The organism is Thermococcus sp. (assembly GCF_015523185.1).
Classification (GTDB): domain Archaea; phylum Methanobacteriota_B; class Thermococci; order Thermococcales; family Thermococcaceae; genus Thermococcus.
The window spans coordinates 1-55423 of record NZ_WAKV01000004.1; the positions used below are offsets into that span (position 1 = coordinate 1).

Consider the following 55423-nt stretch of genomic DNA (forward strand, 5'->3'; position numbering starts at 1 on the left):
GTGTTCTGGATTACCCGCGCCAAGGAGGGTAAGCTTGAGGAGAAGCCCCTAATTTACGCGATAAGTCCAACGAAGATAGAGATACTCACCGATTTAATCGCCCGCGCGCTGGCACAGGGGTATAGAACGATATACGTCGAGGCCTTTGAGTACCTCATGCTCGAGAACGGCTTTGAAAACTCAATCAAGTTCCTTTTGAACCTCAAGGATCGCGTCGTTGCCGAGGGAGGAACCTTAGTACTTGTTATAAACCCGGAGGTTCTGAACGAAAAGCAGAGAAGAATAATAGAAAGGGAATTCGAGGAGTTTAGCTGAGACCGAGCTTCTCAAGGAAGCGCTTAGCGTAGCGCGTGTCCTTCTCAAGTTCCGCTTTCTGGAGGAGCTGCCTCTCTATTGCCCTCAGGGCGTCGTGGACTGCCTGTATCGCACCCCAGGTCTCGCCCGTTGCAACGAAGACGCCCCTGTCAGTAACAACCCTCATTCTGGCCTGGTAGAGGTGGACTCCCCTGAACTTCTCGGGAAAACGCCTTATGTAGAGGTATATTATGCCCTCCTGACCGAGCAGGTCCTCGTAGCCGTCAACGAAGCGCTTGATGTCCTCTATGATTCTCTCCCTGGTGAAGTCACTGAGGATTGAGGCGTCACCGCCGAGCTGGAGGTAGAACCTTGCCTCTTTTTCAGTCATCTTTGAAATCGGTAGGAGCAGGTCCTTGACCGTAAGGATACCAACGACTTTGTTGTTCTCGTTGACGACGACAAGACCATCTATATTGTTGTCTTTCATAGTCGCAACGGCTTCTCTGACTTTGGCATCGGGGAGAACTGTTATAACACCCCTAATCATCACATCCCGAAGGGGCATGCTGAAGGGGGGTATCTTCTCCCCAGCGAGTTCCCCTGCTTTGGTTCTGAAGCGCGGTTTTATGAAGCGCAGGATAAGGTCGTGGAGCGTTACAAGGCCTTCCAACCTACCTTCCTCGTTAACTACGGGAATCCTCGAGATTGCATGGTCGCGCATAGTTGCCAGGGCTTTGGCGACTGTATCGTCAGGCCGGAGTGTTATAACGTCCTTGGTCATGAACTCCTCCACTTTTTTCTTTCCAAAATCTGTCTCAGCGACCCTCTCAAGAACGGCTATATCGTTTATAACACCGATTATTTCAGCCTTCGACTCCCCAACAGGGAGTGAGCGGAGGTCAACCTCAATCATGAGCTTGGCGGCCTTGCTGAGGTCCTCATCAGGTTTCACAACGGGGGCTGGTCTGTAAACGTCCCTAACCTTCGCCTTGGTTGGGTCCCACTTGAGGTGGGAGCGTATAATTAAGTCTTGGGTGAGAACGCCTTTGTACAGATTTCCATCGAAGACGAGAATAAGGTCGGGGTCTTCCTTTTCGAAGATGCCAATTGCCTCAGAAAGGGGGGCATCTATGTCTATCTTCTGGAACCTGTCCGTCATTACCTCCTGCACCTGAATTCCGACCATTTCTGCCACCTCCTGCAATTTGTATATTGGTTTTCCTGGGATTTAAACCTTTGCAACCGGCGTTGTTTTAGTTAATCAAGGTTAATAAATCTTTCGCGGAAAGGTTTATAAACAGCTCAGTAAATCCAAGACCGCGCCGGGGTAGCCTAGTCCGGGAAGGCGCGGGACTCGAGATCCCGTGGGCGTCCGCCCGCCAGGGTTCAAATCCCTGCCCCGGCGCCAACTGCCGAGCCCGCAAGGGTTCCCCAGTCCCTTCCAAATTCTCCAAAATTTCAGAAATACAAGACCCAAGACGCTGTTCTAGATTTTCAGGCTAGAATCAAAGAAAAAGAGCTCAGGTAGTTATGTATGCACCGTCCTTCTCAACGATAACCGTGTGCTCGAACTGAGCGACCATGCCACCTCTAACTTCACGCAGTATCGGGTAGCTGTATATTGCTCCTGCTTTGTCGAGCTGGGCCAAGGCCATCTTCAGCTGTCCCTCCGGTAAAAACCCCTGCAACCAGCGGTAAGCAAAGGGAAGCGTTTTGTACTCCCGCTTTATATGTATCAAAAGCCTCCTAGCTTGGAGCATCCTTACAGGCCTGTCGCGGACGTACATGAAGATTAAGGCCGGCGGAACCTCTATTACCTGTCCTGCCCCCGTTGTTGCGAAGGGCTCTATCGCAAAAACGTCTCCCTCCCGGAGAACGTATGTATCCGCCTGCCTATAAACGTTGGGTATGCTAACTCCTGCATGAAGCTTGTAGCGCTCTACCTTATGTCCACTAAGGTTCACTATCGGGTTGAATCCCTTGCCCCGTATTGTCTCTTCAATAGCTTTCGCAACATCCCTCACCATTACACCCGCCCTAACGGTTGCTATCGCGTTCTCAAGGGCTTCTCTGGCCGCTTCCATCAGCTCATCTTCATCCATTCCAACGCGGAAGGTCAGGGCAGTGTCCGCTATGTAGCCGTCAACGTGGACGCCGAGGTCGAGCTTAAGGTAATCGCCCTCATGGAGAACGGTGTCGTCCCCCTTGTAGGGGGTGTAGTGGGCCGCAATCTCATTGAGCGAGAGGTTACAGGGAAATGCCGGTTTTCCGCCGAGTTCAACAATTCTCTTCTCAACGAACTCAGCTATGTCATAGAGCTTTTCACCGGGCTTGATGAGGTCTTTAACTTCCTCTTTGACCTTTCTGGCTATCTCGCCTGCCTTAATCAGGGCTTCTCTCTCGTCCACCTTTACCACCGACCCAACTGCCCTTAGGTTCCCCTTAAACTTTACGAAAAACCTTTTATTCCTGCCACCATTACGCGAAACGGTGAGCCGATGCTAGAATTCAGAAAGCGCATAAACGTCTCGGCAGACCTGTTCGTGGTAAGGAACCTTATAGGTTCAATACTCCAAGGAGTCGGACTCGCCTATCTGTTCCCGGTTCTTTTGGTGTGGTTCTATCCGAATCAAGCAGAATACGTGCCGTATTTTGCTATCCCTGGAATGGCCTGCATTCTCCTCGGGGCCTGGCTCAGCAGACACTCCAGTAAGGTTGAGGACGTGAATCTAAGGCAGGCAATGATTGCCGCCGCCTTTACGTGGCTCTTCGCTTCCTTTGTGAGCGTCGTTCCCTTCATGAATATAGCTCACATGAGCTTCGTTGATTCATACTTCGAGAGTATGAGCGCATGGACGGGAACGGGGCTAACCATGATGAGTCACCTCTCAAGTTACCCCAAGATACTCCTCTTCTGGCGCGCCTGGATGCAGTGGCTCGGTGGGATTGGAATAGTCCTTGTCGCCCTCTCAATTCTGATAAGACCGGGTGTCGCGGCGGCGAGGCTATACAAAGCCGAAGCGAGGAGCGAGAGGATTCTTCCAAACCTAATCAACACGTCAAAGGTGATATTTGAAATCTATCTAGTCCTTACCCTCGTCGGGTCTTACCTCTACTACATAAATGGCATGAACGTTTTTGATGCACTGACCCACGCCATGACTGGACTTGGGACGGGCGGTATGAGCACCCACGACCAGAGCATCGGCTTCTTCCACAGCCCTGCAATAAACGCCGTTACGATTTTTCTCATGATTATGGGTGCCGTTAATTTCACTGTTCACTACAGAATTTTCAAGAGCAAGTCCCTGAAACCTTTCTTTGACGACATTCAGGTTCGTTACATGTTCATCTTTTTAATCCCAGCCATAGCTATAATTGCCTACAGCCTCTACCAAGTGGGTGATTCAGTCGGACAGGCCCTCCAAGGGGCGGTGTTTCATGCGGTTTCGGCGATAAGCTGTACAGGTTTCCAGATAACGAGCCTCTCCAACTACCCTGAGGTTGCAAAGTTTATCCTGGCGATTCTTATGGTCATCGGCGGCGGAGCGGGAAGCACCGCGGGAGGAATAAAACTCATCCGCGTTACTCTGATGTACGAGAGCCTGAAGTGGACGATAGAGAGTGCAATCCTCCCGAGGGGGGCGGTTATAAAGAGGAAGGTCGGCAACTACGTCTTTACCGAGGAGGATATTCAGGAGGTCATGAGCTTCACAATGACGTATCTGGCATTCCTTCTTATAGGGACAATTTACACGATGCTCCGGGTTAAAACAAGCCTTGCCAATGCACTGTTTGAGGTCGCATCTGCTCAGGGCAACGTCGGGCTGAGCGTTGGCATAACATCTCCATCCATGCCCCTCGACCTTAAGGTCCTCTACATACTCCTCATGTGGATTGGAAGGCTCGAGATATTCTCAACGTTGGTTTTCATAATAAGCGTCTTCCTTCTGTTCCCGAAGGTGGGCAGGAAATGATTGAGATTAGGAACGTCACCTTTCACTACCTCCGCTCCACCAAACCGGCCCTAGATAGTGTTAGCCTTACTATTGGAGACAGGGAATTCATTGGAATCCTAGGGCCGAGTGGGAGCGGAAAGTCAACACTGGCCTTAACTCTTAACGGCATAATTCCAAATTCCATAAGGGGAACATTCTCGGGGGAGGTAATTATCAGAGACCCGAAAACTGGAAAGGTCTTCAAAACGACCGAAACGCCCGTTCCAAAGCTGTCAACACTCGTCGGCCTCGTCCTCCAGAACCCGGAGAGCCAGCTCTTCAATATGACAGTTGAGGATGAGGTGGCATTTGCACTCGAAAACCTCGGCCTTCCGAGAGAGGAGATTGCCAAAAGGGTCGAGTGGGCTCTAAAGGTTACCGGCCTTAAGGGACTGGAAGACGAGTTTCCTCCGAACCTTAGTGGGGGAGAAAAGCAGAGGCTCGCGATAGCATCGGTGATAGCGATGAAGCCAAGTCATCTGGTTCTTGACGAGCCAACGTCCCAGCTCGACCCGAGGGGCAAGAGGGAGGTTCTCGATGTCATAAAGAGACTCAACCGGGAGGGGACAACGGTTATTATAGTGGAGCACGACTCAAGGTTTCTCTTTAGAAATGCCGACAGGCTCGTGGTGTTGAGCGGTGGGAGAATTGTACTTCAGGGAGAACCGAGGAAGGTCGCGGAAAGGATAGAAGAGCTCGTTGAAATCGGCGTTAAGGTTCCTCACTCGCTTCTCCTTTCGAGGGCCCTCGGTCTTCCACCGGCCCTTTCTCCTGAGGAGTTTCCCTCGCCAACAACTCGGAGAGGCTGAGGGGCTCACCCAAAATTTCATGCCTTAGGTCGTAGAGCTTCAGCATGAGCTCGAACCTTGCATCCGGGTCCTCTATCCTCTCGGCAATCCTTATGGCCCACTCAACGAACTGGAGGGCTTTCTCGCGGTTTCTGGTTTTCTCGAACTCCGCAAGGTGGAAAAGCGCGACGGCCCGGTGGAAGTTGCTGGTTATATGGCCTATCACCGCCAAAGCCTTCTCCTCCTCGCCTCTCTCGTAAAGAACCTCGGCCAGGTAAACCAGAACAACGTCGAGCTTCTCCCTGTCCTTCACGAACTTCATGGCGTAGCCGGCCTTTGGAAAGAGGCCCGCGTTTATGAGGTTCATTATTATGTCCCTCAGTATGTCCGGATGCTCAAGGGCAAGGTTTATCGAGGCCTTAAGGGCGAAGTCGCCTTCCAGCTCGGCCCCGATGACGTAAAAGCCAAGGGCAAGTTCTCCGAGGAGAAGGGCCCTGTAACGTTCATTCTTTATGCCGTTGACGTATGGAACGAGGCTCTTTAGGAGTGGAACGAATCGTATCTCGGCGTTTTCTTCCGATTCCCTCATGCGGAGAATCTTCCTGAGAATCATCCTGACCGCTATTACAACGTTCTGCTCCCTTTCCAGTTCCTCTAGGAGCGCTATTGCCCCGGGAATGTCATCAACGAGCAGTCTGTCCTCTATCTCGGTGAGCACTTCGGTGTCCGGTCTTTTCTCCTTGATTACCCCGAAGAGTTCGTCAAGCTTTCCCATTCAGTCACCCTTCTCCAGGAGTAGCTCAAGGTAGGAGCGCCTCTCAAAGCGCGTAACTCCAAGCTCAAGCAGAATTTCCCTCAGCCTCTCCACAAGCTCGGGAACCTTGCTTTTGTCGTCTGTTATGGCCTCAATCTCTACAAACTTTCCAAGGCCCTCGACCTCATCGAGGGTAAGGGTTATGCCCCTCTCGACGTAGTATTTCTCCCGAACCTTCTCAACGGTTAGAACTTCCCTGAACCCGAGGGACTCCAGAATCCTCGCGTGGGCATCCGGGTCTTCAATCGGGACTTCAATCTCCTCCCGGGTCTTGGACCGGGGGTCAATTTTTGGCCCCTTATATGTCAGGAAAGCCTCGAAGTGGCCGTTGAAGCGCCTTACACGAATCCTCAGAGCCTCATCGGTTTTGGAAAAGTCCCTGCACGGATGCTGGTAGTAGGTGTCCTCATGATATTCCTTCCTTATAAACTTAAAGTTCTCCCTGACCTTCTCAAAGACATCATTATTACCATATCCCTTAACTTCAACCTCAATCATTTCAACACCCCCAGCTTTCTGAGATTCTCTATGAGTTTCCTTTCACATATGGGGCAGTAGAGAGGCCCCTTGACGTCGGTATCTACCAGGGAGTTCGAGAAGTGCATGACGCATTTAGGATTGGGGCAGTGAGGTAGGCCAAAGACGTGGCCGAGCTCGTGCATGACCTCTTTAACCGCCCTCCTAAGGAGCAAGTTTTCATCGGGTTCTAGGCTATAAAACTCGTTCCTAAGCCTGCGAACCGAGACAATGGCGCTTCTCAGCGAGGGGTTGGCGAGGCCGAAGATAAAGTTCAGGCCCTCCTCGTAGAGGTCAAGGTCGGTGATTCCCACAACGGCAATCGCTTCGAGTTTAGTGGCGAGTGACGAAAGCGTGGGCAGAAAGACCCGTCCGAGGTACTGGTTCCTCCTGGGGGTGAATGCTACCGAGAAGGGCTCGGCCGGCACTTCACCCACTTCTTCAACACTAATCCCAAAGCGGGAGTAGTAATCGCTTACGAATTGGACAATACCATCAATAAGCCACCTTTCAAGGGGGCCAATGGAAACGACCGCTATCATCTGGTCACCAAATAAAAGAGGGAAGAAAAGCCAATAAATCTTTCCATCACGGGGTCAGGTCCATTGGCCTAAGCTCCTCAAGGAGGTGCTTGGCGAGCTTTATCGTGAGGTCAATGTCCCTCAAATCGGCTGTCTCGACCTGGCTGTGCATGTACCTTATCGGTATGCTCAGCACAGCGGTTGCAACGCCCTCCCTGTTAATCTGCATTATGTTTGCATCAGTCCCCGTCGGCCTCGGACTGGCCTCTACCTGGAGTGGAATGTCGTACTTCTTGGCCACCTCATCGGCGAAGGCTCTCAGCTTGGGGTTGATGTTCGGACCAACGGCGTCCATAACGGGCCCACCGCCGAGCTTGGGAACGATTTTGCCTTTGTCGCCCACCTGCTTGGCGAAGGTGACGTCCATGGCTATACCTATCTCGGGGTCTATCGCGTAGGAAGCGACGCGAGCTCCGCGAAGGCCTACCTCTTCCTGGACGCTTGCAACAAAGTAGATATCTGCCTCGTGGTTTTCAAGGACCTTGGCAGTTTCAATCATCGCGTAGAGGCAAACTCGGTCGTCGAGGTAGGGAGTGGCTATTCTGTTCTCGCTGAGCTGGGTGAAGGCTGGAGCAAATTCACCGACGGTTCCGACGCGGAAGCCGAGCTCCTCAGCTTCCTCCCTGCTGTCAGCGCCCACATCTACGACGATGGTATCCCAGTCCGCAGCTTTCTTCCTGTCCTCGGGCTTCTGAAGGTGGGGCGGAATGTGGCCGACTACTCCAAAGCGCTCGCCCTTCTCGGTGAAGAAGCGAATTCTCTGGGCAACCAGCGTTCTCGGGTCAACTCCCCCAACCGGAACTATGTGGAGGTAGCCCTCCTTGTCTATGTGGTTCACCATGAGGCCTATTTTATCCATGTGTGCTGCGAGCATCACCTTCGGTTCTGAGCCCTTCTTGTGGGCTATGACGTTGCCGAGCTTGTCGACTTTAATCTCATCAACATAGTCCTTCAGTTCCTCAATTACAACGTCTCTAATTCCAAGGAACTCGAATCCAGAAACTCCCGGGGCCTCAACGATTTTCTTGAGCAGTTCGAGGTTCACCATGGACCTCGCCTCCTTTAGATTTTCGTCTTAATGTGTTCGGCCGGCTTAATAAGGTTTGCTAAAGAAAAGATGGTCACCCGAGAAGTGCCTGGAGGTAAGCCTCCTCACCCGGCTCGAGGTCGAGCTCCCAGATTAGTTTCCCGTTCTCAACCTTGGCATTGCCCTTTGTTGTTCTGACTTCAACGGCCTTAACCGGCCTCTCAACGCGGTAGTTCTCAAGGGGGCGGAGCCTGGGAGCCCGAACCTTAAGGAAGTAGTAGCGGTCAAGCGTTTCCTCCTGGATTATGGGATGAGCAAAGGCAAAGTAAGATGTTCCCGCAAGGACTATGCCTGAAAGGATTAAAATCAGCCCTAGATGGCTTGAACTTTTCGGTGTAGTCTCCGACGTACTAGGAGGAACCGGGATGGTCGTGTTGGATGGGGTCTGCGTCGGACTCGATGTCGTGGTTGGGGAGGGCTTTGGAACCGTCACAATTGCCTCGCCAGGAAGGTAGTGGTCGCTTTCGGCTTTGATGACGATGCTCCCGTATCCGGTTCTTTTCAAACTTATCACAGCAATCCCCGAGGAGTTAGTTACCTCGTAATCCGTGCCCAGTGGACCGGACGCAACAACCGTGACGTTTGGGACCGGAAGTCCAGAGGAATCAATGACCTGAACTATAATCGTCCCGTTGGAGACAGTTGGAGTCAGAATCAGTTTCTTGACATCAACAAAGGTCGTCACAATTTTCCCGTCGAGGTTCAGCGTTACCCTGTAAACTCCCGGTTTTGTAACTAGGTAGGAGACTTGGCCACTTGAGTCTGTTTCAAATGTGGCGTTATTAATTGAGACCTCTATCCCGGGAACCCCACCCGTTGAGTTGAAAACTCTGACGTAGATGGCACTGTCCATGAAGTAGACGTCATAGGAGAGTTTCCTCTGATAGACCTCGAAAGTCTTTGTAACCCTTTTATATTTGCCACCGAGGTTTGCCCAGAGCTCAACGGTGTAGTTGCCAATATCAGGGTGCTTGAGGACGATTGTCTTCTCCCAGACTTCCCCGGGGTTGAGGTAAGTGGAGTTCTCGTAGCTTTTGAGTATGACTCCACCACTCATCACCCTGTAACCTATGGAGCCGAGGAGAATCCCGTTGGACTTTGAAACGACCTTGAAGGTGATGGCAACATCGTGTCCGTATATATACCTTCTTCCGACCTCAACGGATAGTGAGTAGTCCGAGAGAACGCCAACAGATACGACAAACCTATCGCTTGAATAAACGTTTCCTGCCTTCGCAACGAGCGTGAGGTTGTACTCCCCCGGGGGAACATTGAGGACCCTTAGCGTGATTGTATCGTTCAAACTCTCCCCCGGTTCAATTGGAGTCCGTATTACCTTGACACTGTACTGAAAACCCTGCGCCGGACCGGTAACGTAGACTGTAACGTTGCTTATCGTCTCGTTGCCGAGGTTCGTCACCGAAAAGGGAACGACAACGGTGCTCCCGGGCAGAGCTGGAATCTCCTTGTTAAGAACCGTAACGCTCAGGAGTGGAGCTTCCTGGGATGAAACTTGATGGACAGTGAGCAAGGTAACGATTAACAGGATGATAAAAATTTTAACTTTCATCAGAAATCACCTCTTCGAGGGTTCTCTGCTTTCCGAGAAGGGAGTCCAGTGTCTGGAACTCGTCGTTCAAATCGAGACGGTAACTTTTCCCGCTTGACTTTAGGTTCCCGGGCAGATAGAACCTCCAGCCGACGTTTACGAATTTGACAGCGAGGATTGGTCTCCCTCCAAAGCGTTCCGCGAAGTAAACGAGCCTTTCAACGTCTTCTCTGGGGAGGTAAAGCCTCTCCGAGCGGGTGCTCTTGACCTCTATGCAGAGGTAATCCTTCCCGTTGCCGGCAACGAGGTCAACCCGGTGACTGCCGGCGGAACGAACGACGGCGAAACCGGCTTTCTCAAGCATCTTTATGAGCTCTCTTTCGGCACTGGCACCTCGCCTATATCTCATAGTCCTTTCCCCGCTAAATTTTCCCGGTTATCTTTATAAGTTCTCCCCGAGACTATAACCCGGTGGTGGGAATGACCGTTTACGAGTTCAACGGGAAGAAACCTAAAATTCATCCGACTGCTTTTGTTGATGAGAGCGCCTCCGTAATTGGCGACGTCGTTCTCGAAGAGAAGACAAGCGTCTGGCCATCCGCAGTTCTAAGGGGCGACATCGAACAGATTTACGTCGGCTGTTGCTCCAACGTTCAGGACAACGTGAGCATACACACCTCCCACAACCAGCCGACCAGGATAGGCAAGTACGTCACCATAGGCCACAACGCGGTCGTTCATGGGGCTGAGATAAGCGACTACGTCATCATAGGCATGGGGGCGGTAATCCTCGACGGGGCTAAGATAGGCAAGCACGTAGTTATAGGCGCTGGAGCCCTTGTCCCGCCGGGCAAGGAGATTCCCGACTACAGCCTCGTCATCGGCGTTCCGGGCAAGGTTGTCAGACAGCTAAGCGAAGAGGAAATCGAGTGGACAAAGAAGAACGCAGAAATCTACATGGAGCTTGCCGAGAAGCACCTTAAATCAAGGAAGAGGATTGAGTGAGGGTTATGATTTACAGGCTTCTCTCCCACGTCCCTCACATTATTTTCAAGCCCGCTTACGACCTGTACGAGAAGTACCTCCTTGAAAAGGTTAAATCCGGGAACATTCCCAAGCACGTTGCCATAATAATGGACGGCAACAGGAGATGGGCAAGGAAACTTGAAAAGCCCCCCTGGTATGGCCACTTCTTTGGCTCTAAAAAGCTTGAGGAAATCCTCGAATGGTGTCGCGAACTTGGAATAAGGACTCTCACGGTCTACGCCTTCTCCACCGAGAACTTCAAGAGAACACCTGAGGAAGTAAATGCCCTTATGAACCTCTTTGAGGAGAAGTTCAAGGAGCTCGTTAAGGACAAGAGGGTTCACAGGTACGGCATAAGGGTTAACGTCATCGGGAGGAAGGAGATGCTCCCCGAAAACGTTAGGAGAGCTGCAGAGGAAGCCGAGCGTGCAACGAGGAAGTACTCCAACTACACCCTCAACATAGCCCTGGCCTACGGGGGAAGGAGCGAGATTGCCGATGCCGTCAAGGAGATAGTCGAGGACGTTCTGGCCGGAAAGCTGAAGCCAGATGAGATAGACGAGGAACTGATAAAGCGTTACCTCTATTACCCAAACATGCCTGACCCGGACATAGTGATAAGAACAGGCGGTGAAGTCAGGATAAGCAACTTCCTCCTATACCAGATAGCCTACAGCGAGCTCTTCTTTGTTGACGTCTACTTTCCCGAGTTCAGGAAGATTGACTTCCTTCGAATCATACGCGAGTTCCAGAAGAGGCAGAGGCGCTTTGGACGGTAGTTTTTAAGCTTTTCCGCTAAAGCTTATTAACACCCGCGAGAACCTTCTCAGGTGGTGAGCATGTACAGTGAGCTGAGTCCCGGCGTTAAGAAGGTCTACACCCAGGTCCGCTACCTCGATGACTACCACTGGGAAATCGAGGGGAATACTATAATCGGAACCCACAAGAAGAGCAACGTGAAGGTTGTTATAGACGTCGCCAAGAACAGGGACGAGGCCGATTCATTGGCCGGAAAGGACGTCAATGGAATCCACATCGTGGCAATCCCCGACAAGGGCGTCTTCTACGTCAAGAACGGAAGCTTTGTCCTCACCTACCGCTACCTCAAAGCCACCCTCGCGGATATAAACGACCACATAGTTTGGGCCGGCTTTAAGGTCGCTGAGAGCGATGGGAAACTCGTTCAGGAGGACATCTACGAGTACCTCGGCGGTGCGCTGATAAACCACATAAAGGCCAACCTTCTAGCGGGTCAGGACTACATCTTCTGGCAGTTCTACAGGTGCGAGGAATGTGGAAAGTACGTTGACATTGAGAACCTCGAGAACCACCTCAAGGGACACGGTATAAAGCTCCACGAGAAAAGTGAGGAGCACTACGAGGTCTTTGAGCTCAACTTCAGGGACGGTAAGGTTTATGACAAGTTCGGCAAGGAAGTCAAACTCGACAAGTTCAGCGAAGAGGCAAGGGAGTTCTTGGCGGAGGTGTTCTCTGGGACGCCACATGGGGGGTGAGGAATGAAGACACTTCTCGATGTTTTTCCTCTCTCAGCAATGAAGGGGTCAACCGTTTCCGTAATTTTTGACACCTACTCCTCAGCTTGGCAAATTCTATTTCTCTTTCTTAGAAAAGCTATTGAGGAGGGCTACTTTACGGTTATTTCAAACTACAGCGTTCCCCTTAAAAGCCTCCTCCACAGGTGCAACAGCGTGGGTATGAACGCGGAGGAAGCACTCCAAAGTTCTAGGCTTGCCATAATAGATGTCTTCGGCTCCAGGTATTCACCCCTAAGGCTTGATATGGAGAACGTCTTCTACCTCGACAAGGTTTAACCAGAAACGATAAACCCGAAGATAGACATGATTTACTGCGGACCTCTCAAGGAGAGCTTAACTTCCAAGAACGCCATCAGAATGATTTACACACTTGACGGGGCCTCCCTAATGCTCGGGGAGGAGCAGACCATAAAGCTCCTCAACCAGACAATAGCCCAAAAGAGCATCCGCTTTCCGGAATCAATTCTTCTCCTGCCACTTAACGCCGACATGGTCTCCAAGAGGTTCGTTGCATGGGTTTCAAACATAAGCGATTATGTTCTACTGGCAAAGTCAGAAATAAGGGATAACAACGTCAAAGAGCTTCTCTACTTCCTGAAGGCACCCTACCCGGACTTCGAGCCGATGATATACTCTCTCAAAGTAAGCAGGGGAAGGGAGAAAATAGTGTTAAAAGAGATATCAACCCCTGAACTTTGGCCTCCTGCTGAGGAGAAGCGGTAGGGGCCTCGGCTTGTATGGGAAGCCCTCGGTCTTCCTCTTTATCTCCCTGATGAGGTCCTCCAGTTGCATCTCAACTTGCTTGCCGTCCTCCCTTCTCCTGACGGTTACAGTGTTCTGCTCCTTCTCGTTCTTGCCGACGACGACTATGTAGGGAATCCACTCCTTCTCCGCCTTCCTTATCTTCTTGTTGAGCCTGTCGCCAGTATCGTCAACGTCAACCCTTATCTTAGCTCCTTCAAGCTTTCCTGCAACGTAGAGGGCGTAGTCCATGACTTCATCGCTTACCGGAATGACGCGGACCTGTATCGGGCTGAGCCAGAGCGGGAACATCGGCTTTTGGCCTTTCGCTTGAAGTTTTGCCTGCTTCTCAAGGATTGCATACATGACGCGCTCAATAGCTCCGCTCGGGGAGCAGTGGAGTATGAGCGGGTAGCGCTCCTTGCCTTCTTCATCGTAGTAGGTTATTCCAAACCTCTCCGCGTTCTCCACGTCTATCTGCACCGTGCTCAAAGCGGCCGCCTTGTCGAGGTTGTCAACGAAGTTGAACTCGAACTTGAGGATGAAGTAGAAGAACCTCTGGTCCCACATCTCTATCAGGACGGGCTTGCCTATTATCTTTGCCAGCTCGACTATGAAGTCCTTGTTTTCCTCCCAGAAGTCCCTTGTAAAGCGTATGGCCACCTCGTAGTCCTCTGGCGTAAGGCCAACGCCCCTGAGGACCTCCATGCTGAGCTTGTACTGCTTCTTGAACTCGTCCATCGCCTGCTGGAGGTCCTTGGCAACGGTGTGCATGTCCGGCATCGTGAAGGCCCTGAGCCTTCTCAAGCCTGAAAGCTCGCCGCTCTTCTCTCTCCTAAAGGAGTATCTAGTTAGCTCGTACATCCTCAGTGGGAGGTTGCGGTAGCTTATGATTGCGTCCTTCTTGATGAGGAACTGGCCGAAACATGCCGCGAAGCGGAGGAAGAACTTCTTGTCACCGCTTTTAACTATGTACTGTCTCGCAGGGAAGCGGTTGAGGTACTTCTCAAGGGCAGGGTGCTCGAAGTCATACATGATTGGCGTTTCCACTTCCATGGCACCGTATTCAACAACCTTCTCGGTAACGTACTGCTCAAGGAGGCCCTTGATGAGTCTTCCCTTGGGATAATACCTAAGGTTTCCCCCGTCACTTCCCGGTTCGTAATCAACGAGCTCGTGCTCAAGCATGAGCTTAACGTGCGGAGGTTCTCTGTCAGCTATCCTGTTTTTGGCTATCTCGTAGTTGACGAACTTCCTCAGGTTTTCATAACCGGTGAAGTCGAACTTGTCAACATCTATAAGCTCGCCTTCGGGTGTGAGGATATACCAGTAGCTGACTAGCTCCTTCTCCTCCTTTTCAAGGGCTATATTGCGCTCCTCCTTCGAAACGCCTTCCTCCGGGACTATCGTCCTGCTGAGCTCGGCCAGTGGGTGGCCTTTACAGCTGAGCTTGAATGCCTTGTAGTAGCCAAACGGGGCGCGCTTGACTTCATAGTCCCTCTCTTTAAGCTTCTCCTCGATTTTCTTGAGCACCTCAAGGGCTATTTCAGGCTTTGCCAGTTCGCTACTCAGATGGGCAAAGGGGTAAACGAAGACCCTCTCTGCCTTTACCTGTTTTGCGACCTCTTCGATTTCCTTCACAGCCTTCTCGACGACATCATCTGGGTTTGCCTCATCAACCTTCTCGACGCTTATGAAGACCGCAAGTACCTCATCGAGCCTGCCCTTCTTCTGCTCCTCGCTTATCGGCTCGGGGTTCTTGAGGGCTTTGTCCCTGACCTCGTACTCAAGGTAGTCCGCGTGTATCAGAAGCATTCTCATTCCTACCACCACCTCTCCATCGCTTCGAATTACTAAAACTTTTTCCTTCCGCCTATAAACGTTGGGGAACGCTTAAAAAGAGGGGGTAGGAAAATCTTCGGAGGTGAGGGAATGGAGGATAAGAAGGTTAAGAACGGTGACCTCGTACTTCCGGGAGATTATCTCGGCGTCATAGAGGAGTTCATGCCCGGCGAAGGCGTCAGAGAGGAGAACGGCGAACTCTACGCAACGAGAGCTGGTAAGGTCAGAATCAATCCAGAGAAAATGGAGATAAGCGTCGAGCCCGTAACCGATACTCCCCCCCTCCCGAAGGTTGGCGACGTGGTCCTCGCGAGGGTCATAGAGGTCAAGCCTCAAGCTGTGATAGTCCAGCTCCTCCAGATAGAGGGTCGCGAAAACGACAGGGAAATAGCGACCTCAAAGCTCGCCGGAATCCACATTTCCCAGATAAAGGAGGGCTTTGTCGAGGACATAACCAAGGAGTTCAAGATTGGGGACATAGTGAGGGCAAAGGTCATAGCCAACGAAAAGAGCCCGATACAGCTCACAACAAAGGATAAAGACCTTGGCGTCGTTTACGCCCTCTGCTCCCGCTGTAGGACACCCCTCATAAGGCGCGGGGACAAGCTAATCTGTCCGCGCTGTGGAAACGTTGAGACGAGAAAGCTCTCGCCATACTATAGAAAGCTGAAGGTGTCTCTATGAGGGCCAAGAAGGTAATAACGATTCACGTGAAGGACGACGTTGAAAAGGAGGAGTTCATGAAGGAACTCCAGAGACTTCGCCTGCCGGCTTTCATCTACGTCCACGGAAAGCTAAACTCCCTTAAAATCAACGTTCAGGGCACGAAGGACGACATCAGGGAGGCAATACGGAAAATAAGGGAAATCCACAACCGCGTAAGGACCAAGCTCTACCCGGACAAGCGCGGTCTATACCACTACACGATTGACGACCTCCTCCGAGAGGCCAGAACAAGCGTTTCAACCCCCATAATAATCAAAACTCTTGAACTCCTCGGCGAAAAGGTTGAACTCAGCGGAGATGAGCTCGTAACATCCCTTCCATGGAGCGAGGCCGTTGAACTCGTTGAAAGGCTTGGAGATGCCCTCTCGGAGATAGCGCTCCAGACGACGAGACAGATTAGGGAAGTGGCAGTTCCGGTTAGCGTTGCCTTTAACGTTCCACCTGAGGAAGTCTTGGAGAAACTCGTTGAGCTGGGTCTAGCCGAGTGGAAGGAGGATAAGTTTAAATACGAGCTCATTAAGAACAAGGAGCAGGCCCTAGAAGAGCTGTTGAAAGCCTTGACGGGTGATGCTGATGAGGATTGAGGTAATAAAGCGCGAGGAAAACCTGCTGGAATTTTACCTCGAAGGAGAGGACCACACCTTCGCCAACCTGCTCAATGAAGTCCTCCACGAGAACAAGCACGTTAAGTTCGCCGGCTACACAATCGAGCACCCTATTCTCATGGCCAGAAAGCCGAGGTTTAAAGTCGTAACCGACGGGAAGGTTACACCGGAGAAGGCCCTTGAGGAGGCCGCCCAGAAGGTATTCGATAGGGCCAGGGTTCTTCTTGATGCATGGAAGAATGCCCTCGAAGGGTGAAACCCTTGGCCTCTTTTTCTTACTCCAAAGATTTTACCGATAAGGGATTGGCCAAGTTTGGTGATTCTCTCCTCAACTTCGTGTTTTCCCTGGCCCTGAGCGAGTATTTGGGCAGACCCACTGGAGAGAGGGTTCCGAACGCTTCTCTGGCCATGGCCCTTGAGATGTCGGGATTGAGAAAGCTAGCCCCCCCAAGGAGCGACAAGCACGCGAGGGGGGATGTGGCAGAGGCTATTCTAGCTTACGCCTGGCTTGAGGGCGTTATAACTATGGAAGAGGCAGTTCAAATCATCAGGGAGAACCTAACTGAGGACGTAACCCACTTCACACGGAAAAAGGAGGCAATAGGAAAGGCCCTGGCCGTCCTTTACAGGGAGATAGGGAAGAGGATAGGAGTTTAAGTTATCTTCGGCGGTCTCATCATCTCCGGGAGGTCACGCTAGAGCTAGAGGACGGTTATCATGTAGTGGGAAAATAGAACAGGAATTAACCAGTTCTAAAGGCCGAAGCGCTAGACCAGACCGATGGGAACAACGCGAGGATATAGGATTTTGAGAAGATAGAACAGCTCTCTCGTTTTCTTGCCGAGCAGAATTTCTTCCCTTGAGAGCACGATGAGGAGTTCATGGAACAGTAAATAACCCCAAATGAGCAAAAACAGCTGGCTGTTCTTAACCGAAAGGATGACGGCGAGATAGTAGAGGAGAACATCCCCGATTGAAAGCAACGCAATGAATATCGCCAGAGATACCTTTGGACTAAATCCAGCTTTGGTATAGGGTTGCTCATAATAGTAATCGGGCTTTGTCCTAAGTTTTGGGGCTTTCCAATGTATTCGGCCGAAAACATCGAGGATATTAGGTAAGTAAAAACCCCCAATAAACGATGAAAGGTACTAAAAAATCGTATTCAATCCCCGTAGTCCCGAACAGAAAAGTTTTCGGAGAATATTAAAACCGCCAACGTCCAGTGGAACGGAAAAGGAGTTTGATTTAATCTTTTCCACGATGACCCCCATGCTGACGGAGAGCGAGCCGTACAGGAAGGGAAGTACCGCCAACGATGTCACGATTTCACCCCGAAAACAAAGTGAGAGAGTAATATAAATACTTTTCTTAATTAGAATACAAGCAAGCTGAGAAAAGGTAAAATTCAGAGGCTCGTGAGCAACTCGATTAGTCCCTGTTTGCTCGGTATCTTGGCGAACTTGTCGGCGTCCTTCACCTTCAGGAGTAGAGGAACATCGCCAAAGAGCTTGAGAACCTTTCCAAAGGGTATGCTTCCCTCCCCCGGAAGGAGGTGGAGGTCACCGACGCCATAAGCTAAAGCGTCCTCGGGTTCGACCTGCGGGAAGAGCTTTCCGAAGTTGTCGTGTATCATGAGGATTATCGTCTTGTCTGTGCCGAGCTTAACATCTTCAAGCAGTTTTTCCTCGTTGCCCTGGGCGCTGAGGAAGGCATGGGCGACGTCGAGGGCGAAGCCGACGTTGTCCCTCTGGACGTTGTCAACAACGTAGAGGGTGTCCTTAACACTGAAGGTGTTTTCGAGGGCTATCTTTATGCCGAATGGAGCCACCATGTCCGCCAGCTGCTGTATAGCCTCTATCTCGAGGTCAAGCCTTCCCGTCCTTCCGCTCTGCATGACGATGACCTTGGCGCCGAGCTTTATCGCCACGTCTGCAACTGCTTTGGCAACGCGGAAGTGCCTGGTGTAGTAGATGTGGTCACGCAGGTTCACTGAGGTTGGCATCCTGACGATGTAGTTTATCCCAACGCCCCTGAGGGCCGTCTCTATGTTCCTCAGGCTTTTCTCAACTACCACACCGTTCTTGATTAGCCCAAGCGTATGGGGGAATATCGAGACGAAGTCGTAGTCCTTTATCTTGACGTCCGCGAGGATTGAAGCTAGGCTCTTGTCCTTTGTAACGAAGTGGGGATAGATGGTTACCCCAATCTCCATGCAATCACCTGGCGGAATTTGGCAGGAGGATATAAAAAGCTTAGCGGGGTAAGTTTAAAAGCCAACAAGGAAAGGTGTCTAAGGTGAGAGAATGAGGGAAAACCTCTGGAAGTACGTATCAGTGGTTCTTGTTCTCCTGCTCGCCCTCTCGACAGTGGCAATCGTTGTACTCTACAAGGCGATTTCACCGGCGGTCGTTTCGCCCAATAATACAGCGCCTGCCGTCGTTGAGACCCCAGTAAACCTCACCTGCAATGGAACGTCAAGCTACCAGATAAACCAGCTCAAAGAGGAAGTCGCTTATCTGCGCTCCCTCATTAACAAAACGGGAGGAAAAACAATAGCGGTCGTCCCCATTTTTGGGATAATAGATGATTACACAGCCCTCGAAGTAATACCCCTTCTCAGGAGAATATCCACAAATGGCTCCATCGGGGGCGTTCTTCTCTGGATTGAGAGCCCAGGCGGGGAAGTTGGACCTGTGATGGAAATATACTCTACCGTCAAGAAACTTTCACTAGTAAAGCCTGTAGTGGCCTACTCCGGTGGCATAATGGCTTCTGGAGGTTATTACATAGCCAACGGTGCCGACAAAATCGTGGCAAGTCCGCTCGCCGAGGTGGGAAGCATTGGGGTAATATACGTCCACTACGACCTGCAGGAGAACTACCAGAGGAACGGAATTAAGGTGGAAGTCTTCAAAACCGGCCCTTACAAGGACATGGGGGCCGAGTGGAGGGACCTAACCCCCGAGGAGAAGAAGATAATAACCAACATGGTGAACACGTACTTCCAGGCGTTCCTCCAGGCCGTGAGCGAGGGCAGGAACATGAGCATCTCTCAGGTTAAGAAGTTCGCCAGTGGGAGAACGTGGTTCGCCGAGAACGTTACTGGAGCTCTGGTGGACGAAACAGGGGGTATTGATACCGCTATTTCCGTTCTCGAAAGGTTAATGAATGTTACAGGTGCAAAGGTGGTCATATACAAGAACCTTGAAACTCCAAGCGACTTTGAGGTGGTGGGGAGCAAGGCACTCTACCTCGACCCGAGCTACATTACTCCCTATCTGGGAGGTGATTGAATGCTCTGCGAGGAGAAGCTCGAGGTGTTTGAGAACGGTTTCGATGACGGGAAGTTCAAACTCAGGATTGAGTTCTACGGAAAGGACGCCAGGAGACTTCTCCTCGCTGTGATAAGGGAGCTCTACCTTCCAGACTACGGCGAGGACTACATATATCCCTTCGAGTGCGCCAAAGACTTTTGGGGCATTTACCTTGACCCGTCTGAGATAATTGCAGAGGAGTCCAATTTTAGCCCAATAAAGTTCGTTAACAAAAGCATCATCAACAGGCTGGAGAAGGCGCTCGATGAAATAGCTCCGGACGAAATTAAAGACAGAATCAACTTGGAAGAAGCGGAAATAGTGAAGCTCAAGAAAACCCTACTCGCGCTCGGGAAGGACTTTATCCTCGACGAAAGAGGTTACCTCATAGTCTTTAACAAGCCGAGCGCAAGGGGGCTAATCCTAAAATACTTGGGGATGCTGAATGGAACTTGAAACTGCCGTCTGGGTCGGTGTTTCACTGGTGATACTCTATTTAACCTGGCAGACGGTTAGTCCTGTTCTCTCTCCCCTGATAGTGGCAGTTACCCTTACTTATATACTCTATCCACTTCACGAAAGGCTTAGCTCAAAAATCGGCAACCGTTGGTCAGCGCTTCTCCTTACGGGAATACTTACCGTTCTTTCCTTCCTTTTTATTCTTGGCTTCGCACTCTGGATAAACGACGTTAAATATTCCCTAGCAGGGTATGTCAACACATTTTTCAAGTGGCTTCTTGGCCTGAACCTACCCTCTGAAGCGTATGACTTCCTCCAGAGGATTTCCCAGGCCATGACGGACCGTTTCGATGCCTACGTTCTGGGATACACGTACTCCCTTCCAAAGCTCTCCCTTCAGGTAATCGTCATGGTGTTCTCATTTTACGGCGTCCTTGTAAATGCAAAGGCCATAAAAATGGAAGTGTACTCGCTCCTACCTCCTTCAAACCGCGAACTTGCCGTTAAGTTAATCAATCGGGCGGGGGAAACCCTCCATCAGGTCCTCCGTGGATGGCTTCTGGTCAGCGTTGGAAAAGGAATTGCTATGGCCGTCGCCTTCTCGCTCTTTGGAGTGTCTAACGTTGGGGGTTCAATAGCGGCGGGCATACTCACGGCAATCCTTGAGCTCCTTCCCATTGTTGGGGGCTGGATGGTCTGGCTCGGGGCGTCGTTTTACCTGTTTACATCGGGAATGGTAGGACACGCAATAGCCATTTTGCTTTACGGGTTTACTCTTGTCTCCCCCCTTCCGGATTTATTGCTCTCAAAGAGACTTGGCAGAAGGCAGTGGGGCGTAAACGCACTGGTGAGCCTCGTTGGGATATTTGGAGGCTACATTGCCTTTGGATTCGTTGGGATAATAATCGGACCTGTGTCCCTATCTCTTCTCATAACCCTCATAGAAGAGTGGAAGAGGGCAAAGAACACTAAGGAGCAAATCGCCTCATAAAGCTGGCGACCTTAACCGCATCTAGGGTTTCCCGGACGTCGTGGGTTCTCACTATGTTGGCTCCTTTAAACACAGCTATTGCAGTCGCTGAGAGACTTCCTGCCAACCTTTCGGAGGGGTCTTCCTTACCGGTTATTGCCCCTATAAAGGATTTACGGGAAACACCTACTAAAATTGGCCTTCCGAGGGATTTCAAAAGGTTGAGGTTCGCTATCACCCTTGAGTCCCACTCATACCACGGGGGGTAATCCGGTCTGAGAAAACCTATTGCGGGGTCCACTGCGATGTCTTCAACACCGTGCTCCCTGGCTATAACAAGGCTTTCTTGGAGGAAGTCAATCACTGCCCTTATGGGGTTAATGAACTCCCTAACCTCACCGTGGGCGCAAAGAACGACCGGAGCGCTGTATTCGGAGGCGACTTTTGGCATCTCCGGGTCGCCCTTGAAGCCAGTAACGTCGTTGATTATATCCGCTCCGGCCTTCAGAGCTTCTTCGGCGACCCTTGCGCTCGTCGTGTCTATGCTCACCGGAACGTCTACTGCGTCTCTGATGATTTTAACCGCCCAGACGGCCCGCCTTATCTCCTCTTCAAGTGGAATCTGCGTCTCAAGGTAAGGGGCCGTGGACCTGGCACCCACGTCTATGAAGCTTGCTCCCTCTTCAACCATCTTGACGGCCGTTTCAGCTAGGGCCTTTTCGTCGTTCCTTACGCTACCCTTGTAAAAGCTCTCGGGGGAGACGTTTATGACACCCATTATCCTCGGTTCATTGAGCTCAACTCCCGCAAACTTCATGAGGCATCCCCCGAAAAGATTTAGGAACTGGGATAAAAAGACTTCGAGGTGGTGGCCTTGATAATCAGAACGCCAAAGAGGCTTCATCTCGGCCTCATAGACCCAACCGGGAGCCTAGGGAGGCGTTTTGGAAGCCTCGGTGTTGCCCTCGAAGGGGGTTACGAGGTTAAGGTACTTCCCTCGGAGAGGCTTGAGGTTAAAGCCGAAGGGGAGGATAGGAAAACGATAGAGCGAATAGTAGAAATTATGAATTCAGCGTTTGGAACTGGAACCGGCTATTTCATTGAGGTCAGGAAAGCGATTCCAAGGCACATTGGCCTTGGCTCGACAACGCAGTTGAGTTTGGCCGTTGGTACGGGCATAGCGAGGCTCAACAACATTAACGTCTCCATCGAAAAGCTTGCGGGAACACTTGGAAGGGGAAAGAACAGCGGGGCAGGGATTTACGCCTTCGCCTACGGTGGGTTCGTTCTGGACGGCGGAGTCGCGAACGGAGTTCCACCGCTCGTAATAAGGGAGGACTTCCCCGATGAGTGGGCCTTTCTCCTAGTTACACCGGAAGTTAAGCGCGGTCTCAACGAGGAAGAGGAGAAGCCGATAATGGGAAGGACCTTCGGTAGCGTTGAAGTCGCAAAGGAGATAAGCCACCGTATTCTGCTCGGACTGCTTCCAGCTTTGAAGGAGAGGAATATTAAAGGGTTCGGTACACATCTCTCGGCCATACAGAGGCTCGTTGGGAGACACTTCTCGGAGTTCCAGGGAGGAGAGTTCAGGGAAGACGTTAAGCTAATCCTCGACTGGCTGGAAAAGAAGACCTACGGGGCCGGGCAGAGTAGCTGGGGACCGACGGTTTACGGTCTCGTCCTAAAATCGGAGTATGAGGTGCTCTCAGCTGAGATAACCGATTACTTAATGGAACACGGCTTAAAAGTGAAGGTTGAACTCGGAAGGCCGAGGAACAGGGGGGCGGAGATAATAGGGGAGAACGCTTTCCTGGAAAGGCTCATAAGGAGTGTTGCCCAATGACCCTCGACCGCTTTATTCGGATGAACTACAGAGAAAACGAGGAAAAGGTCAAGAGGCTCGTCGAAATCCTAGAGGAGCTTGGCCTTGATTGTGCCCGGACTATCGAAGAGAGGGTGGATTTACAGTTCGACGCGCTGAAGAACCTGCACAAGAACCTAAAGGACGATGAGCTCTTTATTAAACTCGTCATCGCCAATTCGCTCGTCAGTTATCAGCTCACCGGAAAAGGGGAGGACTGGTGGTGGGAGTTTTCTAGGAACTTTTCAGATAACCCGCCAGTGGAAAGCATTGCAAAGGCCTACGCCGGTTTTCTGCCTTCGTCAAAGACGAACCGAAGACTTGTGAGCGGAAAAATCAGAAGGATAGAAAAGGTTGAGCCGTTCCTTAATTCCCTTTCTCTTGATGAGTTGAGGGACTACTATTTCAACGGCATGGAGAGGCTTAGGGACGAACTGGCAAAAGCCCTGAACTCAAAGAGGAGCGCGAAAACCATCGTCTTTGCCGTGAAGATGTTCGGCTACGCGGGGAGAATAGCCTTCGGTGAATTCGTTCCCTACCCGATGGGCATCGAGATTCCCGATGACGTCAGGATAAACGCCTACACCAGACGGTTCACGAACGAGCCCCCTGTGCGCTTCTGGAACAGAATAGCGGAAATGACGGGAATTCCTCCTCTCCACATAGATTCTATACTATGGCCGGTTCTCGGTGGAAAGCCAGAGGTTCTCAGGCGGCTGAGGATGCACTGTTCCAAAGCCGACCTCGTTCTCGAACTTAGGGGACTCTAATTTTATTCCTACTTTTATAACAAAATTTTTATACTTCTTGCCTTAGTTTGCAGGGGTGAATATGATGCTCTGGGGGTTTAAGCTTGAGTTTATGAAGGGAATCCGAACGAAGAAGCTTTGGGCTGTAATGGTGATAATAATCGCTCTGTACGTTCCGGCCTTCTACTACATGAAGCAGGTGAGGGTAACAAACGAACTCGAAGCAATAGCCGGGATAATAAACTTCTCAAGCAAAACCGCCCTCTTCTTCCTTGGAATCCTTGCGATAATCTTTGGGGCGGGGGCAATAAACAAGGAAATTGAGGATGGAACAATTCGGGTAGCCCTCAGCAAGAGCGTGACGAGACTGGGTTATATCGTTGGCAAGTATCTAGGCCACATTGTTGTCTTTGGCGTGGCTCTCCTCATTACAAGCTTTGTAACCTTGGTCGGCCTTCAGTGGGTTGGCGTTTCCGTTTCAAAGATAACCTCTGACGTCTTTTTGCTCAATCTGTTGCTCCTTCTGGTTATGTTGGAGTTCTTGGCGATTGGATACATAATCTCGACCTTCCTCAGGTCATCGGGAACGTCCATTGGCGTCGCACTGGGCGTGTTTTTCCTGCTTTACATATTCATCCCATCGTTTGTGGCGTACAGGATGTCTACCCACATCCCAAGCGACTTAAACGTGATGGAATACAATGAGTATAAGGCAGAATACTACACCAAATACCTCTTTTATTCCCCAAACGCCCAGTTCGTAGTAATACTCGATGCCGTCAACAACTACAAGAAGGTCACCAAAACAGTCGAAATCAATGGGGAGACTCACAAGTTTCCAGAGTACATCGCTGAATACGCAGGAATCAAGAACGCCATAAAGAAGAGGGGCATAAATGTTCTATTGCTGGTTGTAATGACCCTTGTCTACCTCGGCATCGCGACCTGGCGCTTCCTCCGTATGGATTTGAGGTGATGGTGATGATTACGGTTGAGAACCTTGTCAAGACTTACAAAGATGTCAGGGCCTTAGACGGGCTTAACCTCAGAGTTCCAGAGGGAGTGATTTATGGTTTCCTTGGACCAAATGGAGCTGGCAAGAGCACGACAATCCTAAGCCTCCTCGGGTTAGTCTTTCCCCAAAAGGGGAGGATAGAACTCTTTGGTGAAGAAATCTTCAGGGACGGAAAGTTCAACGAGAGCAAACTCGTCAAGGCTAAGACCAGAATCGGCTACATGCCCGAGCATGCTACACTATGGGATTTCTTAACTCCTGTCCAGACCCTCGACATTATCGCTGACGCGTTCAGAATCCCAAAGGCCGAGAAGGAAAGGAGGATTAACGAGCTCCTCGACATGGTTGGGTTGAAGGACGTTAAGAACAAGAAGGTTGGTAAGTTTTCCAAGGGTATGCGCCAGAGGCTTCTCCTCGCTCAGGCGTTAATCAACGACCCAGAACTTTTAATCCTTGATGAGCCCATGACGGGCCTCGACCCAAAGGGTATTGCTGAGTTCAAGGAGATTATAAGGGAGCAGAGGAAGGCTGGTAAAACCGTCTTTTTCTCGAGTCATATTTTGGCCCATGTTGAGGAAGTTTGTGATACAGTGGGGGTGATTGTTAAGGGCAGGCTAATCCTCGAGGACAGTATTGAGAACATCAAGCGCGAGTTCCTTAGGAAGGCCGGTTACACGATTATCGTTGAGACCAATAAGCCAGTTGACTGGAGTTCTGCTAAGTGGAGTGTGACCCCGCTTGGCGAGAATAAGTACCGTGTCGTTTCGGAGGAGGACGTTAGGGAGGAGTTGCACGACTTTGTGGCTTCGCAGGGTGCGAAAATCCTAACAATGCAGGTGAAGGAGCCAAGCCTAGAAGAAATATTCCTGAAACTTGTCGAGTAGCCTATTTTATTTTCAAACTTCTCAATTTTGTTCAGTAAACTTTTTAGGTTTGAATTCAAAATCTCACTGGGTGTTGAACTGAATGCTACTCCCAATGCATATATTCGTGGCTTATCTCATAGGGCTTTGGAGGAACTGGAACCGAAAACTCCTCGGTTTATTCGTAATAGCAAATTCTGCCCCTGACTACAGCTTTATCCAGATGTTGCTCATTGAAGGTGACTTCACCCGAACCTTCTTCAACCACGGCTTTGTTTCCTTCTTTTACATGATACCGTTTGGTTTTCTCGGAATAATTGGAAACGGACTCCACCTAATAGCAGATGTTTTCACTGGTGGAATACCCTTCCTGCCCAACGGTATCTGGTATGGGTTCCCAAGGATTGGATGGCACCTCTGGGGGAAGTTCATACTCGTCCCATGGGAGGTTCCAATAGCGGTTGCCGGAATTTATGCGGTCTACAAACTCGGGTGGGAAAAAGTATCGTATTCACTATTGGCGTTCATTCTGGGATACGGGGTCTTTATAGTGCTAAGCCCGGTGTACCTAATCAGCCCCTATCTCTCAACGGCCTTAAGTTTCCTAGTCCTGTGGTATCTCTATGATAGAATTGAGACGATTGACGTTCTTGAAGCAAAAATTTTGGGAGTGAGAAAAGCTAAAGCCTAGCCCTCTCGAACTCCTCCTTTCTATTGAGAGGTTTCGTCGCGTCAATTCCCCACTTGGCGGTTAAGCTCCTAGTTGCTGAGGGGTCGAGAGAACTCCCCCTGGCGTTTGGAATCACCACGAGGTCTTTATCGGCCTGGAAGCGCGTGGCTATCGCCCACTCTACATCGCGGTCGTCGTAGATGTTTATGTCTTCATCAACTACAACCACGTGCTTCAGGCTTGGATGTCCTGCAAATGCCGCCAAAATCGCGTTCTTGCCGTCACCGTCGTGCTGTTTTGTTATTGAAACGACTGCGTGGAGCCACATCGCTCCTCCCTCGGTTAGGCGAACGCCATGAACCTTCGGAACGACGCGTTTAACGCTCGCGTAAATCTGTGGCTCCTTTGGAAGGCCCATGAGCATAAAGTGTTCGTAGCCTCCAGGGAGAAGGGCATGAAAGACCGGCTCGTCAACGTGATACATTCTCTCGAAAACAACAAGGGGTTGCTTCCTGACGTGGTCGTAGGTGCCTGTTATGTCCACGAAGGGGCCTTCGTTAACGAGCTCTGGAGTTACCTTAGCCTCAAAGACGAACTCGCTCTCGACGGGAACCGGGATACCCCCGAGTTCCACCACATCTATGGGTTTTCCAAAGGAAATCTCGCTAATCTTACTTGCTATCTCAAGCTCGCTTATTCCGTAGGCCGTACTCGTCGCTCCAGCTAAGAGGAGGTGAACGGGATTACCAACGACTATTCTAACATCGAGTTCCTCGCCCCTCTCGGCCTTCTCCTTCCACATTGCGTAGAGGTGCCTTGGGACGAGCCTTATGGCGACTGTCTTCTCATCTCGGACCATCATTCTGTGGAACGACATGTTGACGAAACCGTTCTCGTCTTTAGCTATAACCATCGCCGAAGTGAAATACTGGCCACCGCATTTCGGGTAGTACTTTGGAATCGGGAGCTCAAGGAGAGAAAAATCCTGCGTTGAGTTCTTCAGGAAGGGAGCGTTCTCAACTGTTCTGTAAGGTGACGGATTCTCCATTGCTTCTGTCATTAGATGAATAAGCTCCTCCTTCTTTGTTCTGAGGAAGCCGGCTATTCTCTCCCTCGTGCTCCATATGTTGCCGGCAACCCTCCAGCCGTCCACGTCCGTGAAGAGAACAGGCCGGTCCTTGTATCTGGTTAGGTAGTGGGTAATTTCAAGTTCCTTGTTCACAGGTTTATCTATGACAATCAGGTCATTGAAGGTTTGGAGAATCTCCGCCAGCATGGTATCACCTTAGGCTTTTGTTCCAAAAGGTCTATAAAGCCTTTTTCCAGACCTGCTTTGATTGGCCATGCCCATGGTTGTTCTCAGGATTCCAGATGGCTCGGCACTGGTGAGGATTGAAAAGGCCGAACCCAGCGTCTACTTTAAAATCTACGATTTGCTCAGTTACAAAAAGGATTATGGCAAATGGGAAAAGCCAGAAAGCCTCTATGACCCCTATGAAAAGACCTTTCCAGTAGGGTTGTTGCCCAGGGTCAAAAAATTCCTCAACAGCAAAGGCTACCGGGTGAGGGTGAAGGATGAAAGGCAGGTTCGCGGTGTTAAGCTAAACTCGAGCTGGAACGAGAACTACGAACTCAGGCGGTATCAGAGGCGAGCAGTGAAAAAAGCCCTCAAAGAAAAAATGGGTGTTCTTGCCCTCCCTGTTGGGAGCGGAAAGACCGTTGTTGGACTGAGGGTTATTCACGAACTCGACCTCTCGACCCTTATAGTGGTCCACACAAAGGAGCTACTCTACCAGTGGGCCGAGAAGGTTGAGGAACTGCTCGGCGTTAAGGCTGGAATTGTTGGTGACAACAAGTGGAACGAGGAAAACGTAACCGTCGCGATGATACAGACGCTCCTGTCAAGGGGTGTTGATAAGCTGAAGAACGACTACGCCGTGGTCATGTTCGACGAGTGCCACAGGACTTCTGCGGCGGAGAAGTTCTACCAGCTGGGAATTTCACTCCCACAGGTCTACCGCTTCGGCCTCTCGGCAACACCATGGAGAAGGGTTAGAGGGGAGGAAATAAAGATTGAGGCCGTTGTTGGCCCGGTAATCTACGAGGTAAAGGCCGAAGATCTTATCAGGGAGGGCTTCCTCGCAAAACCCCGCTTTGAAGTGATAACCTACGAGTCGAGCATGCCGTCCTTCAGCGAGCGCTACAAGGAACTCTATGAAGATGTTGTCATGAACAACGACGAGAGGAACAGGGCGATAGTCCTGAAGGCAAAAGAGCTCGTTGGAAAGGGCCACCGCGTCCTCATAGACGTGAAGCGCATCGAACACGGCAGAATTTTGAAGGAAATGCTCGAGAAGGAGGGAATTCGAGCGGAGTTCCTGAGTTCAAAGAGCCCCAACAGGTGGGAAATCCTGGAGGCCTTCAAGAATGGCGAAATTCCGGTTCTGATTTCGACGCTTCTCAAGGAAGGCGTGGATATACCAGAGATTTCTGCAATAATCCTCGCGGGCGGGGGGAAGAGTGACATAATGACGATACAGACCATAGGCAGGGCGCTGAGGCCGAAAAGGGGCATGAGGGCGGTTATAGTTGACGTTGCAGACGACGACCCGCTCCTCTACACGCACTTTATAGAGAGGCAGAAGGCTCTAAAGCAGTACTACGGCAAATACTACGACAAGGAATCAAAGCTCAACGAGACAGTCTCCAAAAAGCGCCGCTCTGGTTAAAGCCCTTGAGTAGCGCTCAAAGAGGTCTCTTTTGGCTTTGGCAAGGCCCCTCTCATCGGTTTTGAATTCAATCCCGGGATACTCTATGTGCCACAGCACTAGATTCTCAGGAGGGGCAGGAGGGACTTTCTTCTTGTAATTCCCGGATAGCATCTTACGGATTTCCTCCGGTTCGAGGAGTCCGAGCCCGCAGAATCGGAGCGCGTTGACGATTCTCCTCACCATCTCCCAGAGGAAGCTTTTGCCGGTAACCTCTATGAGGTAGTAACCCTTCCGCGGAAGAACCCGGAGCGAGTTCACTTCCCTCACAGGGTCCCTCCCCGGTTCGAGCCTCGCGAAGGCCGAGAAATCGTGGGTTCCCTCGAAGAGCCGGGCACACTCAAGAACCCTCTCAAGGTCGAAGCCCTCGTTAACAAGGTAATAGCGGTAGGTCTTTGACCTTGCCCAGAACCGGGGGTGGAAGTCATCGGGGACTTCGGAAACACCGAGGACCCACGTATCTCGTAGGTGGTGGTTTAAAACCTCCGGTCTGACCAAATCGGCCCGCTCACTTGGAATAAACGAAACAACGTTGAAGAAGGCTGAGACCCCCCTGTCTGTTCGGGAGGCGCCCTTGAAGTCGTTCTCCTCGGGGCTTTCAATTATTTTAAGCTTTTTCAAAACGCGAATTAGCTCATCCTCAACTGTCCTCAAGTTCGGTTGCCTCTGGAATCCGTAGAAGGCGGTTCCATCGTACGCTATCCTGAGGGCAAGCTTCATGGTTGGCGCTTTGATGTGGAGTATAAAAAACCTTCCCTGAATATTCGCCAACTTTTTTGGTCTTTGTAAAGCCGAAAATCGAACATGGTACAAGATATTTTGCAAAATGTTGATAAACACTGCCGAAAACATAAACACGGAGGTGAGAAAATGGAGGGAGTGTTCGACGTGGAGGTGCTCATAAGCGTCGTGAACTTTGAGCTTATGTGCATCGGTTTGGAGAAAAGGGCAAAAGAGGATTAAAGATACGGCTCGGTATAGAGTGGCCTTAAAAACACCTCAAAGCCCGCAACGGGCATCTCAATCCCCCACTTTTCTAAAACAACCGGGTGCACCTCCCCGATGACGCCGATTGTTTCTCCGTTGACGATTATCTTCCCAGCCCTTCCGGGGATAAAGCTCGGGTGCTCGATTTCCTCCAGCTCGTAGGTGAAGCCGAGGTGGCACATCACGCTGTCAAGGATTTCCTTAGCATCGGTAAAGGTAATCCTTGCCTGAGCCAGAACAACGGCAAGCTTGCTCTCGCTCACCGTTTTGGTTTCCCTGCTCTCATCTATAAGCGTTGCCTTTCCAACCTCGAAGAGCCTCTGCGGGTATTCCTCGTGGGTGTTCTGACTCAGGAAGTCGAGTAAACTTGGCAGGAGCCAGTTCCTGAGGGCGGACCACTTCGGGCTTATCGGGTTTTCAATCTCGACGAGTTCCGCCGGCGGGTTGTTGAAGTAGTCCTTTCCGTATTCCAAGTTCATCTTTTCATATTGGGCCTCCCTGTTGGTGAGGTTGAAAGTCATGACCTCCTGAAGGCCAAAGCCCACCATGAGTTCTCTCACGGCATCTTCAAACTCGACGAACTTGTCACCCTTTCCTTGGACGGCAAGCTTCGGCTCCTCGGGCTCAATCTCGTTGTAGCCGTAGGCTATGAGAACGTCCTCCAAAACGTCCCTCGCGTGCATTATGTCGTCGCGGAAGGCTGGATAGAGTAGCTTTGCCTTTCCGCCTTCAAGCTTAACCTCGTACATCATCCTCTCAAGGAGGTCCTTGATTTTCTCATTGCTCAGCTCAAGGCCGGAGAGCTTCCTTATGTAGTCCAGTTCAACCTCGAAGGGCTTTGGGGTTAAATCAGGCGTCTCAATTTCAAAGTCCGGATAAACGACCTTCACGCTCTTGATTTTCCCACCGCGCTCCGCGAGAGCCGTTACCACGACGTTCAAAGCCAACATGACCTTGTTCAAATCCCATCCCGTAACGTCAACGAAAACATTCCGGGTTTCAGTCGTTACCCTGCCAGTCACCTCGGAGTTGATAATCGGCGGCATGGAGAGGACTTTGCCTTCACTGTCAACGAGGAGTGGGTAGTAGGGCCTGTCCTTTATCAGGTGCCCGTACTCTTTCCCCTTCTCGTGTTTCTCAAGGATTTCCTCCAGAGTTAACTCCTCGGTGAGGCCGAGGGGTATGAATTTTTCGGTCTTTTTCGCTGCCCTGTAATAAACCGGTGGCTTCACTTTGTCGAAGTCAAAGATGCCAATCGCCACCTCCCTCCTCCGCCTTCCAAAGGTTAAGGCAACTTTCTCCTGGAGGTTTATCATCTGCTTAAGGGCCTCTTCATCGAGGTGAAGGCCTTCAACTATAGCATAGACACCGTAGGGTCTTATCTCCTTCAGCTTCTCGTCAACGTAAACCACAACGTCGCTCTTTTCCACTTCGTATTTCGGCAGGCCCCTCTCAATTCCGAGCGCCCACTTTATCTGCCTTGCTATTCCCTCGGCGCTCCACAGGTCTGGCCTGTTGGTGTCCTTGGAGTCTGCCTTGAAGTAGGTTTCACCGTTCTCCTCCCAGACGTCGTCGAGCTCGCATTTCGCGTATAGGAAGAGGTCCTCCCACTCCTCGACTGTGAAGCTCCTCCCGATGAGCCTCTCAAGATCGGACTTTGAAACATCAAACTTCGGCATCTCTCATCACCACACCAGCTTCGCTTCCCTGAGCCACCTCAAGTCGTAGCTGAACAGGTAGCGGATGTCGTCAATGCCGAGCTTGAACATGGCCAATCTGTCAATGCCTATCCCCCACGCTATTACCGGAGCGTCTATGCCCAAAGCCTTAGTCATCTCCTCGCGGAATATTCCGGCACCACCGAACTCAACCCAGCCGAGCTCAGGGTGATATGCGCTCATCTGGACGCTCGGCTCTGTGAAGGGATAGTAATCCGGCAGGAACTTTACTTTTTTGGCCCCGGCTATCTCCACCGCGAAGCGCTTGAGGATTCCAAGAAGGTGCCTGAAGTTCAAATCCTCACCAACGACGAAGCCGTCTATCTGGTTGAACTCGATTAAGTGGGTTCTATCAAGGACGTCCGGTCTAAAAACGCGCTGTATCGTGAAGTATTTCCCGGGAATCTCAACGCCTTTGGCGAGCTGTCTGGCATCCAAAGCTGTGCCGTGTGCCCTCGGCATCAGCAACATCGCCCGCTCCGGACTCCAGGTATAACCCCAGCCACGAGAGCCGGCCAAACCGCGCTCGTGTGCCTCTTTAACCCTCTCAACGAGCTCCTTCTCGGGCAGATAACCCCTCTTGGGATATTTAAGCTGGTACGTGTCCGTCCACTCTCTCGCCGGATGGTTCTGGGGCTGGAAGAGGGCATCGAAGTTCCAGAACTGGGTCTCTATGAGACTCTCAACAGTCATCTCGATGAAGCCCATCTCGATTAGCCTTCTCCTTATCTTGTCGAGGAAAGCCCTGTAGGGCTGTTTCTTGCCAGGGTAAATCCTCCTAACGGGGGCTTTGATGTCAAACTTCCTGAACTCGACCTCGCGCCACTTGCCGGACTTTATGAGCTCTGGAGTTAGGACGGAAACTTCCCTTTTCAGCTCGATGCCTTTTTTCACGAGCTCCTCTCCAGCTGGGGTTATCTCAACCGTTCTCTCGGTTACCGTCTCTTCCTCTGCCACCTTCCTCCTCTTGAGCTCCTTGACTGGAACGAGCTTTTCCATTTCCTTAACTGGAACGACTTTCTTCCCGGCGAGAAGTTTTAGGGCCCTATCAATGGGTCTCTCTTCAGCCTCGAGGCCCCTCTCAGTAATCTCAAGGACCAGCTTTCCGTTCTCCTTTCTAACGTTTGCCCAGCCCTCCTTCCTGAGAAGGCCGACTATCGGCTTCAGCTCGTCTTCGCTGAGAACTTCCCTTAGGTCATTGAGTGTAGCCTTTCTTTTCTCTCTCAGAACCTTCAGAGCCCTCCATTCCGGAAGACCTATGTCAGCGTACTTTTTCCCGGTCTCGGTGAGCTTTACAACCTTTTCGCTCCTCTCATTAAGTTTGGCTAAACCTTTCGCCTGAAGACCAAGGACGGCCCTCATCACGGCTACCTGTTCGAGGCCGGTTTTTTGTACTAACTCCTCGAATTTAGCCCTTTTAAGCTCACCAAGCTTGATAAGCGTGAGCTTCTCTTGGTAGCTCAGCTCCATGGTGCCACCTCCCCGTTTGGGTGTGCGTGAGAACTTAAGAGAATTGCGGTGAAAGAAGAGGAAGAAACTTCATCCCTCATGCGGGAAGAAGACGACCTTTCCAGTCTTGCCAGCGCGCATAAGCTCAAAAGCTTCCTCGAACTTGTCAAAGCCCTTGTACTTGTGGGTGATTATCGGGTCGAGGTTAAGTTTTCCGCTCTGGATGAGGCTTGAAACGGTGTACCAGGTCTCCCAGAGGTGCCTTCCCGTTATACCGTGTATTTCGAGTGCCTTGAAGATTATGAGGTTGTTGAAATCCAGCGTAACGTCCCGTGAGAAGAGGCCGAGAAGGGAAACCCTTCCACCCGGGGTTACGGCCTTAAGACCCTGCTCAAGGGCCTTTGGTGCTCCGCTGAACTCAAGGAAGACCTCAACTCCAGCTCCATCAGTTATACTCATGACAACCTCGACGGGGTCTTCCTCAAAGGGGTTAACCACGTAGTCGGCGCCGACTTTCTTGGCCAGCTTTCTTCTGTATTCGCTCGGCTCGCTCACGATGACTGGATAGGCACCACTTGCCTTCGCCACGGCTATTCCGAGAAGTCCAAGCGGGCCGGCTCCGGTTATGAGAGTGCTCCTACCCGCTATTGGTCCGGCTAAAACGGTATCAACAGCATTTCCAAGGGGCTCTTGCAATGCCGCGTACTCGGGCTTCATATCCTTCGGGTTCTTCCATGCGTTTTTAGCAGGAACGATGGCGTAGTGGGCAAAGACACCGTCCATGTCAACGCCAAAAATCTTCGTGTTCTGACAGACATGGTAGCGGTTGTGTCTGCAGGCGTAGCACTTGCCACAGACGATGTGGGTTTCCACGCTTATGTAGTCTCCGACCTGAAGGTCTTCAACGCCCGGACCCACCTCAACTACTTCTCCAGCAACCTCGTGGCCCATAATCTGGGGCGGCTTTATCCTGCTCTGCGCCCACTCGTTCCACTCGTAGATGTGCAAGTCGGTTCCACAGATGCTCGTTGCGAGAACCTTTATGAGAACCTCTCCCGGGCCGGGCTTTGGGACGTCAACCTCAACGAGTTCAGCCCCGTAAGCGGGCTTTGTCTTCATAATAGCCTGCATTTTCTCAACCATGGTAATCATCTCCTTAGCCTTACAACGGGAGTCTAAATGTAACGATATAAACCTTTTGTGTTCATCGAGTGGAGAATGCTCATCACTGGGCAGAATTGTGTAGATACACATGCAGGGAGTTCTGCAGGTAAGCTCACCCAATCGGAAACCTTATATCCTAAACCCCTAACAAAAAAGCTTAGAGGGGTAGCGATGGCAGTGATAGTCGTAACGGGGCGCGGAGGTGCTGGCAAAACGACCACGACGGCGAACCTTAGCTCTTATCTCGCCATGAAAGAGTATAGGGTTCTAGCCGTTGACGGTGACCTTTACCTTCCGAACCTCGGTTTTCACTTTGCCCTTGATACGGTCAAATACACCGTTCATACCCTTCTGAAGAACCCGGACATTGACCCGGAATGGGCAATATACCGCCACAAGGAAACCGGCGTTTATGTAATGCCTGGAAGCACACAGCTTCAGGACGTTCTCGGGATTTCTCCAAGGAGGCTCGTTGATATTCTTGAGAGGGTGAAATACAAGTTCGGCGTCGTTTTTGTTGATTCCCCAACGGGAGTTCCCTTCGACACGCTCCCCACTTTTCAGGTCGCCAATTACCAGCTTATAGTTGTCGAAATAGAGCGCTCTCCAATTTACTCCTTCGAGACAATGGTGAAAAACGAAATCGAAAAGCTCAAGGCTCTCGGCGAGAAGTACAACCTCAACATAGGTGTTGTTCTGAACAAGGTTCGCGAGAGTGCCGATGTAGTTGACAAGATAATTGAGGCCATAGAGGAGGATTTGGACGTCCCTGTTCTCGGATGGGTCCCCTTCGATTACAACGTTCCCGAATCCATCAACGTTGGAATTCCGATAATTAAATACCTCCCCAACAGCGATGCGGCCGTCGCGTTTAAGGAAATCGGTGAGGTTCTTGAGGAATGGATTTTCGGCTGATTCTGGGGGTGTTGAAATGGAGTTTGAGGAGATAGTTGAGAAAGTCGTTAACGGGGAGATAAAGCTTCATCAGGTCGAGAAGTACACCGACAAGAGGACCGCAACAGAGGTAAGGAGGAAGGCCCTCGAAAGGAAGCTCGGAATAAAGCTTGAACACATAGGACACTACTCGATAGACCCCGAGCAGGTCATCGGCAGGAACATTGAAAACATGATTGGCGTCGTCCAGATACCGATGGGTGTTGCTGGACCGCTCAAAATCAATGGGGAGTACGCAAAAGGCGAGTTCTACATCCCGCTTGCCACAACCGAAGGGGCGCTCGTTGCCAGCGTTAATCGCGGTTGCTCCGCTTTAACGGAAGCCGGAGGTGTAAAAACGACGCTCATAGACGACAAGATGACGCGCGCTCCTCTCCTCAAGTGTCCCGACGCGAGGAGAGCGAGGGAAGTGGCGAACTGGGTCAAGAACAACATTGACTACCTTCAGGAAAAGGCCGTGAGCAAGGTCACCAGACACGGAAAGCTCCGGGGTGTTAAGCCCTTCATAGTGGGCAACAACCTTTATCTGCGCTTCGAGTTTGAAACCGGCGACGCGATGGGCATGAACATGGTAACGATAGCGAGTGAGGAGATAATGAAGGTCATCGAAGAGAAGTTCCCCGATGTGAGGTATCTGGCCCTCTCGGGGAACCTCTGCGTTGACAAGAAGCCGAACGCGACCAACTTCATCCTTGGAAGGGGCAAAACGGTAATAGCAGAAGCGATAATCCCGAGGGAAATTGTCGAGAAGAAGCTGAAGACGACGCCAGAGCTAATAGCAGAGGTCAACTACCGCAAAAACCTCGTCGGCTCGGCTCAGGCGGGTTCCTACGGATTCAACGCGCACTTCGGCAACATCGTCGGTGCAATCTTCCTCGCTACTGGACAGGACGAGGCCCAGATAACGGAGGGTTCGCACGGCATAACTTTAGCCGAAGTCACCCCCGAGGGCGACCTTTATATAAGCATAACCATGCCGAGCCTCGAAATCGGAACCGTCGGTGGGGGAACGAGGGTTCCGACGCAGAGGGAAGCGCTCTCGATTATGGGTGTGGCCGGTGGCGGAGAGCCGGCAGGGACAAACGCCAAGAAGTTCGCCGAGATAGTTGCCGGTGCAGTTCTGGCAGGAGAACTCTCGCTCCTCGCGGCGATAGCGGCGAAACACCTCGCGAAGGCCCACAAGGAGCTCGGACGCTAAAGGGAAACCCTTACTACATTACCCTTCTTTTCCGAGACCTCGTACATCCTTCTGACTGTTTTTTTATTTACTTCAGTCATCATGTACCTGCCTTTGGATTCTCTCCCCAATAACTGCTCAACCGTCGTGAAAATGACACCAAGGAGAAGGGCTCCCCACAGGCCCGCATGGAAGTAGGTCGAAAGGGACCCTACGACCAGTGTGGCAACGCCGTCTATCAGCAGACGCCATTTCCGGGCTTTTCGCTTCCATCCTCTATCGCTCATTCTTTCAAGGTCATTCTCGGCGAGGGCCCCGAAGAACTCTCTAAGTCCCTTCTTAGGGATGACGAAAACTCTGGGCAAGGTTTCGTTGATTAGGATTAGGTTTTCCTTGAGTGGGAGAACGAAGACGTAACGGTTCTCGTCCCTCACGTCAATAACCAGCAAACCCTCGTTCTTTCCGGGAACTGGGACTATAGAAAAGCTCTCGGGCGAAGGGTTCTTGAACTCAAAAGCTGAGGGTAAGGCCTCCCTAACCCTCCCGGGGGAAACACTCAGTTCGTAGTACAGGATTGGCACGGTGTTTATGAACTTCATCGAAGGGAAAACAACTTCACGCTTTAAATTGATTTCGTTCTCATGTTGGTAAGGTAGGTTTTTAAAAGGACATCCCAAACTCCGAGGGGGATGATGAGCAGTTTCCCTCACTCCGAGCTATGACGAGGAGCCGATGCTCTGACCCGCTCCCTCTTTTTGTAGCCTCTCCTAAAGTTCTCAATTACCCCTGAGAGCAAGAAAAGAAAGGCCACATAGGAGGAGACCTCGTTGAGAGCATCGTTTTTGTAGCCGAAATAGCTGAGAAGAATTGCCAAGCCCCAGAGGACGGCTTGGACAACGTTTATAACCGTATTGAACCGGGATTTCTTCACGCCTAGGATTTCCTCCGCCACGTTTTTAAGTCCGCTTTCCCGGGAAACGAGGAACTCGTAAACCTTCCCTCCAAGTTCGTACTCCCCAGGAGCAACGTACACTGCCTTGGGAGTGTTCACAACGGTTATTTTTGGACTCGAATACGCCACCTGGAGGAGGGCATCCACCAGTGCCTCAACATCCTGTGAAAAAAGGACGGTATAATTCCTGAGGGTTCCTTTTACATCGTCGTTGTCGAGCTCGTGGTAGTAAACCACAAACCTCGCTTTGACCATGATGAGGAGTAAGAAAAGGACCTTAAAAGATTAACCTTTGCTCACCTCCTGAATCTTCTTCCTGACGAGCTGGCTGACGAGCTTACCGTCCGCCCTACCGCGAAGCTTCGCCATCGCCCTTCCCATTATCATGCCCATCGCGCCCATGCCCTTGGCTTTTATGACGTCAATGTTGACTCTGACCACCTCGTCGATGATTTTTTCCACTTCTTCCTCGCTCAGGAGCGTTAGACCCTTCTCCTCGGCGACCTGCTGGGCGGTCTTCTCTGGGTGCATGGCGAGTTCCTTGAAAATCTCCTCAAAGGCTTCCTTCGCAATCCTGCCATTGAGATAGAGTTCAAAGGCCTCCCTGATGTGCTCCTCGGTTACCTTCTCTATCGGAACCTCCTTCTTGAGGCCCTTGAGGACAACCACGAGGACTGAAGCGGCCAGCGATGGCTTTATGCCCTTCTTCACGAGCTCCTCGAAGAGCTCGTCGCGCTCATCGTTGACGAGGGTTTCAGCCAAGCTCCTGTCAATCTTGTACTCCTTCACGTAGCGCTCAACCTTCTCCTGTGGCAACTCCGGAAGGTTCGCCTTAATCCTCTCCTTCTCCTCCGGCGGGATAAAAATTGAGGGTATGTCCGTTTCAGGATACATTCTCGCTTTACCCGGGAGGGGGCGCATGTACTGGGTGTTGCCGTCCGGCAAAGCCCTCCTCGTCTCCTCTGGAACGCCCTCTATCGCTTCTCTAGCGCGTTTGATTACCTCGCGAAGGGCTTTCTTGGCGGTTTCTTCCTCTGCAGCGACAAGAACGAACGCGTCTTCTTCGCCAAGGTCAAGCTTTTCGATGATTGCGTTAACCTCCTTTTCCGTAATTCCATAGTTCGGTAGTTCATCAATGTGGAAGATTCCCCTCACGTACTTTTTGGCCCTGTCTGCCATTTCCGTGCCCAAACGCCTGCCCGGCTGGATTTCTCTACCTATAAGCCCTCTGAACTTAGGCAACTTAACGGCAAGAACCTTTCCACCTTTTTTTATTGTTCGGGCGATTATTTTTGATTCAGTGTTCTGGAAGACGTCGGTAACGTCGTAAAATTCCTCCTTAATGTCATCGGGCTTAACACCCCTCTCGCGAAGCTCGTCGCGGATTTTGAGAAGGTTAAGCTGTCTTTCAACTTCCCTCTCGATGATGAGGGGAATCATGTCCAGCTCCTGCACGCCCTTAATCTCGACGCGAGCACCACCTTTAATGGAGACGTTCAAATCCTGCCTTATAGTTCCGAGACCGCGCTTGACCTTTCTCGTTGCCCTTAAGGCATCGCCGATGTACTTCGCAACCACCTTTGCCTGCTCGGGGTGGTGTATGTCGGGAGTTGTGCTTATCTCAACCAGCGGAATTCCGAGGCGGTCGAGGCGGTAGATTACCTCCTTCTCCCTACGCTCAACGATACGGCAGGCGTCTTCCTCAAGGCATATCGTCGGGATTCCAACGCTTCCCCAGGGGGTGTCAACTCTACCGTCGAGTGCTATTATCGCCGTTCTTTGAAAACCGGAAACGTTCGAGCCGTCTATGACTATCTTACGCATGAAGTGGACTTCATCAACGGGCTTTGCGTTGAGGAGGTAGGCAATCTGAAGGGTAACCTCTAGGGCTTCCCTGTCGGGCCCCCTCGGTGGTTCTTCATCCATATAAACCAAATCGCTGAGCTCGTAGTTGCCCTCGTAGATGTATTTTCTCCCCTTTTTGAACTCTTCCAGAGCGGCAGGGTCAATTTCCCCGAGCTCGCTCATCGTGGGTCTTAAGCGTCTTTCAAAGGTGAAGTCAACCTTCTCGGTCAGCTCGCTCGGAACGGGTGAGAACAGCTTTTTGGTATCTAGTTGTCTGTGAATCTCAAGGCCGACCTTTAGGCCGAGCTTTTCGTAATCGAACTTCTCGGTCATTTTCATCACCTCAGGAAGGTGTCAAACCTCGTGTAGGGCGTTATCTCGCCGGCGTAGTTGGTGAGCATCATCTTTCTCACTTCATCGAGGTCGCTGGTATGGCCGAGAACCCACATCAGCTTGACGTAGGCAGTCTCAGGCAACATGTCTTCGCAGGGAATCGCCCCAGCTTTTAGGAGCTTTCTCCCGTTGGAGTAGACGTTCAGGTTCACCCTTCCGTAGAGGCACTGGCTCGTTACGCAGACTGCCACACCATCCTCAACGGCGCGCTGGACGTGGGGTATGAAATCCTGGGGAACGTGGCCGAGGCCCGTTCCCTCGATAACAACTCCTCTATAGCCCCTATCAACAAGGAAGTCGAGTATCTCACCGCTTATCCCCGGGTAGATTTTGAGGATTGCAACTTTCTCCTCCATCTTCCCGTCCACTTCGACTTCCCCCTCGCTCCTCTTTCTGTAATCGCTCCTAAGGAACTCTATCTCGCCCTTGGGCCATATCCTGGCTATTGGAACATCGTTTATGCTCCTGAACGCGTCTCTCCTGCTCGTGTGCATCTTCCTTACCTTCGTTCCGCGATGAGCCAAGCAGTAGGTGTCGCTAGTTTCTCCATGCATCACGACCATGACCTCGGCAACTTCACTGGTTGCCATCTTCACTGCACAGGTGAGGTTCATAGCTGAGTCACTGCTCGGCCTGTCGGAGCTCCTCTGCGCTCCAACGAGAACGACCGGCTTGGTGAGGTTCCTGAGCATGAAGCTCAATGCAGAGGCGGTATAACCCATAGTGTCCGTTCCGTGGGCGATGACAACACCATCCTCGCCGGAGTTGAGGGCCTTTGCCACTTCCTCCGCTATTTTGACCCAGTATTCAGGCTTCATGTCCTCGCTGAGGATGTTCATTATGAGCTTTGGCGTTACGTTGGCCATCTCAAAAATCTCGGGAACAGCTTTAGCGAGTTCTTCAGCGGTGAAGGCAGGGTGGACCGCTCCGGTCTTGTAGTCAATCCTGCTCGCTATCGTTCCGCCCGTTCCAAGGATTGTGACGTTGGGAAGGCCCTCCTTCCTGGGAAGGACTTCCTGGAAGGCCATCTTCGGCTTCTCAACGGCCTTCTCAAGTATCTCAACGCTCTCGATAGCGTCGATAAGAACTCCAACGTTGTAGCCGTTGTCAAGCTTTATGGTAAGAGTTTCTCCGGGAGAAAGCTCGTAGGGGGGCATTACGAGGCCCTCAAAGGTAATCCTCTCGTTTCCTTCCCTTTTTACCACTCTGATTAGGTCCCCAACCTCGAGACCGTGCTTTCTCATGAACTCCTCAACCTTCCTCATAAGCATCCCCTCGTTTTGTCGCTGAAAGAAAATGGGAACGGGGTTTTATAGGGCTTTCCCAGGTCAGCGAGCCTTTATCATGAACCTTGGCTCCTCAATCCACTCGGACTTACAGCGGGGACAGCGCGAGGGAACGTTGATTTCCGGCTTAAAGCGGAAGCCACACTTCCGGCATTCCGCGGGCTTAACAAGAAGAACCTTGCCCTCGCGTTTTAGGATTTTTTGAATGGCCTTCAAATCCTCTATGATTAACTTTTTGCTCCTCCTTCCCCTGATTCCGAGGACCTGGGCTAGCTCGCTCACGGAGTAGTCCCTCTCCTCCAAAAGGCTTATTATCCGTTCCCTCCGAGTGGCCATCGGGAGAAGTTGGGCGGGAAGATAAAAAGCTTTAGGGTGGAGAACATGATAATCGAAAAGGCCGAGGAAGTCCTTGAAAAACACGAACTCTGCAACCACTGCCTTGGGAGGCTCTTCGCAAAACTTGGAAAGGGAACAAACGAGGACAGGGGAAAGGCTATAAGGTTCGTCCTCAACATGGAACGCTCGGCCAGAGGCCTGGCTCCGATAGATGAGCCGGAAGAATGCGAGCTTTGTGAAAACGTCTTCGAAAGGATTCCATACCTCGTTGAGAGGATGATTGAAATCTCAAAGGGGATAGAATTCGATACGTTTCTGGTTGGTTCCCGCTTCCCCGAGGAAACCCGGGAGAAAGAGCATTCCCTCTGGGAGGAGTTTGGTATCGAGACGGCCGAACCAATTAACAGGGAGTTCAACAGGGAATTGGGAAAGGCCTTTGGACGGGCGACTGGTAAAGAAACATCCAAGAATCCGGACGTTGTCTTTATCGTTGAGCCATATTCGGGCGGTGTTGAGCTTCAAATCAATCCGGTTTATGTCTACGGCCGTTACAGAAAGCTCGTGCGCGGGATTCCCCAGACTCCCCTGCCAGATTTTGAGGACAGCGTGGCCTCGATAATCTGCAGGCCCTTTTCAAGGGCTTTCAAGGGGAAGTGCGTTTTCAAAGGAGCAGGCAGAGAGGACGTTGATGTCAGAACCCTCGGCAACGGAAGACCCTTCATCGTTGAGGTAAAGCGTCCAAAACGGAGGAAGGTTGGCCTGGAAAAAATAGCGGAGGAAATAAACTCAAGCGGTAAGGTCGAGGTTCTGAACCTTCGCTTCGTTTCATCTGGGGAAGCGGAAGAAGTCCTCACAAAGAACCACCGTAAGGAGTACCTCGCCCTTGTCCTCGTGGAGGAGGGCGTAACCCCTGAGGAAGCTGAGAATGTTGCGAGGAAGCTCAGGGGCCTGGAAATCCATCAGAGGACTCCCTGGCGCGTCAGAAAAGCCCGTGCCGATAAGGTAAGGGTCAGAAAGGTTTACGAGGCAGAGGCAAAATGGCTCGACGAGAAACACTTTGAGCTACACTTAGTCACTGACGGTGGCCTCTACATAAAGGAGTTGATTTCTGGGGACAAAGGAAGGACGAGGCCAAGTGTCACTGACCTGCTCGGAAAGAAAGCCTGGTGCGAAAGGCTTGACGTCCTTAACATACTCGACGAGAGGCCGAGGTTTCAAAACGTTGAGTAAACCAGAATCACCAAAAAGCCTTTTAATGTTTCCAACCCCTCGATGTACGGTGGTTGGAGTGAGGAAACTCGTCCCCCTTCTCGCGTTTCTGATACTCTCGAAACTGGCGGGTGCCTCGGTTCTTCTATCGGTCCCCGCCAACGGGACTGTAACGTATCCCTGGCCCGTTGCGGGCGTCGGAACGGGTGGCGGTTTCATCGTTGCTGTACCCTTTAACGTCACCTCCGAGGGAACGCCCCCCTCTCCCGGGGCATGGGTCCTCGCCTTCGGGGAAAACGGCTCGCTCCTCTGGGCGAAGAGTGTTAAGGGAGCTTTCCTCTACCCGTCCCCCGAAATACAGCATGCAACGGCAAACGGTTCGATTGTACTCGTCGGGAGGAGTGACTCTGGAAACCACACCGACCTGTGGGTGATTCAGCTTAACGACCATGGAGAACTGCTGTGGTCAATGGACTACAACCTGAACATCGGCGGGGGATGGATAACGTTCGTTGACGACGTTAGCCTGGCCAGAAACGAGACGATAATAGCGACCCACGTTGAGCGTTATTCCAATGGAACCTACTCCTCAAGCCCCCTGCTCGTTGTCCTCGATGGAAGGGGACAGGTTCTATGGGGGAGGGAATACCACTCCGTCCACGGTTCCAAGGAGCTCTATAGCGTCTCCGTAGGAAAACTTAGCGATGGCTATTACCTCGTACTCCACGACGGCCGTGGGGAGTACTACTACCTCAACCTTGACAATAACGGAAGAGTAAACGGCACCTTCAGGTTTAAGACAAACTTGAAGGGCTTCTTCGTCAAATCGGCAACGAGCACCGAAAGGGTCCTTTACTTTCTCGGCGGGTCCTCAAACGGCACCCTCCTGGGAGCGGTTCTCAACGGGAAACTCCTCTGGTCAAAGCTTTACACTCTCGTTCCAGAAAGAAAGTGCCACGGGGATTACCAGGATGCGTCCGTGGTGGGCGTTGCCCTCTATTCAACGGAGCCCTCAGATTCCCTCGCTTTCTCTGGTGGTTACCTGTACTTCCAGCCGGCCGTTTCCAGGGAGTTCAACCTGACCTGCGGTGAGCTCGGCAGGGTTTACGCCATCATAAAGACGGACGGTCTGGGGAACGTTCTTGGTAGATTTGTGACCGTTGAAAACGTCAGCGGGTTTGGAGCGTTTTTAGAGCCCAAGGGCCTGGCCGTGAAAGGAGATTCATTTATAGCCCTCTGGAGCCTGAGCCAAACTAACGGGAGCTTTGTAAAGTTTAGGAGCGTTGCCTTAATCTCTGAATTCGGGAAGAGGCCGGAGGGGAGCCTCAGGGCGTATCCCTTTAGGGTCACCACCAAACCCGTGAATGTGGCTCTCCTTCCAGATGGAAAGTTCGAATCGAGGGCAGTTACCGTTAATGCAACGGAGGTGCCTTTGAAGGTTGAGGGAACTGGAAAACCTCCCACTTTGGCCGTTGAAGCCCTGAGGGATAGCTCTAAGGCAGAAATCTGTGGACCCGGGTTAATTGTGCTCATCGCACTGCTCGCCCCCTTCATCATAATAGGGGTGAAAGATTTATAAACACTCCCCGGAAGGTTTTAGTGATTCCCAGGGGGTTAGTCCTAAGTCTAAACGGAGCGAAAAGCGTTCCCCTTGAAAAATCCCATATCGTGAACTTGAATTTGCCCGTTAGGGCCTTAAAAGGTAAGAGGTGGTGAAAATGGTTCAGAAGGCGCACAGCTTTAGGAGGAAGACGCGCGGAAAGCTCAGCAAGAAGCCAAGGAGGAGGGGCCTTCCTCCGCTCACGAGGTTCCTCCAAGAGTTTGAGGTCGGGCAGAAAGTTCATATCGTCATAGAGCCAAGCTACCACAAGGGTATGCCCGACCCGAGGTTCCACGGAAGGACCGGAACCGTCGTCGGCAAGCGTGGCGACGCTTATATCGTCCAGATAAGGGACGGTGGCAAGGTTAAGACCTTCTTCATACACCCGGTTCACCTCAGACCGCAGAAGGGATGAGCATGATAGGCAGGAAAAAGCTCGGGGAGCGGTATCTGACCATAGCTGAGGCCAAGGAGCTCCTCGAGCACAGGAAGGAAGAGGGCATGAAAGAGAACCCAGAGGAGCCCATGTTCTACGAGGCCAGGCTTAGCCTTGAGCACGCCGAAAAATTTGCCAAGCTCAGTCCCGAGAAGGCGAAGGAACTCAAGGAGAAGCTCATGGAGCTCTTCGACTGGATTGACGACAGGATAGCGTCAAAGATAGTGGACATTCTCCCGGAGGACTACCTTGACATCAGGGTAATCTTCGCCAAGGAGGATTACATGCCCTCACCGGAGGAGGCCAAGGAGATAGTTAAGCTCGTTGACGAATATCGGCCCCTCGACTGATTTTTCTCCTTTTCTTGGCGTGAGGAAAGTATAAAAACTCCTGACCAAAATAAGTTCTGGGGGAGAGAGAATGGATAGGTACAGGAGACATTCCTACCGCGAAAGCCTCGAGAAGAAAAGGCGGAATGTTGAATATGAGGAATACGCTTACGTGCTTGACTACCTTCCCGAGGGATACCTTGACTTATCAACTGGAAGGCGAAGCGGGAAGCCAGTTGCCCAGGTTCTCGGTGAGAAAGCCTTCACGCTCCTCGAGGTCACCCCGAAGGATGATTTGATGCTCTACGAGAGGGTTTTCATAGGCAAAGGCAACAGGGACAAAATCCTGCTCATCAACAGGAAGATAGCCTACAACGACCTTACTGATACGGCCAAGGCCGAGCTTCCCTACGTTGTTGAGGAGATTGTTAAGAACAACGAGGAAAGGTTCGTCCAGTTCTTCAACGTTGCACCGCCGATAACCAACAGGCTCCACAGCCTGGAGCTTTTGCCGGGGATAGGAAAGAAGCACATGTGGGAAATCATTGAGGAGAGGCAGAGAGAGCCGTTTAAGAGCTTTGAGGACCTCAAAAAACGGGTTAAGGGCTTGCCCGACCCGGTCAAGATGATAGCCAAGAGAATCGTTGATGAGCTACAGGACAAGGATCGCTACAAACTTTTCGTCGGCCACAGGAGGATTTTCAGGGGATGAGGGACGAGCTCTTCTCCCTTATTTACAAATATAACCTCAGACCCAACCGGGACCTCGGACAAAACTTTCTCATCGTGCCGGACATAATAGAGCGGAACGTGGAGAGGGCTGAGATTAGTGAAAAAGACACCGTCCTGGAGATAGGACCCGGGCTTGGGGTTCTCACGAAGAAACTCGCCGAGAGGGCCGGAACGGTCTACGCCATCGAGAAGGACAAAAGGATTATTGAGATTCTTCGGAAGGAGTACGGCTGGCCCAACGTCGAGCTGATTGAGGGTGACGCCGTCAAGGTTGAGTGGCCCGACTTTGATAAGATGGTCTCAAACCTCCCCTACCAGATTTCCTCCCCCGTTACGTTCAAGCTTTTAAGACACGACTTTGAGAGGGCAGTTTTGATATACCAGCTCGAGTTCGCAGAGAGAATGGTTGCAAAGCCCGGCGACAAGAATTACTCGCGCCTCTCGCTGATGGTGCAGGCGAAGGCCAATGTTGAGCTCGTCGAGAGGATTGGCAAAGGTGCCTTCTGGCCGAGACCTAAGGTTGATTCGGCCGTTGTTGTGATTGAACCAAAGCCGAGGGACGAGCGTGTGGAACTCGACGAGAACCTCGTGAGGGCTCTCTTCCAGCACAGGAGGAGCACCGTTGCCTCTGCCCTTAAAAAGTCGGCCCATATGCTCGGGATTGACAAAAGAAAGCTGAAAGCTCTAAAGGACGTCCTTAACTCGGTTCCCCACGCTGAGATGAGGGTTTTTCAACTTTCGCCGGGGGATGTAAAGGAGATAGAGACCTACCTGGCGAAGGAGGGGATTATAGGGGCTCCCTTCCGGTGAGCTCATGGTAGAGCTCCCTTAGGAGTTTCCTGTTCGTGTTCTCCAGTTCCCTGGCCCTGAGAAGGGTTGTTTTAGCCTCCCCTAAAAGAGAACTCTCAAGTTTTTCCAGGATTCTGTCGAAGAGCTCCTCGACCTGGAGGAGGTACTCAATAACCTCACCGACGTTGCCGGAATAGACCAGCTTCCAGAGCCTATCCCTAAGAATTCTTGGACCGGGGGCTTTGATTGCCGGCGGTTCTATTGGCTTCCCCGGAAAGAGCTCGTGGAAGAGGTTAACATACTCCTCGGCCCTCTTCAGTGAGTTCTCATAGAGGGTCTTGAAGAGCTTCGGAACCCTCTCATCCCAGGTGACCTCCATGCTCAGTTCGTAGAGCTCGTGGTATAGCTCCGCCCGTTTTAACTCCTGAGAAATCAGGTGAGAGAAAACGCCCTCGGGTCCGAGTCTGGAAAGCTCGTCGATAACGTCATCAACCCACTGGGGCATGGCTCCCTTATCCATAGGTAATCCCCAGCGCTATAGGCCGATTGGTTTTTAAAACCCATCGGGGAGTTGGTGCCATGAAGGTTGTCCTCATAGATGGCTACACTGATGAACCGGCCGGCCTTGGAGTTCCGCCGTATCTCGGAATTTACCCTAGATACGCTTACGGAGCTGTGAGAAAGGCTCGAAATGAAGCTAGGATTTTTTATCTCACAATAGATGACCTGAGGGCCACGTTTCTGGGGGAAAAAGGTATAGCGACGAAGAACAAAACTCCCAACTTCCCCAAGGTTAGGGCGATTCTTGAAAAGGCCGATGTAGTGGTTTACATTGGCGGTCTTCACACGCCGGGCAAATACCTCTCCGCCGTCCCGGGGAGCGTTGAGGAGATAGCACGCTTCATAAGGGATTTGAAGGCTGTTAAAATCCTCGGTGGGCCAGCCTTCATGGGCTCCGCATCGATGGGTGGAATCAAAATTACGAGCAGGGAGCTCCAGTTGGCGGAAAGCGTCTTTGACCACGTGGTTTATGGCGACCTGGAGGCCTTTCTCTTTGACTACTTGAGAAATCCAAAGGACGCCGACCCCCTCAGGTTTCGAACCTACGAAGAGCTACGCGATTACGCAATTTTCGGTGCTGAGGTCGTTAAGCAGTTCCCAGACTTCCCGGATTTTGTAATAGTCGAGATTGAGACCCAGCGTGGCTGTCCAAAGGCGATGGGTATAGGCGGTTGCTCCTTCTGCACCGAGCCAGTGAGATACAGAACCGTCGAAGACAGACCGGTTGAGGACGTTGTTGCCGAAGTAAAGGTTCTCTACGAGCTTGGAGTGAGGCACTTCCGGGTTGGAAGGCAGAGCTGTATCTTCTCGTACATGGCGAAACCGAACGGCAGGGTCCCGATTCCAAACCCCGAGGCGATAGAGAAGCTCTTTGCAGGAATACGTTCTGTTGCTTCTGATGTTAAAACGCTCCACGTCGACAACGCCAACCCAGCAGTGATAGCCAACTATCCCGAGGAGAGTATAAGGATTGCAAAGGCCCTCATAAAGTACGGCACACCGGGAAACGTTGTCGCCTTCGGCCTTGAGAGTGCCGACCCTCATGTGGCCAAGCTCAACAACCTGAACGCGACTGCCGAGGAAACCTACGAGGCCATTAGAATTCTCAACGAGGTCGGCGCGAGGAGGGGCTACAACGGGATGCCGTGGCTTCTGCCCGGGATAAACATAATCTTCGGTCTTCCGGGAGAGACAAAAAAGAGCTACGAGATAACCTTCCAGTTCCTCAAGAGGCTCCTCGACAATGGCCTCATGGTGAGGAGGATAAACATCCGGCAGGTGGTCGTCTTCCCCGGAACACCCCTGTGGCACATGAGGAGCAAGGTTAAGACTGAGAAGCATAAACGGCTAATCCAGCACTATAGACACAAAATAAGACACGAGATTGATTTACCGATGCTCAAACGGGTCGTCCCAGTTGGGACTGTCCTGAGGGACGTTCGTGCGGAGGTTTTCGACAACGGGTTGACCTACGGGAGGCAGATTGGGAGCTATCCACTCATCGTTGGAATTCCAAAGCAAATCCCCCTGAACAGGTTCTACGACGTCCTTATAGTTGACCACGGCTTCAGGAGCATTACCGGAATTCCGGTTCCAATAAACATTAACCGAGAAAGCCCCAAGGTTTTGGAGCTTGTTCCGGGAATCGGGAGGAAAACTGCCGTCAGAATACTCGTGAAGAGACCTTTTAAAAGCGAGGACGAGTTTTTCAACCTCATTAGTGAGGACAAAAGGGAAATACTGGGCGGAAAAATCAGCCTGTAGCCGAAACTATCTGGGGATTCTTCCCCTCAGGCCATTTGAACCCTATTATGTTCTCGATGAGGACTACCTCCGCACGAAGGGTTTCGTCGGTTTTACCCTCTATCACCAGGAGGCCTTTTCTGGGAGCATAAACGCAGTTGCATTTTGCTCCTTCAGCCGGGCCTATGAGAAGCACTGTTAGGACTTTATCATTCCCGAGAGCACCCCTGCCAATGTCGAACTTTGTCCAGAAGCTTAGGTAAGCAATATCGTGCCTGAGCTGGGTTTGTTCGTAGGCATATTCCTTCGCACTAGTATTGTCGTAACCCTTGGATTTAGCTAGCAGGTAGTAGTTCATTGAGAATATGCTTGAAACTAGTGCAGAAACTTCGGTAACTGCGACCGTTCTAAACTGGCAACTTCCGGGATATAGTTGTGGATTTGATTTACATTCCTGGACACTTGGGTTTCCAATGACTATAACAAACCTGTCGTACAGACTCCTTAACGTAATGTTGAGGTCAACCTCCGGACTGCCGGTTATGTAGCTTTTGAGCGTTATGTTAAATACCTTTGAGCCCGGCGGGAGTGATTTTTTGATACTCTCATACTGGGAGGGGTTAAGAACGTAGAATTTATCTCCCGAGTACAGCACTATGTAATGAGACTCTCCCATTGGGGCCCCTGGATTTAGGACTGCGGAGAACTTTGAGTAGCCGTAGAGAACATAAGAAACCGGCGCCAACACGACGAGCAGAACGATGATTAAAGCAACTACCTTTCTGCTCATTCAAAAAACCTCCCGGACAAGAAACGGGAATGAAAAGGGAGAAAAGAGCTCACTCCTTGGCGAGCTCCGCAATGTACTTCATAAGGGCCTCAGCGGCAACCCTGGTCTGGTTCCTGGTTGCACCGGCGACGATAACGACGTCGTAGCCGTCAAGAGCCTTTGGAATGTACTCAACGTCACCTGGGCTGTTGTACCAGTCGACCTTGCTTATGTTGTGCTCGACAAGGTACTTGGTGACGCTGTTAGCAACGGGGCCACCGACGAGGATGAGGTTGCTTCCTGGGTCGCTGATGTTGATTTCGTAGTCCATGTAGACTATCGGCTGGGTAACCGGCTTGGGAACCACTGTGGTGGTGTAGATGCCCTCGATGGTGTAGCCGCTGTCAGGTATCTGGTCGCCGATCTTGAGCTCCTTTTCGATAACCTGACCCTCCTTATCCTTGAGGCAGATGTAGGCGTAGGCGACTATGTACTGCTCTCCCTTTTGAGCGTAGACGAACTCACCGGTGGCCGGGTTGTAGTACTTGTCGTAGCCCTTCTGAACGTACTTATACTTGAGGTCGTAGACACCGAAGACGTCAATCGGGTTGCCCTCGAGGGTCTTGTCGTTGACGAGGGTTATGTTGGTGATGTACCAGACACCGTTCTTGAGGGCGGTCTTAACGGTGGCGTTCCATCCGTCAGCCGGGTGGAAGACTGGGCCAAGGGTCTCAATGTCGTACTCAGCGGAAATGCTTGCTATGATGTGGTTGTCGATACCAACGAAGGTGTCTTCGAGAGTGAGCACGAGGTTCGCCTTTCCACCGGCGGCGCTAAGGCTGTCGTAGGTCTCAACTTGGCCATTCTCCTCGACAAAGTAAACCGGCTCTCCCTTGTTGAGGATGACCTGACCGGTCTGGGCACCGGTGGCGGCATCCTTAACTATGATGAGTGCCCTGGTCTCCTGGAGGTTGATGTCAAGGACAGTAACGACCCAGTTGGTTCCGGGTATGGTCTTGCTCTGGCCAATTTCATACCACATCGGGTTGTCGGACGGAATCATACCGGCCGTGAACGTGTCGTTTCCGACCTCAAGAACGTGATAGCTGTGACCAAATACAGTGAAGTCCATGCCAGCGCTAACTCCCGGGAAGACCTCACTGACTATGGTTCCACCGTTGGCGGCAACCTCCTCGGCATCGCCGATGTAGTAGTTGGTAACGTTTTTGGTGACTTCTGTGGTACCCCACTCGGGCTTACCGAGAACTACTGTCTTGGTAGTGGTGACGCTGTAGTTGTAGAGGACGTAGTCAACGAGTATGTTGAGCTTACCCGGGGCAACGACAAGGTCAGCCTTCTTGGGCGGGGCGGTCATGTTCCACTTAGCAGGGTCAAGGCTCTTGAGCTCGGGGTTGGCGATGGTAACGTGCCAGTCGACGCTGTAGTCGCCAGCCTTGTCCTTACCTGTCAGGGTAACGGGAACCTCAAAGGCGCTCTCCCACTCGGTGTAATTGGCGGTGAAAGCGGCACCGTTGTACCAGTAGTCAGCTGGAAGCTGGTCGTAGCTGGTGGCCCATCCAACTGAAGATATGTTGTTTATCCCGTGGTCCTCGGTGATGGTGGTGTAGTTGTAAGCGTAGATGGTCCACATAGCTTCGGTAGCAGGTGGGATAACCTCTTTAATCTTGACGTAAGCGTTCTGAGCCTCAACCTGCTTGGTGGTGTAGAGCAGACTTCCAAGGGCAACAGCTATGTCAGCGGCGCTCGCAACGTCCATAGCAGCAGCGTTGCTTCCAACCACGATTTTAACGTTCGGAGTACCATCAGACTTGACGAAAAAGCTCTTTGGGATGTTCGGGACAGTGGTGGCACTAGCGAAGCCTATGGTTGCACCAATCATTGCGGCACCAACGGCAAGTGCCGCGATTTTCTTCACCTTCATTTCACAACACCTCCTTAAGTTGTTGGGCTAAAGCCCCATCTAAGTGTTGTCACTGTCATTTGGGAGCCAAAGGGTATATATACTTTTCGCTTTCAGACCCTTTCACTGGCCAAAAAAAGCTCGCCGATTGCCGTAAATGATAAAAGAAAGCTTAACTAAATGCCTATGGCAAATTCGCCTTTTGCCGATAATATCATCCGTCAGACATTAAAGCCCTTTTAACTGGTCTGCTAGTGAGTTCATTGACAAAGCCACCAATGTCAGTCAGGGCGTTCTGAAGCTCTCCTGCGGTTACGTCTATTATCTCTGGTTCGATTATGGATATTGCAACGGGTGCATACTTTCCAACGAGCTGGAACAGTGTCTCGAAAGTTGACAGAAGTTCTACCGCCAGAAGCCCCTTAAACTCTCCAGCCTCTTCAGAGCCCTCCACGGCCAGCACGTTTATCAGGCATCCCTCTATTGAAAGCGCCTTTTTCATGGTTTTCTCAATGGACTCCTTGTCTTTGCCCGAGACCTCAATTACAATGCGATAACGGATAAACCTGTCGTCGAGAATCATTGACTCAATTTCCTCCCGTGAGTAGCCAATCCTAGGCTCTGGAACGTCGCTCAGGTCAGGATACGCCGCAAGGCTTCCAAATCTGTTCATTAACTTCCCCATTACGAGTGCAACTTCCCCAAGGACTTTCATAAGCTCCTTCGAGTCCAGCTCCAATTTTCCGGGGGAGAGAATCTCCACAATGGCGGGTCCGTATTTTAGAACTGCCTTGACGAGTTCTCCAAAAGTTCCCACAACCTTAGCCTCAACCACCCCAGAGTACTTCAGGAGCTCATCCTTGTTCTCAATTATGTCCTCAACATGAACGTCCTTAACCTCGACCAGAGTCTCCCCTTTCAACTCGTTCACGATATTCTCTATAGCGCTTTCCAAAGCTTTCTTGTCGTTGGAAAGGCCTTCAATATAGAAAATCGCTTCAATCTTTTCCATTTTCACCACCACATACCCGGATAACTTTTCTTTGTGTACGTCCCTACGATGGGAATCCTCTCACCGCAGTACCTGCACCTTCCATCTTCGGTGATGTTGTACTCGGTAATCTCGAAACCCCAGCGGACTATTAAAGGCTTTCCACACCTCGGGCAGTATGTGTTTTCCCCCGGATGACCGGGCACATTGCCGATGTAGACGAACTTCAAGCCCTCCTCCTTAGCTATGCGGTAGGCCATGTCCATAGTCTCTAGAGGCGTTGGTTGGAGGTGTTTCAGCTTGTAGTGGGGGAAGAAGCGAGAGAAGTGGACCGGCGTATCGTCGCCAAGCTCTTCCACAACCCAGCGGGCGAAGGCCCGGATTTCTTCCGCTTTATCGTTGAGCGTCGGGATTATAAGGTATGTCAGTTCGACGTGGATTCCGAATTCCTTCTTGGCCATCACCGCCGTTCTCCTGCTCGGCTCACCGCTCGGCACGCTCGCTATCTTCATGTAGAACTCATCACTGAAGGCCTTGATGTCTATGTTCATAGCGTCGATGTAAGGGGCCAACTCCCTAAATGGTTCCTCGTTGATGTAGCCGTTGGTTATGAGGAGGTTGTAGATTCCCTCTCTTTTAGCGAGCTTCGCGGTATCGAGAACGAACTCGTACCAGATAACCGGCTCGTTGTAGGTGTATGCTATGCTCTCACAAGAGTAGCGCTTCGCTATTGCCACTACCATCTCTGGACTCATGTCATGAAGGTAAGGAAAGCTCTCATCAGCCTGACTAATCTCCCAGTTTTGACAGTGCTTACAGTGCATGTTACAGCCGACCGAGCTTATTGAAAGGGCACACGAACCCGGCCAGAAGTGGAAGAGTGGTTTTTTCTCAACGGGGTCGGCACCGATTGCAGAGACCTTTCCGTAGTTAAGGGTGTAGAGCTTTCCACCTATGTTCTTCCTAACCTTACAGGAACCCCTCTTCCCCTCGCTGATTATACAGTTAAGCGGGCAGAGCCTGCACCTCACACGGTTGTTATCGAGTGGCTCCCACCACATCGCCTCGCGCATGCCTCTCACCATCTTTAACTATCCTATCGTGCGTTTAAGCTTTTGGTATCCCTCGTAGAACTCCTTGAGGGTCATGAATCTAGCGCCGTTTCCAAGGTGGAACTCAATCAGCTTTCTCAACTTTTCAAGGGCTCCCCTCCCAGTTCCGAACCAGCAGTCGGGCCTGAGCCTTTTGGACATGTCCACGAACTCCCAGGGGTGGAAGATGTAAACTACCGGGCTCTCGAACCTTTTGTGAAAACCCCTCTGGAGGGCCCATGGAAGCCTTGTGACTATCGAAGTTGTCGTAGCTGGAACCTCAAGAAGGCCGTTGAACTCTGCGACACCCTTCCTCCAGCCCTTGTGCTTGGCCTTTGTTGAGTCAACCTTGAAACCAAGCTTTGCCAGAATTCCATAGTATTCGTCTGGAAACTGAAAGTTCGGCGCCCGAAAAGAGATAACCTCCCCAAATTGAGACAGCGTTTCCTTGGCCTTCACCAGCCTGCTCTCTGCTTCTCTAACAGACAGCCTGTCAAAGCGCTCGTGTTCCAAGCCGTGACAGCCGAGCTCGTGCTTTTTACCGGCGCGTCTTGCCAGTTCCGGGAACTCCTCCGCGATTCTTCCAGTGAAGAGGAAAGTCCCCTTGATTCCAAACTCCTCAAGCAGGTCCATTACCCTCGGGAGGCCATCCTCCACTCCCCTCTTTGTCTCCGCGAAGGGAGGACAGTCCCGCTCAACGTCAAAGGTGAGCATGACTATTTTACCCATTCACAGCCACCTCGTTGAGAACCTCGCGATAGAGGGAGACAATTCTCCTTACAACCACGTTCCAGTCATAGACTCTCTCAACCCTCCTCTTCCCGAGACGGCTCAGCCTCTTCTCAACACTCTGGTTGTTGAGGACAAGGTTTATCGCGTTGGCTAGCTCTCTGGCGTTTCTCGGTTGAACCAGGATACCACAGCCTTCTATTATCTCAGGAATTCCACCTACACGGGTTCCTATAACTGGTACGCCAGAGGCCATCGCCTCAAGGAGAACTATTCCAAAGGCCTCGCTGAGACTCGGCAGAACGAAGACATCACTGGCGCGGTAGAGGAGTGGGAGCTTAGAGTATTCGACCATCCCCAGAAAACGAACCCTGTCCCCAACGCCAATGAGTTTGGCCCTTTCCCTCAGAAGGGGGAGCATACTCCCCTGACCGGCTACGAGAAGCGTCCCATTGACGTGTTTCATGGCGTTTATAAGGGTTCTCGCCCCTTTTCTCGGCTCCAGCCTGCCCACGTACAGGATTACCCTCTCACCGAGACCCAGCTTTTCCTTGGCTTCCTCCTTTGAAAGAGGTATATCAAAAAATTCCACGTTGACTCCGTTCTGGATTACCTCCACTGGAACGCGGGTGAAACGCCTTATGAAGTCCTTTGAGGCTTTGCTAACTGCTATTATTCTGTTGGGATTTCTGAGGTGGTATTTGAAGTAGGGAAACGTAATCCTGGTCAGTGCTTTAATTACTGAGGAGTTCTCGTAGTTTATGCTGTGCGTTGTTATCAGCGTTGCCTTTCCTATCTTCCTGCCAGCGGAGACTGCCTTCAGTGCCAGAGGGGTAAACGCGTGCTGGCCGTGGACGACGTCGTAGCCCTCGATGTAGGGAATCATTCTGGAGGCGTTGTGAGAAAAGACGCTCATGTTGATTCCAACACTACCCAGCGTGTAACCTGGAACTTTGATTAAATCTATTCCGGCCCCCTTCAGCTCGGCCTCCTTGCCGGTCTCACGGTCGTTAGTGATTATGGCAACTTCGTGGCCTAATCTCCTGAGGTAAAGCGCGAGGTCGTGCATGTGGACGGCAACGCCACCGAGCTTAGGGTAATACCAGTCGCTCACTAGCGCGATTTTAAGGCTCTCCATACTTCCCTTCCCCCGGAGGTTAGGAGCACTATGAGTCCCAATAGGCTACCCAGCACATAGGAGATAAACCTTTCGAGTATTACCACCGAGATGGCCAGTGCCGGCGCAGGCCTACATACGTCAGCGTCCCAACGAGGCCACTCTTAACAACGCCAAGGCCACAGGGAATAAAAACGGCTATTCCGGGTATAAGGTTCACAACGGAGATAAAGACGAGAACGAGAATCGAGACCTTCTCCAAAGGCCATTGTGATTAGTTTGAGCCTCAGGACGTCAGAACACAGACGAGGGAGCTGGCTCCAATTCCAATGATGTTTATGTCGTTG

Annotated in this window: 59 protein-coding genes and 1 tRNA gene; 31 read left to right on the forward strand and 29 right to left on the reverse strand. The window is 51.4% G+C overall.

From position 1 onward, the window contains the following. Positions 1-315, forward strand: a 315-nt coding sequence (locus F7B33_RS00110) for a DUF835 domain-containing protein (protein ID WP_297072421.1), incomplete at its 5' end; no start/stop codon positions are given. Here F7B33_RS00110 and F7B33_RS00115 read toward each other — a convergent pair. After that, the gene (locus F7B33_RS00115; protein ID WP_297065337.1) at positions 308-1483 is read right to left on the reverse strand and encodes a CBS domain-containing protein; all 1176 of its coding nucleotides are present in this window, start codon (positions 1481-1483) and stop codon (positions 308-310) included. The two genes, F7B33_RS00110 and F7B33_RS00115, sit on opposite strands and share 8 nt — an antisense overlap. A 135-nt stretch (positions 1484-1618) precedes the next feature. On the opposite strand from F7B33_RS00115, the gene F7B33_RS00120 reads away from it, so the two are divergent. Beyond that, a tRNA-Ser gene (locus tag F7B33_RS00120) sits at positions 1619-1705 on the forward strand. A 112-nt stretch (positions 1706-1817) separates the two neighbouring features. Here the strand turns inward: F7B33_RS00120 and map are convergent. Continuing rightward, positions 1818-2705 (reverse strand): type II methionyl aminopeptidase, encoded by an 888-nt coding sequence (map, locus tag F7B33_RS00125; protein ID WP_297072424.1) that lies wholly within the window; start codon positions 2703-2705, stop codon positions 1818-1820. A 90-nt stretch (positions 2706-2795) separates the two neighbouring features. On the opposite strand from map, the gene F7B33_RS00130 reads away from it, so the two are divergent. Together F7B33_RS00130 and F7B33_RS00135 are read left to right on the forward strand one after the other, a co-directional pair. Beyond that, positions 2796-4274: a TrkH family potassium uptake protein gene (locus F7B33_RS00130; protein ID WP_297072427.1), complete on the forward strand. Its 1479-nt coding sequence runs from the start codon at positions 2796-2798 to the stop codon at positions 4272-4274. Further along, the gene (locus F7B33_RS00135; protein WP_297072429.1) at positions 4271-5104 is read left to right on the forward strand and encodes an ATP-binding cassette domain-containing protein; all 834 of its coding nucleotides are present in this window, start codon (positions 4271-4273) and stop codon (positions 5102-5104) included. The genes F7B33_RS00130 and F7B33_RS00135 overlap by 4 nt, the downstream gene beginning before the upstream one ends. On the opposite strand, the gene F7B33_RS00140 is transcribed toward F7B33_RS00135, so the two are convergent. The 6 genes from F7B33_RS00140 to hjc form a co-directional block, all read right to left on the reverse strand. Continuing rightward, positions 5007-5858 carry a hypothetical protein gene (locus F7B33_RS00140; protein ID WP_297072432.1) on the reverse strand — a complete coding sequence of 284 codons (852 nt, stop codon included), beginning with the start codon at positions 5856-5858 and terminating at the stop codon, positions 5007-5009. The two genes, F7B33_RS00135 and F7B33_RS00140, sit on opposite strands and share 98 nt — an antisense overlap. Further along, positions 5859-6395 (reverse strand): class IV adenylate cyclase, encoded by a 537-nt coding sequence (cyaB, locus tag F7B33_RS00145; RefSeq protein WP_297063927.1) that lies wholly within the window; start codon positions 6393-6395, stop codon positions 5859-5861. Continuing rightward, positions 6392-6955 carry an archaemetzincin family Zn-dependent metalloprotease gene (locus F7B33_RS00150; protein WP_297072434.1) on the reverse strand — a complete coding sequence of 188 codons (564 nt, stop codon included), beginning with the start codon at positions 6953-6955 and terminating at the stop codon, positions 6392-6394. Before F7B33_RS00150 ends, cyaB begins: the two co-directional genes overlap by 4 nt. A 46-nt stretch (positions 6956-7001) precedes the next feature. Then, entirely contained in the window at positions 7002-8042 is a 1041-nt protein-coding gene (locus F7B33_RS00155; protein ID WP_297063922.1) for a lysyl aminopeptidase, read from the reverse strand. 73 nt (positions 8043-8115) lie between these two features. Then, on the reverse strand, positions 8116-9651 hold the full coding sequence (locus tag F7B33_RS00160) for a hypothetical protein (RefSeq protein WP_297072436.1): 1536 nt from the start codon (positions 9649-9651) through the stop codon (positions 8116-8118). After that, entirely contained in the window at positions 9641-10039 is a 399-nt protein-coding gene (gene hjc / locus F7B33_RS00165) for a Holliday junction resolvase Hjc (protein WP_297063917.1), read from the reverse strand. Before hjc ends, F7B33_RS00160 begins: the two co-directional genes overlap by 11 nt. 71 nt (positions 10040-10110) lie before the next feature. Here hjc and F7B33_RS00170 point away from each other — a divergent pair, with 71 nt between their 5' ends. From F7B33_RS00170 to F7B33_RS00190, 5 genes are read left to right on the forward strand one after another with little or no spacing between them, the layout of a single operon-like run. Beyond that, positions 10111-10635 (forward strand): gamma carbonic anhydrase family protein, encoded by a 525-nt coding sequence (locus F7B33_RS00170; protein ID WP_297063946.1) that lies wholly within the window; start codon positions 10111-10113, stop codon positions 10633-10635. Positions 10636-10640: 5 nt separating this feature from the next. Beyond that, complete coding sequence (uppS, locus tag F7B33_RS00175; protein WP_297072499.1) at positions 10641-11435, forward strand: polyprenyl diphosphate synthase; 795 nt, start codon at positions 10641-10643, stop codon at positions 11433-11435. 60 nt (positions 11436-11495) lie between these two features. After that, complete coding sequence (locus tag F7B33_RS00180; RefSeq protein WP_297072501.1) at positions 11496-12170, forward strand: TBP-interacting protein; 675 nt, start codon at positions 11496-11498, stop codon at positions 12168-12170. 3 nt (positions 12171-12173) lie between these two features. Next, on the forward strand, positions 12174-12488 hold the full coding sequence (locus F7B33_RS00185) for a hypothetical protein (RefSeq protein WP_297072438.1): 315 nt from the start codon (positions 12174-12176) through the stop codon (positions 12486-12488). Positions 12489-12515: 27 nt separating this feature from the next. Then, the gene (locus F7B33_RS00190) at positions 12516-12935 is read left to right on the forward strand and encodes a hypothetical protein (RefSeq protein ID WP_297072440.1); all 420 of its coding nucleotides are present in this window, start codon (positions 12516-12518) and stop codon (positions 12933-12935) included. On the opposite strand, the gene F7B33_RS00195 is transcribed toward F7B33_RS00190, so the two are convergent. Then, on the reverse strand, positions 12894-14774 hold the full coding sequence (locus F7B33_RS00195; RefSeq protein ID WP_297072503.1) for a threonine--tRNA ligase: 1881 nt from the start codon (positions 14772-14774) through the stop codon (positions 12894-12896). The genes F7B33_RS00190 and F7B33_RS00195 overlap by 42 nt on opposite strands. Before the next feature lie 111 nt (positions 14775-14885). On the opposite strand from F7B33_RS00195, the gene F7B33_RS00200 reads away from it, so the two are divergent. The 4 genes from F7B33_RS00200 to F7B33_RS00215 are packed head-to-tail and all read left to right on the forward strand — an operon-like array spanning position 14886 to position 16783. Beyond that, positions 14886-15479, forward strand: coding sequence for an exosome complex RNA-binding protein Csl4 (locus tag F7B33_RS00200; protein ID WP_297063911.1), 594 nt, complete (start codon positions 14886-14888; stop codon positions 15477-15479). Beyond that, positions 15476-16105: a DUF2067 family protein gene (locus F7B33_RS00205; protein WP_297072442.1), complete on the forward strand. Its 630-nt coding sequence runs from the start codon at positions 15476-15478 to the stop codon at positions 16103-16105. The genes F7B33_RS00200 and F7B33_RS00205 overlap by 4 nt, the downstream gene beginning before the upstream one ends. Continuing rightward, positions 16095-16382 (forward strand): DNA-directed RNA polymerase subunit L, encoded by a 288-nt coding sequence (locus tag F7B33_RS00210; protein WP_297063905.1) that lies wholly within the window; start codon positions 16095-16097, stop codon positions 16380-16382. The genes F7B33_RS00205 and F7B33_RS00210 overlap by 11 nt, the downstream gene beginning before the upstream one ends. A 5-nt stretch (positions 16383-16387) precedes the next feature. After that, a complete protein-coding gene (locus F7B33_RS00215; protein WP_297072445.1) occupies positions 16388-16783 on the forward strand; it encodes a ribonuclease III family protein in 396 nt (131 codons plus the stop codon). 110 nt (positions 16784-16893) lie between these two features. Here F7B33_RS00215 and F7B33_RS00220 read toward each other — a convergent pair whose 3' ends face one another. Further along, positions 16894-17109 (reverse strand): hypothetical protein, encoded by a 216-nt coding sequence (locus F7B33_RS00220; RefSeq protein WP_297063900.1) that lies wholly within the window; start codon positions 17107-17109, stop codon positions 16894-16896. Between the two features lie 425 nt (positions 17110-17534). Continuing rightward, the gene (locus tag F7B33_RS00225; RefSeq protein ID WP_297063895.1) at positions 17535-18341 is read right to left on the reverse strand and encodes a sugar phosphate isomerase/epimerase; all 807 of its coding nucleotides are present in this window, start codon (positions 18339-18341) and stop codon (positions 17535-17537) included. A 91-nt stretch (positions 18342-18432) separates the two neighbouring features. Between F7B33_RS00225 and sppA the strand changes: the two genes are divergently transcribed. Genes sppA through F7B33_RS00240 form a run of 3 tightly spaced genes read left to right on the forward strand, consistent with a single transcriptional unit; the run spans position 18433 to position 20893 of the window. Further along, positions 18433-19422, forward strand: a complete 990-nt coding sequence (gene sppA / locus F7B33_RS00230; RefSeq protein ID WP_297063892.1) for a signal peptide peptidase SppA — start codon at positions 18433-18435, stop codon at positions 19420-19422. After that, positions 19423-19899 (forward strand): PH1570 family protein, encoded by a 477-nt coding sequence (locus F7B33_RS00235; RefSeq protein WP_297072447.1) that lies wholly within the window; start codon positions 19423-19425, stop codon positions 19897-19899. Next, a complete protein-coding gene (locus F7B33_RS00240) occupies positions 19889-20893 on the forward strand; it encodes an AI-2E family transporter (RefSeq protein ID WP_297063887.1) in 1005 nt (334 codons plus the stop codon). Before F7B33_RS00235 ends, F7B33_RS00240 begins: the two co-directional genes overlap by 11 nt. On the opposite strand, the gene folP is transcribed toward F7B33_RS00240, so the two are convergent. Next, positions 20871-21689 (reverse strand): dihydropteroate synthase, encoded by an 819-nt coding sequence (gene folP / locus F7B33_RS00245; protein WP_297072451.1) that lies wholly within the window; start codon positions 21687-21689, stop codon positions 20871-20873. The two genes, F7B33_RS00240 and folP, sit on opposite strands and share 23 nt — an antisense overlap. Positions 21690-21746: 57 nt before the next feature. On the opposite strand from folP, the gene F7B33_RS00250 reads away from it, so the two are divergent. From F7B33_RS00250 to F7B33_RS00270, 5 genes are all read left to right on the forward strand, one after another. Further along, positions 21747-22715: a beta-ribofuranosylaminobenzene 5'-phosphate synthase family protein gene (locus F7B33_RS00250; RefSeq protein WP_297062150.1), complete on the forward strand. Its 969-nt coding sequence runs from the start codon at positions 21747-21749 to the stop codon at positions 22713-22715. After that, positions 22712-23503 carry an N-glycosylase/DNA lyase gene (locus tag F7B33_RS00255; RefSeq protein ID WP_297072453.1) on the forward strand — a complete coding sequence of 264 codons (792 nt, stop codon included), beginning with the start codon at positions 22712-22714 and terminating at the stop codon, positions 23501-23503. The genes F7B33_RS00250 and F7B33_RS00255 overlap by 4 nt, the downstream gene beginning before the upstream one ends. Positions 23504-23567: 64 nt before the next feature. Then, positions 23568-24458, forward strand: a complete 891-nt coding sequence (locus F7B33_RS00260; protein ID WP_297062139.1) for an ABC transporter permease subunit — start codon at positions 23568-23570, stop codon at positions 24456-24458. A 5-nt stretch (positions 24459-24463) separates the two neighbouring features. Continuing rightward, positions 24464-25381 (forward strand): ABC transporter ATP-binding protein, encoded by a 918-nt coding sequence (locus tag F7B33_RS00265; protein ID WP_297072506.1) that lies wholly within the window; start codon positions 24464-24466, stop codon positions 25379-25381. Positions 25382-25463: 82 nt separating this feature from the next. Then, positions 25464-26051, forward strand: coding sequence for a hypothetical protein (locus F7B33_RS00270; protein ID WP_297062137.1), 588 nt, complete (start codon positions 25464-25466; stop codon positions 26049-26051). Here the strand turns inward: F7B33_RS00270 and F7B33_RS00275 are convergent. Continuing rightward, a complete protein-coding gene (locus tag F7B33_RS00275; protein WP_297062135.1) occupies positions 26041-27306 on the reverse strand; it encodes a UbiD family decarboxylase in 1266 nt (421 codons plus the stop codon). The genes F7B33_RS00270 and F7B33_RS00275 overlap by 11 nt on opposite strands. 73 nt (positions 27307-27379) lie before the next feature. On the opposite strand from F7B33_RS00275, the gene F7B33_RS00280 reads away from it, so the two are divergent. Next, positions 27380-28759: a DEAD/DEAH box helicase gene (locus F7B33_RS00280; protein ID WP_297062147.1), complete on the forward strand. Its 1380-nt coding sequence runs from the start codon at positions 27380-27382 to the stop codon at positions 28757-28759. On the opposite strand, the gene truA is transcribed toward F7B33_RS00280, so the two are convergent. From truA to tdh, 4 genes are all read right to left on the reverse strand, one after another. Beyond that, positions 28715-29518: a tRNA pseudouridine(38-40) synthase TruA gene (gene truA, locus F7B33_RS00285; RefSeq protein ID WP_297072455.1), complete on the reverse strand. Its 804-nt coding sequence runs from the start codon at positions 29516-29518 to the stop codon at positions 28715-28717. The genes F7B33_RS00280 and truA overlap by 45 nt on opposite strands. 239 nt (positions 29519-29757) lie before the next feature. After that, positions 29758-31464: a phenylalanine--tRNA ligase subunit beta gene (gene pheT / locus F7B33_RS00290; protein WP_297062133.1), complete on the reverse strand. Its 1707-nt coding sequence runs from the start codon at positions 31462-31464 to the stop codon at positions 29758-29760. Between the two features lie 6 nt (positions 31465-31470). Then, positions 31471-32973: a phenylalanine--tRNA ligase subunit alpha gene (locus tag F7B33_RS00295; RefSeq protein WP_297072457.1), complete on the reverse strand. Its 1503-nt coding sequence runs from the start codon at positions 32971-32973 to the stop codon at positions 31471-31473. A gap of 69 nt (positions 32974-33042) precedes the next feature. Further along, on the reverse strand, positions 33043-34095 hold the full coding sequence (gene tdh / locus F7B33_RS00300) for an L-threonine 3-dehydrogenase (protein ID WP_297062144.1): 1053 nt from the start codon (positions 34093-34095) through the stop codon (positions 33043-33045). Between the two features lie 192 nt (positions 34096-34287). Here tdh and F7B33_RS00305 point away from each other — a divergent pair, with 192 nt between their 5' ends. Together F7B33_RS00305 and hmgA are read left to right on the forward strand one after the other, a co-directional pair. Further along, positions 34288-35031 (forward strand): MinD/ParA family protein, encoded by a 744-nt coding sequence (locus F7B33_RS00305; RefSeq protein WP_297062130.1) that lies wholly within the window; start codon positions 34288-34290, stop codon positions 35029-35031. Between the two features lie 16 nt (positions 35032-35047). After that, positions 35048-36268: a hydroxymethylglutaryl-CoA reductase (NADPH) gene (gene hmgA / locus F7B33_RS00310; RefSeq protein ID WP_297062128.1), complete on the forward strand. Its 1221-nt coding sequence runs from the start codon at positions 35048-35050 to the stop codon at positions 36266-36268. On the opposite strand, the gene F7B33_RS00315 is transcribed toward hmgA, so the two are convergent. From F7B33_RS00315 to F7B33_RS00335, 5 genes are all read right to left on the reverse strand, one after another. Beyond that, on the reverse strand, positions 36265-36846 hold the full coding sequence (locus F7B33_RS00315) for a hypothetical protein (protein ID WP_297072459.1): 582 nt from the start codon (positions 36844-36846) through the stop codon (positions 36265-36267). The genes hmgA and F7B33_RS00315 overlap by 4 nt on opposite strands. Positions 36847-36953: 107 nt before the next feature. After that, on the reverse strand, positions 36954-37454 hold the full coding sequence (locus F7B33_RS00320; RefSeq protein ID WP_297072461.1) for a hypothetical protein: 501 nt from the start codon (positions 37452-37454) through the stop codon (positions 36954-36956). A gap of 30 nt (positions 37455-37484) precedes the next feature. Next, the gene (gatE, locus tag F7B33_RS00325) at positions 37485-39377 is read right to left on the reverse strand and encodes a Glu-tRNA(Gln) amidotransferase subunit GatE (RefSeq protein WP_297072509.1); all 1893 of its coding nucleotides are present in this window, start codon (positions 39375-39377) and stop codon (positions 37485-37487) included. 5 nt (positions 39378-39382) lie between these two features. Beyond that, the gene (gene gatD / locus F7B33_RS00330) at positions 39383-40702 is read right to left on the reverse strand and encodes a Glu-tRNA(Gln) amidotransferase subunit GatD (RefSeq protein ID WP_297066546.1); all 1320 of its coding nucleotides are present in this window, start codon (positions 40700-40702) and stop codon (positions 39383-39385) included. Positions 40703-40765: 63 nt separating this feature from the next. Next, positions 40766-41059 carry a transcriptional regulator gene (locus F7B33_RS00335; protein WP_297072463.1) on the reverse strand — a complete coding sequence of 98 codons (294 nt, stop codon included), beginning with the start codon at positions 41057-41059 and terminating at the stop codon, positions 40766-40768. A 45-nt stretch (positions 41060-41104) separates the two neighbouring features. On the opposite strand from F7B33_RS00335, the gene F7B33_RS00340 reads away from it, so the two are divergent. The 6 genes from F7B33_RS00340 to rsmA all read left to right on the forward strand — a co-directional run bounded on the left by F7B33_RS00340 (position 41105) and on the right by rsmA (position 46175). Further along, the gene (locus tag F7B33_RS00340; protein WP_297072465.1) at positions 41105-42289 is read left to right on the forward strand and encodes a tRNA pseudouridine(54/55) synthase Pus10; all 1185 of its coding nucleotides are present in this window, start codon (positions 41105-41107) and stop codon (positions 42287-42289) included. A gap of 49 nt (positions 42290-42338) precedes the next feature. Continuing rightward, positions 42339-43847, forward strand: a complete 1509-nt coding sequence (locus tag F7B33_RS00345; protein WP_297072467.1) for a hypothetical protein — start codon at positions 42339-42341, stop codon at positions 43845-43847. A 139-nt stretch (positions 43848-43986) separates the two neighbouring features. Next, positions 43987-44283 (forward strand): 50S ribosomal protein L21e, encoded by a 297-nt coding sequence (locus F7B33_RS00350; RefSeq protein WP_297066524.1) that lies wholly within the window; start codon positions 43987-43989, stop codon positions 44281-44283. Between the two features lie 2 nt (positions 44284-44285). Next, positions 44286-44654, forward strand: a complete 369-nt coding sequence (locus tag F7B33_RS00355; protein WP_297072511.1) for an RNA polymerase Rpb4 family protein — start codon at positions 44286-44288, stop codon at positions 44652-44654. 70 nt (positions 44655-44724) lie between these two features. Next, positions 44725-45345 (forward strand): DUF655 domain-containing protein, encoded by a 621-nt coding sequence (locus tag F7B33_RS00360; protein WP_297072469.1) that lies wholly within the window; start codon positions 44725-44727, stop codon positions 45343-45345. Beyond that, complete coding sequence (gene rsmA / locus F7B33_RS00365) at positions 45342-46175, forward strand: 16S rRNA (adenine(1518)-N(6)/adenine(1519)-N(6))-dimethyltransferase RsmA (protein WP_297066519.1); 834 nt, start codon at positions 45342-45344, stop codon at positions 46173-46175. Before F7B33_RS00360 ends, rsmA begins: the two co-directional genes overlap by 4 nt. Here rsmA and F7B33_RS00370 read toward each other — a convergent pair. Beyond that, positions 46153-46674: a rubrerythrin gene (locus F7B33_RS00370; RefSeq protein WP_297066517.1), complete on the reverse strand. Its 522-nt coding sequence runs from the start codon at positions 46672-46674 to the stop codon at positions 46153-46155. The two genes, rsmA and F7B33_RS00370, sit on opposite strands and share 23 nt — an antisense overlap. Before the next feature lie 59 nt (positions 46675-46733). On the opposite strand from F7B33_RS00370, the gene F7B33_RS00375 reads away from it, so the two are divergent. Next, positions 46734-48479 carry a radical SAM protein gene (locus tag F7B33_RS00375; RefSeq protein WP_297072472.1) on the forward strand — a complete coding sequence of 582 codons (1746 nt, stop codon included), beginning with the start codon at positions 46734-46736 and terminating at the stop codon, positions 48477-48479. Here F7B33_RS00375 and F7B33_RS00380 read toward each other — a convergent pair. The 6 genes from F7B33_RS00380 to F7B33_RS00405 form a co-directional block, all read right to left on the reverse strand. Next, entirely contained in the window at positions 48469-49248 is a 780-nt protein-coding gene (locus tag F7B33_RS00380) for a hypothetical protein (protein ID WP_297066511.1), read from the reverse strand. The genes F7B33_RS00375 and F7B33_RS00380 overlap by 11 nt on opposite strands. Positions 49249-49297: 49 nt before the next feature. Beyond that, entirely contained in the window at positions 49298-51169 is a 1872-nt protein-coding gene (locus F7B33_RS00385; protein ID WP_297072474.1) for an S-layer protein, read from the reverse strand. 193 nt (positions 51170-51362) lie between these two features. Continuing rightward, positions 51363-52160, reverse strand: a complete 798-nt coding sequence (locus tag F7B33_RS00390) for a hypothetical protein (RefSeq protein WP_297072477.1) — start codon at positions 52158-52160, stop codon at positions 51363-51365. 2 nt (positions 52161-52162) lie between these two features. Beyond that, positions 52163-53212, reverse strand: coding sequence for an AmmeMemoRadiSam system radical SAM enzyme (gene amrS, locus F7B33_RS00395; protein ID WP_297072513.1), 1050 nt, complete (start codon positions 53210-53212; stop codon positions 52163-52165). Between the two features lie 18 nt (positions 53213-53230). Beyond that, entirely contained in the window at positions 53231-53959 is a 729-nt protein-coding gene (locus F7B33_RS00400) for a polysaccharide deacetylase family protein (RefSeq protein ID WP_297072479.1), read from the reverse strand. Then, positions 53952-55097 (reverse strand): glycosyltransferase family 4 protein, encoded by a 1146-nt coding sequence (locus F7B33_RS00405; protein ID WP_297072482.1) that lies wholly within the window; start codon positions 55095-55097, stop codon positions 53952-53954. The genes F7B33_RS00400 and F7B33_RS00405 overlap by 8 nt, the downstream gene beginning before the upstream one ends. Between the last annotated feature and the right edge of the window lie 326 nt (positions 55098-55423).

Coding starts and splice junctions, on each gene's coding strand:
- F7B33_RS00135 (WP_297072429.1), top strand. CDS start 4,271: ATGATTGAGATTAGGAACGTCACCTTTCACTACCTCCGCTCCACCAAA.
- F7B33_RS00370 (WP_297066517.1), bottom strand. CDS start 46,674: ATGGATAAGGGAGCCATGCCCCAGTGGGTTGATGACGTTATCGACGAG.
- F7B33_RS00400 (WP_297072479.1), bottom strand. CDS start 53,959: ATGGGTAAAATAGTCATGCTCACCTTTGACGTTGAGCGGGACTGTCCT.
- F7B33_RS00180 (WP_297072501.1), top strand. CDS start 11,496: ATGTACAGTGAGCTGAGTCCCGGCGTTAAGAAGGTCTACACCCAGGTC.
- F7B33_RS00355 (WP_297072511.1), top strand. CDS start 44,286: ATGATAGGCAGGAAAAAGCTCGGGGAGCGGTATCTGACCATAGCTGAG.
- F7B33_RS00305 (WP_297062130.1), top strand. CDS start 34,288: ATGGCAGTGATAGTCGTAACGGGGCGCGGAGGTGCTGGCAAAACGACC.
- F7B33_RS00210 (WP_297063905.1), top strand. CDS start 16,095: ATGAGGATTGAGGTAATAAAGCGCGAGGAAAACCTGCTGGAATTTTAC.
- F7B33_RS00150 (WP_297072434.1), bottom strand. CDS start 6,955: ATGATAGCGGTCGTTTCCATTGGCCCCCTTGAAAGGTGGCTTATTGAT.
- folP (WP_297072451.1), bottom strand. CDS start 21,689: ATGAAGTTTGCGGGAGTTGAGCTCAATGAACCGAGGATAATGGGTGTC.
- F7B33_RS00350 (WP_297066524.1), top strand. CDS start 43,987: ATGGTTCAGAAGGCGCACAGCTTTAGGAGGAAGACGCGCGGAAAGCTC.
- gatD (WP_297066546.1), bottom strand. CDS start 40,702: ATGAGGAAGGTTGAGGAGTTCATGAGAAAGCACGGTCTCGAGGTTGGG.
- hjc (WP_297063917.1), bottom strand. CDS start 10,039: ATGAGATATAGGCGAGGTGCCAGTGCCGAAAGAGAGCTCATAAAGATG.
- sppA (WP_297063892.1), top strand. CDS start 18,433: ATGAGGGAAAACCTCTGGAAGTACGTATCAGTGGTTCTTGTTCTCCTG.
- F7B33_RS00405 (WP_297072482.1), bottom strand. CDS start 55,097: ATGGAGAGCCTTAAAATCGCGCTAGTGAGCGACTGGTATTACCCTAAG.
- F7B33_RS00315 (WP_297072459.1), bottom strand. CDS start 36,846: ATGAAGTTCATAAACACCGTGCCAATCCTGTACTACGAACTGAGTGTT.
- F7B33_RS00185 (WP_297072438.1), top strand. CDS start 12,174: ATGAAGACACTTCTCGATGTTTTTCCTCTCTCAGCAATGAAGGGGTCA.
- F7B33_RS00115 (WP_297065337.1), bottom strand. CDS start 1,483: ATGGTCGGAATTCAGGTGCAGGAGGTAATGACGGACAGGTTCCAGAAG.
- F7B33_RS00190 (WP_297072440.1), top strand. CDS start 12,516: ATGATTTACTGCGGACCTCTCAAGGAGAGCTTAACTTCCAAGAACGCC.
- F7B33_RS00235 (WP_297072447.1), top strand. CDS start 19,423: ATGCTCTGCGAGGAGAAGCTCGAGGTGTTTGAGAACGGTTTCGATGAC.
- F7B33_RS00270 (WP_297062137.1), top strand. CDS start 25,464: ATGCTACTCCCAATGCATATATTCGTGGCTTATCTCATAGGGCTTTGG.
- uppS (WP_297072499.1), top strand. CDS start 10,641: ATGATTTACAGGCTTCTCTCCCACGTCCCTCACATTATTTTCAAGCCC.
- F7B33_RS00155 (WP_297063922.1), bottom strand. CDS start 8,042: ATGGTGAACCTCGAACTGCTCAAGAAAATCGTTGAGGCCCCGGGAGTT.
- F7B33_RS00275 (WP_297062135.1), bottom strand. CDS start 27,306: ATGCTGGCGGAGATTCTCCAAACCTTCAATGACCTGATTGTCATAGAT.
- F7B33_RS00140 (WP_297072432.1), bottom strand. CDS start 5,858: ATGGGAAAGCTTGACGAACTCTTCGGGGTAATCAAGGAGAAAAGACCG.
- gatE (WP_297072509.1), bottom strand. CDS start 39,377: ATGACCGAGAAGTTCGATTACGAAAAGCTCGGCCTAAAGGTCGGCCTT.
- F7B33_RS00195 (WP_297072503.1), bottom strand. CDS start 14,774: ATGAGAATGCTTCTGATACACGCGGACTACCTTGAGTACGAGGTCAGG.
- F7B33_RS00160 (WP_297072436.1), bottom strand. CDS start 9,651: ATGAAAGTTAAAATTTTTATCATCCTGTTAATCGTTACCTTGCTCACT.
- truA (WP_297072455.1), bottom strand. CDS start 29,518: ATGAAGCTTGCCCTCAGGATAGCGTACGATGGAACCGCCTTCTACGGA.
- F7B33_RS00390 (WP_297072477.1), bottom strand. CDS start 52,160: ATGGAAAAGATTGAAGCGATTTTCTATATTGAAGGCCTTTCCAACGAC.
- pheT (WP_297062133.1), bottom strand. CDS start 31,464: ATGCCGAAGTTTGATGTTTCAAAGTCCGATCTTGAGAGGCTCATCGGG.
- F7B33_RS00205 (WP_297072442.1), top strand. CDS start 15,476: ATGAGGGCCAAGAAGGTAATAACGATTCACGTGAAGGACGACGTTGAA.
- F7B33_RS00225 (WP_297063895.1), bottom strand. CDS start 18,341: ATGGAGATTGGGGTAACCATCTATCCCCACTTCGTTACAAAGGACAAG.
- F7B33_RS00255 (WP_297072453.1), top strand. CDS start 22,712: ATGACCCTCGACCGCTTTATTCGGATGAACTACAGAGAAAACGAGGAA.
- F7B33_RS00130 (WP_297072427.1), top strand. CDS start 2,796: ATGCTAGAATTCAGAAAGCGCATAAACGTCTCGGCAGACCTGTTCGTG.
- F7B33_RS00260 (WP_297062139.1), top strand. CDS start 23,568: ATGCTCTGGGGGTTTAAGCTTGAGTTTATGAAGGGAATCCGAACGAAG.
- F7B33_RS00280 (WP_297062147.1), top strand. CDS start 27,380: ATGGTTGTTCTCAGGATTCCAGATGGCTCGGCACTGGTGAGGATTGAA.
- F7B33_RS00200 (WP_297063911.1), top strand. CDS start 14,886: ATGGAGGATAAGAAGGTTAAGAACGGTGACCTCGTACTTCCGGGAGAT.
- F7B33_RS00265 (WP_297072506.1), top strand. CDS start 24,464: ATGATTACGGTTGAGAACCTTGTCAAGACTTACAAAGATGTCAGGGCC.
- F7B33_RS00340 (WP_297072465.1), top strand. CDS start 41,105: ATGATAATCGAAAAGGCCGAGGAAGTCCTTGAAAAACACGAACTCTGC.
- F7B33_RS00385 (WP_297072474.1), bottom strand. CDS start 51,169: ATGAAGGTGAAGAAAATCGCGGCACTTGCCGTTGGTGCCGCAATGATT.
- rsmA (WP_297066519.1), top strand. CDS start 45,342: ATGAGGGACGAGCTCTTCTCCCTTATTTACAAATATAACCTCAGACCC.
- F7B33_RS00295 (WP_297072457.1), bottom strand. CDS start 32,973: ATGGAGCTGAGCTACCAAGAGAAGCTCACGCTTATCAAGCTTGGTGAG.
- F7B33_RS00170 (WP_297063946.1), top strand. CDS start 10,111: ATGACCGTTTACGAGTTCAACGGGAAGAAACCTAAAATTCATCCGACT.
- F7B33_RS00380 (WP_297066511.1), bottom strand. CDS start 49,248: ATGAGCAGAAAGGTAGTTGCTTTAATCATCGTTCTGCTCGTCGTGTTG.
- F7B33_RS00240 (WP_297063887.1), top strand. CDS start 19,889: ATGGAACTTGAAACTGCCGTCTGGGTCGGTGTTTCACTGGTGATACTC.
- cyaB (WP_297063927.1), bottom strand. CDS start 6,395: ATGATTGAGGTTGAAGTTAAGGGATATGGTAATAATGATGTCTTTGAG.
- tdh (WP_297062144.1), bottom strand. CDS start 34,095: ATGGTTGAGAAAATGCAGGCTATTATGAAGACAAAGCCCGCTTACGGG.
- hmgA (WP_297062128.1), top strand. CDS start 35,048: ATGGAGTTTGAGGAGATAGTTGAGAAAGTCGTTAACGGGGAGATAAAG.
- amrS (WP_297072513.1), bottom strand. CDS start 53,212: ATGCGCGAGGCGATGTGGTGGGAGCCACTCGATAACAACCGTGTGAGG.
- F7B33_RS00375 (WP_297072472.1), top strand. CDS start 46,734: ATGAAGGTTGTCCTCATAGATGGCTACACTGATGAACCGGCCGGCCTT.
- F7B33_RS00320 (WP_297072461.1), bottom strand. CDS start 37,454: ATGGTCAAAGCGAGGTTTGTGGTTTACTACCACGAGCTCGACAACGAC.
- F7B33_RS00360 (WP_297072469.1), top strand. CDS start 44,725: ATGGATAGGTACAGGAGACATTCCTACCGCGAAAGCCTCGAGAAGAAA.
- F7B33_RS00335 (WP_297072463.1), bottom strand. CDS start 41,059: ATGGCCACTCGGAGGGAACGGATAATAAGCCTTTTGGAGGAGAGGGAC.